This is a genomic window from Amycolatopsis sp. NPDC001319 (assembly GCF_042896185.1).
Lineage (GTDB): Bacteria > Actinomycetota > Actinomycetes > Mycobacteriales > Pseudonocardiaceae > Amycolatopsis.
In genome coordinates this window covers 55,847-110,817 of the sequence record NZ_JBIAWY010000010.1, presented here as the reverse complement: position 1 = coordinate 110,817, position 54,971 = coordinate 55,847, and the positions used below count along the sequence as shown (strand labels likewise).

General features: G+C 71.7%; 56 protein-coding genes and 1 tRNA gene (2 of these 57 running past the window's edge). 30 read left to right on the top strand and 27 right to left on the bottom strand.

Going from position 1 to position 54,971, the window contains the following annotated elements; genetic code table 11:
• From ACFY1H_RS33835 to ACFY1H_RS33810, 6 genes are all read left to right on the top strand, one after another.
• Window positions 1-1,555: the 3' end of an ABC transporter ATP-binding protein gene (locus ACFY1H_RS33835; RefSeq protein WP_386953238.1), read on the top strand. The gene continues 2,285 nt to the left of window position 1, outside the view; only the last 1,555 of its 3,840 coding nucleotides appear in the window; the start codon falls outside the window, past its left edge; the stop codon is at window positions 1,553-1,555.
• Between the two features lie 185 nt (window positions 1,556-1,740).
• Window positions 1,741-2,259 (top strand): lytic polysaccharide monooxygenase auxiliary activity family 9 protein, encoded by a 519-nt coding sequence (locus ACFY1H_RS33830; RefSeq protein WP_386953235.1) that lies wholly within the window; start codon window positions 1,741-1,743, stop codon window positions 2,257-2,259.
• Window positions 2,260-2,404: 145 nt separating this feature from the next.
• Window positions 2,405-3,577, top strand: coding sequence for a glycoside hydrolase family 64 protein (locus tag ACFY1H_RS33825; protein ID WP_366586768.1), 1,173 nt, complete (start codon window positions 2,405-2,407; stop codon window positions 3,575-3,577).
• A 74-nt stretch (window positions 3,578-3,651) separates the two neighbouring features.
• Window positions 3,652-4,542 carry a sulfurtransferase gene (locus tag ACFY1H_RS33820; RefSeq protein WP_386953232.1) on the top strand — a complete coding sequence of 297 codons (891 nt, stop codon included), beginning with the start codon at window positions 3,652-3,654 and terminating at the stop codon, window positions 4,540-4,542.
• Window positions 4,543-4,553: 11 nt separating this feature from the next.
• Window positions 4,554-4,850 carry a putative quinol monooxygenase gene (locus ACFY1H_RS33815; protein ID WP_386953229.1) on the top strand — a complete coding sequence of 99 codons (297 nt, stop codon included), beginning with the start codon at window positions 4,554-4,556 and terminating at the stop codon, window positions 4,848-4,850.
• Window positions 4,851-5,435 carry a TetR/AcrR family transcriptional regulator gene (locus ACFY1H_RS33810; RefSeq protein WP_386953226.1) on the top strand — a complete coding sequence of 195 codons (585 nt, stop codon included), beginning with the start codon at window positions 4,851-4,853 and terminating at the stop codon, window positions 5,433-5,435.
• On the opposite strand, the gene ACFY1H_RS33805 is transcribed toward ACFY1H_RS33810, so the two are convergent.
• Together ACFY1H_RS33805 and ACFY1H_RS33800 are read right to left on the bottom strand one after the other, a co-directional pair.
• Window positions 5,425-6,552, bottom strand: a complete 1,128-nt coding sequence (locus tag ACFY1H_RS33805; RefSeq protein ID WP_386953223.1) for a mandelate racemase/muconate lactonizing enzyme family protein — start codon at window positions 6,550-6,552, stop codon at window positions 5,425-5,427. The genes ACFY1H_RS33810 and ACFY1H_RS33805 overlap by 11 nt on opposite strands.
• Window positions 6,549-7,298: a creatininase family protein gene (locus ACFY1H_RS33800; RefSeq protein WP_366586778.1), complete on the bottom strand. Its 750-nt coding sequence runs from the start codon at window positions 7,296-7,298 to the stop codon at window positions 6,549-6,551. The genes ACFY1H_RS33805 and ACFY1H_RS33800 overlap by 4 nt, the downstream gene beginning before the upstream one ends.
• 41 nt (window positions 7,299-7,339) lie before the next feature.
• Between ACFY1H_RS33800 and ACFY1H_RS33795 the strand changes: the two genes are divergently transcribed.
• Window positions 7,340-8,278 carry an ROK family protein gene (locus tag ACFY1H_RS33795; protein WP_366586780.1) on the top strand — a complete coding sequence of 313 codons (939 nt, stop codon included), beginning with the start codon at window positions 7,340-7,342 and terminating at the stop codon, window positions 8,276-8,278.
• Window positions 8,279-8,294: 16 nt separating this feature from the next.
• Here the strand turns inward: ACFY1H_RS33795 and ACFY1H_RS33790 are convergent, their stop codons facing one another.
• The 5 genes from ACFY1H_RS33790 to ACFY1H_RS33770 are packed head-to-tail and all read right to left on the bottom strand — an operon-like array spanning window position 8,295 to window position 13,285.
• Window positions 8,295-9,095 (bottom strand): ATP-binding cassette domain-containing protein, encoded by an 801-nt coding sequence (locus tag ACFY1H_RS33790; RefSeq protein ID WP_366586782.1) that lies wholly within the window; start codon window positions 9,093-9,095, stop codon window positions 8,295-8,297.
• Window positions 9,092-9,883, bottom strand: coding sequence for an ATP-binding cassette domain-containing protein (locus ACFY1H_RS33785; protein WP_386953218.1), 792 nt, complete (start codon window positions 9,881-9,883; stop codon window positions 9,092-9,094). Before ACFY1H_RS33785 ends, ACFY1H_RS33790 begins: the two co-directional genes overlap by 4 nt.
• Window positions 9,880-10,770, bottom strand: a complete 891-nt coding sequence (locus ACFY1H_RS33780; RefSeq protein ID WP_386953215.1) for an ABC transporter permease — start codon at window positions 10,768-10,770, stop codon at window positions 9,880-9,882. The genes ACFY1H_RS33785 and ACFY1H_RS33780 overlap by 4 nt, the downstream gene beginning before the upstream one ends.
• The gene (locus ACFY1H_RS33775) at window positions 10,767-11,741 is read right to left on the bottom strand and encodes an ABC transporter permease (RefSeq protein WP_386953213.1); all 975 of its coding nucleotides are present in this window, start codon (window positions 11,739-11,741) and stop codon (window positions 10,767-10,769) included. Before ACFY1H_RS33775 ends, ACFY1H_RS33780 begins: the two co-directional genes overlap by 4 nt.
• On the bottom strand, window positions 11,738-13,285 hold the full coding sequence (locus ACFY1H_RS33770; protein ID WP_386953210.1) for an ABC transporter substrate-binding protein: 1,548 nt from the start codon (window positions 13,283-13,285) through the stop codon (window positions 11,738-11,740). The genes ACFY1H_RS33775 and ACFY1H_RS33770 overlap by 4 nt, the downstream gene beginning before the upstream one ends.
• 82 nt (window positions 13,286-13,367) lie before the next feature.
• Here ACFY1H_RS33770 and ACFY1H_RS33765 point away from each other — a divergent pair, with 82 nt between their 5' ends.
• From ACFY1H_RS33765 to ACFY1H_RS33755, 3 genes are all read left to right on the top strand, one after another.
• Window positions 13,368-14,171, top strand: coding sequence for an IclR family transcriptional regulator (locus tag ACFY1H_RS33765; protein ID WP_366586795.1), 804 nt, complete (start codon window positions 13,368-13,370; stop codon window positions 14,169-14,171).
• Complete coding sequence (locus ACFY1H_RS33760; RefSeq protein ID WP_366586798.1) at window positions 14,161-15,177, top strand: serine hydrolase domain-containing protein; 1,017 nt, start codon at window positions 14,161-14,163, stop codon at window positions 15,175-15,177. Before ACFY1H_RS33765 ends, ACFY1H_RS33760 begins: the two co-directional genes overlap by 11 nt.
• A gap of 214 nt (window positions 15,178-15,391) precedes the next feature.
• Window positions 15,392-17,011, top strand: coding sequence for a M4 family metallopeptidase (locus ACFY1H_RS33755; protein WP_386953206.1), 1,620 nt, complete (start codon window positions 15,392-15,394; stop codon window positions 17,009-17,011).
• 791 nt (window positions 17,012-17,802) lie between these two features.
• Here ACFY1H_RS33755 and ACFY1H_RS33750 read toward each other — a convergent pair.
• Window positions 17,803-18,156, bottom strand: coding sequence for a DUF488 domain-containing protein (locus ACFY1H_RS33750; protein ID WP_386953204.1), 354 nt, complete (start codon window positions 18,154-18,156; stop codon window positions 17,803-17,805).
• Between the two features lie 376 nt (window positions 18,157-18,532).
• Here ACFY1H_RS33750 and ACFY1H_RS33745 point away from each other — a divergent pair, with 376 nt between their 5' ends.
• Window positions 18,533-19,153: a hypothetical protein gene (locus ACFY1H_RS33745; RefSeq protein ID WP_386953201.1), complete on the top strand. Its 621-nt coding sequence runs from the start codon at window positions 18,533-18,535 to the stop codon at window positions 19,151-19,153.
• 9 nt (window positions 19,154-19,162) lie between these two features.
• Here the strand turns inward: ACFY1H_RS33745 and ACFY1H_RS33740 are convergent, their stop codons facing one another.
• Window positions 19,163-19,885, bottom strand: a complete 723-nt coding sequence (locus ACFY1H_RS33740; protein ID WP_366586809.1) for a TetR family transcriptional regulator — start codon at window positions 19,883-19,885, stop codon at window positions 19,163-19,165.
• A 108-nt stretch (window positions 19,886-19,993) separates the two neighbouring features.
• On the opposite strand from ACFY1H_RS33740, the gene ACFY1H_RS33735 reads away from it, so the two are divergent.
• The gene (locus ACFY1H_RS33735) at window positions 19,994-20,461 is read left to right on the top strand and encodes a hypothetical protein (protein ID WP_366586811.1); all 468 of its coding nucleotides are present in this window, start codon (window positions 19,994-19,996) and stop codon (window positions 20,459-20,461) included.
• A 91-nt stretch (window positions 20,462-20,552) separates the two neighbouring features.
• Here the strand turns inward: ACFY1H_RS33735 and ACFY1H_RS33730 are convergent, their stop codons facing one another.
• On the bottom strand, window positions 20,553-20,927 hold the full coding sequence (locus tag ACFY1H_RS33730; protein ID WP_366586813.1) for a hypothetical protein: 375 nt from the start codon (window positions 20,925-20,927) through the stop codon (window positions 20,553-20,555).
• Between the two features lie 178 nt (window positions 20,928-21,105).
• Complete coding sequence (locus ACFY1H_RS33725; RefSeq protein WP_386953197.1) at window positions 21,106-21,471, bottom strand: hypothetical protein; 366 nt, start codon at window positions 21,469-21,471, stop codon at window positions 21,106-21,108.
• Here ACFY1H_RS33725 and ACFY1H_RS33720 point away from each other — a divergent pair.
• Both ACFY1H_RS33720 and ACFY1H_RS33715 read left to right on the top strand, forming a co-directional pair.
• Entirely contained in the window at window positions 21,464-21,736 is a 273-nt protein-coding gene (locus ACFY1H_RS33720) for a hypothetical protein (RefSeq protein ID WP_366586819.1), read from the top strand. The two genes, ACFY1H_RS33725 and ACFY1H_RS33720, sit on opposite strands and share 8 nt — an antisense overlap.
• 76 nt (window positions 21,737-21,812) lie before the next feature.
• Complete coding sequence (locus ACFY1H_RS33715) at window positions 21,813-22,229, top strand: Fur family transcriptional regulator (RefSeq protein WP_386953194.1); 417 nt, start codon at window positions 21,813-21,815, stop codon at window positions 22,227-22,229.
• A gap of 12 nt (window positions 22,230-22,241) precedes the next feature.
• Here ACFY1H_RS33715 and ACFY1H_RS33710 read toward each other — a convergent pair whose 3' ends face one another.
• Window positions 22,242-23,144 (bottom strand): hypothetical protein, encoded by a 903-nt coding sequence (locus ACFY1H_RS33710; RefSeq protein WP_386953191.1) that lies wholly within the window; start codon window positions 23,142-23,144, stop codon window positions 22,242-22,244.
• A complete protein-coding gene (locus ACFY1H_RS33705; RefSeq protein ID WP_386953188.1) occupies window positions 23,113-24,111 on the bottom strand; it encodes a DMT family transporter in 999 nt (332 codons plus the stop codon). The genes ACFY1H_RS33710 and ACFY1H_RS33705 overlap by 32 nt, the downstream gene beginning before the upstream one ends.
• 69 nt (window positions 24,112-24,180) lie before the next feature.
• Here ACFY1H_RS33705 and ACFY1H_RS33700 point away from each other — a divergent pair, with 69 nt between their 5' ends.
• The 5 genes from ACFY1H_RS33700 (at window position 24,181) to ACFY1H_RS33680 (ending at window position 28,315) form a co-directional block, all read left to right on the top strand.
• Window positions 24,181-25,035, top strand: coding sequence for a LysR family transcriptional regulator (locus ACFY1H_RS33700; protein ID WP_366586829.1), 855 nt, complete (start codon window positions 24,181-24,183; stop codon window positions 25,033-25,035).
• 114 nt (window positions 25,036-25,149) lie between these two features.
• Complete coding sequence (locus ACFY1H_RS33695) at window positions 25,150-25,521, top strand: hypothetical protein (RefSeq protein WP_366586832.1); 372 nt, start codon at window positions 25,150-25,152, stop codon at window positions 25,519-25,521.
• Between the two features lie 427 nt (window positions 25,522-25,948).
• Window positions 25,949-26,022, top strand: a tRNA-Cys gene (locus ACFY1H_RS33690).
• Between the two features lie 35 nt (window positions 26,023-26,057).
• Window positions 26,058-26,513 (top strand): HNH endonuclease, encoded by a 456-nt coding sequence (locus tag ACFY1H_RS33685; protein WP_386953185.1) that lies wholly within the window; start codon window positions 26,058-26,060, stop codon window positions 26,511-26,513.
• A 53-nt stretch (window positions 26,514-26,566) separates the two neighbouring features.
• Window positions 26,567-28,315 (top strand): PucR family transcriptional regulator, encoded by a 1,749-nt coding sequence (locus ACFY1H_RS33680; RefSeq protein WP_386953183.1) that lies wholly within the window; start codon window positions 26,567-26,569, stop codon window positions 28,313-28,315.
• Between the two features lie 594 nt (window positions 28,316-28,909).
• On the opposite strand, the gene ACFY1H_RS33675 is transcribed toward ACFY1H_RS33680, so the two are convergent.
• From ACFY1H_RS33675 to ACFY1H_RS33660, 4 genes are all read right to left on the bottom strand, one after another.
• On the bottom strand, window positions 28,910-29,863 hold the full coding sequence (locus tag ACFY1H_RS33675; protein ID WP_366586839.1) for an alpha/beta hydrolase: 954 nt from the start codon (window positions 29,861-29,863) through the stop codon (window positions 28,910-28,912).
• Window positions 29,864-30,343: 480 nt separating this feature from the next.
• Complete coding sequence (locus tag ACFY1H_RS33670; protein ID WP_386953179.1) at window positions 30,344-31,276, bottom strand: ornithine cyclodeaminase family protein; 933 nt, start codon at window positions 31,274-31,276, stop codon at window positions 30,344-30,346.
• Window positions 31,273-32,406 carry an aminotransferase class I/II-fold pyridoxal phosphate-dependent enzyme gene (locus ACFY1H_RS33665; RefSeq protein WP_386953177.1) on the bottom strand — a complete coding sequence of 378 codons (1,134 nt, stop codon included), beginning with the start codon at window positions 32,404-32,406 and terminating at the stop codon, window positions 31,273-31,275. Before ACFY1H_RS33665 ends, ACFY1H_RS33670 begins: the two co-directional genes overlap by 4 nt.
• On the bottom strand, window positions 32,390-33,019 hold the full coding sequence (locus ACFY1H_RS33660) for a PAS domain-containing protein (protein ID WP_366586846.1): 630 nt from the start codon (window positions 33,017-33,019) through the stop codon (window positions 32,390-32,392). The genes ACFY1H_RS33665 and ACFY1H_RS33660 overlap by 17 nt, the downstream gene beginning before the upstream one ends.
• Window positions 33,020-33,137: 118 nt before the next feature.
• On the opposite strand from ACFY1H_RS33660, the gene ACFY1H_RS33655 reads away from it, so the two are divergent.
• Window positions 33,138-34,193, top strand: coding sequence for an alkene reductase (locus ACFY1H_RS33655; RefSeq protein WP_366586848.1), 1,056 nt, complete (start codon window positions 33,138-33,140; stop codon window positions 34,191-34,193).
• Here the strand turns inward: ACFY1H_RS33655 and ACFY1H_RS33650 are convergent.
• Together ACFY1H_RS33650 and ACFY1H_RS33645 are read right to left on the bottom strand one after the other, a co-directional pair.
• A complete protein-coding gene (locus tag ACFY1H_RS33650) occupies window positions 34,178-35,047 on the bottom strand; it encodes a TIGR03620 family F420-dependent LLM class oxidoreductase (protein ID WP_366586851.1) in 870 nt (289 codons plus the stop codon). The two genes, ACFY1H_RS33655 and ACFY1H_RS33650, sit on opposite strands and share 16 nt — an antisense overlap.
• Window positions 35,044-35,784, bottom strand: a complete 741-nt coding sequence (locus tag ACFY1H_RS33645; protein WP_386953173.1) for an SDR family NAD(P)-dependent oxidoreductase — start codon at window positions 35,782-35,784, stop codon at window positions 35,044-35,046. The genes ACFY1H_RS33650 and ACFY1H_RS33645 overlap by 4 nt, the downstream gene beginning before the upstream one ends.
• Before the next feature lie 120 nt (window positions 35,785-35,904).
• On the opposite strand from ACFY1H_RS33645, the gene ACFY1H_RS33640 reads away from it, so the two are divergent.
• The 4 genes from ACFY1H_RS33640 (at window position 35,905) to ACFY1H_RS33625 (ending at window position 39,278) form a co-directional block, all read left to right on the top strand.
• Complete coding sequence (locus ACFY1H_RS33640) at window positions 35,905-36,393, top strand: MarR family winged helix-turn-helix transcriptional regulator (protein ID WP_366586856.1); 489 nt, start codon at window positions 35,905-35,907, stop codon at window positions 36,391-36,393.
• Between the two features lie 137 nt (window positions 36,394-36,530).
• Complete coding sequence (locus ACFY1H_RS33635; RefSeq protein ID WP_366586858.1) at window positions 36,531-37,745, top strand: alginate lyase family protein; 1,215 nt, start codon at window positions 36,531-36,533, stop codon at window positions 37,743-37,745.
• 95 nt (window positions 37,746-37,840) lie between these two features.
• Window positions 37,841-38,326, top strand: coding sequence for a hypothetical protein (locus ACFY1H_RS33630; RefSeq protein ID WP_366586861.1), 486 nt, complete (start codon window positions 37,841-37,843; stop codon window positions 38,324-38,326).
• A 73-nt stretch (window positions 38,327-38,399) separates the two neighbouring features.
• Window positions 38,400-39,278 carry an SDR family oxidoreductase gene (locus ACFY1H_RS33625; RefSeq protein ID WP_366586864.1) on the top strand — a complete coding sequence of 293 codons (879 nt, stop codon included), beginning with the start codon at window positions 38,400-38,402 and terminating at the stop codon, window positions 39,276-39,278.
• A gap of 4 nt (window positions 39,279-39,282) precedes the next feature.
• Here ACFY1H_RS33625 and ACFY1H_RS33620 read toward each other — a convergent pair whose 3' ends face one another.
• Window positions 39,283-39,744: a helix-turn-helix domain-containing protein gene (locus tag ACFY1H_RS33620; protein WP_366586867.1), complete on the bottom strand. Its 462-nt coding sequence runs from the start codon at window positions 39,742-39,744 to the stop codon at window positions 39,283-39,285.
• Window positions 39,745-39,825: 81 nt separating this feature from the next.
• On the opposite strand from ACFY1H_RS33620, the gene ACFY1H_RS33615 reads away from it, so the two are divergent.
• Together ACFY1H_RS33615 and ACFY1H_RS33610 are read left to right on the top strand one after the other, a co-directional pair.
• Entirely contained in the window at window positions 39,826-40,533 is a 708-nt protein-coding gene (locus ACFY1H_RS33615; protein WP_366586871.1) for an SDR family oxidoreductase, read from the top strand.
• Window positions 40,534-40,800: 267 nt separating this feature from the next.
• On the top strand, window positions 40,801-41,838 hold the full coding sequence (locus ACFY1H_RS33610; protein ID WP_386953167.1) for a phenylacetaldoxime dehydratase family protein: 1,038 nt from the start codon (window positions 40,801-40,803) through the stop codon (window positions 41,836-41,838).
• A gap of 48 nt (window positions 41,839-41,886) precedes the next feature.
• Here ACFY1H_RS33610 and ACFY1H_RS33605 read toward each other — a convergent pair whose 3' ends face one another.
• Genes ACFY1H_RS33605 through ACFY1H_RS33595 form a run of 3 tightly spaced genes read right to left on the bottom strand, consistent with a single transcriptional unit; the run spans window position 41,887 to window position 44,846 of the window.
• Window positions 41,887-43,116: an amidohydrolase family protein gene (locus ACFY1H_RS33605; protein WP_386953164.1), complete on the bottom strand. Its 1,230-nt coding sequence runs from the start codon at window positions 43,114-43,116 to the stop codon at window positions 41,887-41,889.
• A gap of 39 nt (window positions 43,117-43,155) precedes the next feature.
• Window positions 43,156-43,917, bottom strand: coding sequence for an alpha/beta fold hydrolase (locus ACFY1H_RS33600; protein ID WP_386953161.1), 762 nt, complete (start codon window positions 43,915-43,917; stop codon window positions 43,156-43,158).
• A 23-nt stretch (window positions 43,918-43,940) separates the two neighbouring features.
• The gene (locus ACFY1H_RS33595) at window positions 43,941-44,846 is read right to left on the bottom strand and encodes a fumarylacetoacetate hydrolase family protein (protein WP_366586881.1); all 906 of its coding nucleotides are present in this window, start codon (window positions 44,844-44,846) and stop codon (window positions 43,941-43,943) included.
• 148 nt (window positions 44,847-44,994) lie between these two features.
• Here ACFY1H_RS33595 and ACFY1H_RS33590 point away from each other — a divergent pair, with 148 nt between their 5' ends.
• From ACFY1H_RS33590 to ACFY1H_RS33580, 3 genes are all read left to right on the top strand, one after another.
• The gene (locus ACFY1H_RS33590; RefSeq protein WP_366586883.1) at window positions 44,995-45,657 is read left to right on the top strand and encodes an FCD domain-containing protein; all 663 of its coding nucleotides are present in this window, start codon (window positions 44,995-44,997) and stop codon (window positions 45,655-45,657) included.
• Window positions 45,658-45,744: 87 nt separating this feature from the next.
• On the top strand, window positions 45,745-47,262 hold the full coding sequence (locus ACFY1H_RS33585) for a catalase (protein WP_366586885.1): 1,518 nt from the start codon (window positions 45,745-45,747) through the stop codon (window positions 47,260-47,262).
• Window positions 47,263-47,349: 87 nt separating this feature from the next.
• Entirely contained in the window at window positions 47,350-48,969 is a 1,620-nt protein-coding gene (locus ACFY1H_RS33580; protein WP_386953156.1) for an ABC-F family ATP-binding cassette domain-containing protein, read from the top strand.
• Between the two features lie 355 nt (window positions 48,970-49,324).
• Here ACFY1H_RS33580 and ACFY1H_RS33575 read toward each other — a convergent pair whose 3' ends face one another.
• On the bottom strand, window positions 49,325-49,720 hold the full coding sequence (locus tag ACFY1H_RS33575; RefSeq protein ID WP_366586891.1) for a hypothetical protein: 396 nt from the start codon (window positions 49,718-49,720) through the stop codon (window positions 49,325-49,327).
• A gap of 122 nt (window positions 49,721-49,842) precedes the next feature.
• Between ACFY1H_RS33575 and ACFY1H_RS33570 the strand changes: the two genes are divergently transcribed.
• The gene (locus ACFY1H_RS33570; protein ID WP_386953153.1) at window positions 49,843-50,112 is read left to right on the top strand and encodes a hypothetical protein; all 270 of its coding nucleotides are present in this window, start codon (window positions 49,843-49,845) and stop codon (window positions 50,110-50,112) included.
• A gap of 172 nt (window positions 50,113-50,284) precedes the next feature.
• Here the strand turns inward: ACFY1H_RS33570 and ACFY1H_RS33565 are convergent, their stop codons facing one another.
• The 3 genes in view from ACFY1H_RS33565 to ACFY1H_RS33555 are tightly spaced (at most 2 nt apart) and all read right to left on the bottom strand, a layout consistent with a single transcriptional unit that may run on beyond the window.
• Window positions 50,285-51,457 carry an amidase gene (locus ACFY1H_RS33565; RefSeq protein WP_386953151.1) on the bottom strand — a complete coding sequence of 391 codons (1,173 nt, stop codon included), beginning with the start codon at window positions 51,455-51,457 and terminating at the stop codon, window positions 50,285-50,287.
• A gap of 2 nt (window positions 51,458-51,459) precedes the next feature.
• A complete protein-coding gene (locus ACFY1H_RS33560) occupies window positions 51,460-53,274 on the bottom strand; it encodes a hydantoinase B/oxoprolinase family protein (protein ID WP_366586899.1) in 1,815 nt (604 codons plus the stop codon).
• Window positions 53,271-54,971, bottom strand: the 3' portion of a protein-coding gene (locus ACFY1H_RS33555) for a hydantoinase/oxoprolinase family protein (protein ID WP_366586902.1). The gene runs 411 nt beyond the window's last position; only the last 1,701 of its 2,112 coding nucleotides appear in the window; its start codon lies beyond the right edge, outside the window; the stop codon is at window positions 53,271-53,273. Before ACFY1H_RS33555 ends, ACFY1H_RS33560 begins: the two co-directional genes overlap by 4 nt.

The window sequence follows — 54,971 nt, the reverse complement described above, 5'->3', positions numbered from 1 at the left end:
GATGCTGTCGCTGCGGATCCGCATCTGGGCCCAGCTGCAACGCCTTTCGCTCGACTACTACGAGCGCGAGATGGCCGGCCGGATCATGACCCGGATGACCACCGACGTCGACCAGTTCGAGTCGCTGATCCAGAACGGGCTGCTCTCGGCGCTGGTCGCGTTCGTGACCTTCGCCGGGGTCGGCGTAACGCTGGTCGTGGTCAACCCGCTGCTGGGCCTGTGCACGCTGTCGGTGGTGGTGCCGCTGGCCATCGGGACGGTGATCTTCCGCCGGCGCGCCGCGAAGCTGTACGACGTAGCGCGCGACCGCGTCGCGATCGTGAACGCCGACTTCCAGGAGAGCCTTTCGGGCGTGCGCGAGTCGCAGGCGTTCGCCCACGAGGACGAGACGATCCGCCGGTTCCGCCGGCTCGGGCGCGACTACCTCGACTCCCGTTACTCCGCGCAGCGGCTGGCCGCCACGTACTTCCCGTTCGTGCAGTTCCTCTCGGCGGGCGCCGACGCGATCGTGCTCGGGGTCGGCGCCGGGATGATCTACTCGGGCCGGCTCACGCCGGGTGCGCTGATCGCGTTCATCCTCTACATCGACCTGTTCTTCTCCCCCATCCAGCAGCTGTCGCAGGTGTTCGACTCGTGGCTGCAGACGCGCGTGTCGGTGAGCCGGATCTCCGACCTGATGCGGCTGGAGACGCTCACCCCGCCCGCCGTGCAGGCGATCGACCCCGGCCGGCTGCGCGGCGAGATCACCTTCGACGGCGTGCGCTTCGCGTACCCGTCGGCGCCGGCACTGGGCGCGGGCGAACGTCGCGGCCCGGCCGACCCGCGGCTGGTCGCGGGCTCGCAGGCCGTCATGAAGCCGCCGGAGGCGCTGCGCGAGGTCGACCTGACGATCGCGGCCGGCGAGACCGTGGCGCTGGTCGGCGAGACGGGCGCGGGCAAGTCGACGCTGGTCAAGCTGCTCGCCCGCTTCTACGACCCCGACACGGGCAGCGTCCGCGTCGACGGCCACGACCTGCGCTCGCTCGACCTCGCCGCCTACCGCCGCGCGCTCGGCTACGTGCCGCAAGAGGCGTTCCTGTTCACCGGCACCGTGCGCGACAACATCGCCTACGGCCGGGCCGACGCCACCGACGCCGAGGTGGAGGCGGCCGCACGGGCCGTCGGGGCGCACGAGTTCGTGGCCACGCTGCCCGGCGGCTACCTGCACGAGATCGCCGAACGCGGCCGGTCGCTCTCGGCCGGGCAGCGCCAGCTCCTCGCGCTTGCCCGCGCGCAGCTCGTGGACCCGGTGATCCTGCTGCTCGACGAGGCGACGTCGAACCTCGACCTCGCGGCCGAAGCCCACGTCGCCGAAGCCATGCGGACGCTGGCGGCCGGGCGCACGACCATCGTGATCGCCCACCGGCTGCAGACCGCGCAGTCGGCCGACCGCATCGTGGTGCTCGACCGCGGCCGCATCGCCGAGGCCGGCAGCCACGACGAGCTCCTCGCGCGCGGCGGCCGCTACGCCGGGATGTGGGAGGCGTTCGAGCTCCTGTCGGGACAGCGTTCGTAGCGAACCCCGGTTGGCCACTTACCAACTTGACGCTTCTCTTTGCCAGTTGTTGACCAAGGACGTTCTTCGGGTTATGGTCTAGACCACAACGTCACCCTTCGCTCGCGCACCTCCCCGGCGGCCCGCCAGTGCGCTGTTTCGCCGTACCCGCGGCCGGGAAGCGAGCATTCCCCGAAGGAGCTGGTATGAAAGCGAACCGGAAAATCCTCGCCGGACTCGCGGGCGCCGTGCTCGCGCCGGTGCTCGTCCTGGTCAGCCCCGCCGGCATCGCGAGCGCCCACGGGTACGTGAACTCCCCCGCGAGCCGCCAGGCGCAGTGCGCGCAGGGCGTGGTCGACTGCGGTGAGATCAAGTACGAACCGCAGAGCGTGGAAGGGCCGAAGGGCCTGCACAGCTGCAACGGCGGGCTCGCGCAGTTCGCCGAGCTCAACGACGATTCCAAGCCGTGGCAGGCCGCTTCGGTCGGGAAGACGGTCACGTTCACGTGGACCTTCACCGCGCGCCACAGCACCTCCAGCTACGAGTACTTCATCGGCGACGAGAAGGTCGCGAGCTTCGACGGCCACAACCAGCAGCCGCCGGAAACCGTGACGCACCAGGTGGATCTGAGCGGCCACACCGGCCGCCAGACCGTGCTCGCCGTGTGGAACATCGCGGACACGGCCAACGCGTTCTACTCCTGCATCGACCTCCAGGTCGGCTGAGCTGGATCGCCTGCGCCCGACGAGAAGGCCGGCGCAGGCGATCCGTACCACCCGCGCCCGGGATTTCCCCGGCGTGTCCCCGTTTTCGCCGGCCCGCGGTCCGGAACGTGGTCGGCGTTCCCGTGAACCCCAGGAGGCGGTTTCCTTGATTTCCCGGCGAGCTTTCCTCGGCGCTTCCGCTGCGGCAGCCACCTTTCCCTTGTGGCGCATGGGACGCGCCTCCGCCGCGACGCCCGACACGGTGCAGGTCGCGTTCGACGACCGCTCCGGCGCCGGCGCAACCTACGCCTACATCACGGGAATCGCGCCGGACAACCGGCCCGTGATCCTCAAGGCCGACGGCACGCCGTACTACCCGCCCTCACCTTCGGCGGACCAGACGCCACTCGCCGAGGACTGCGCCATCCCGGTGAAGTCACTGTCGCAGGTGAGCGTGCCGAAGATGGCGGGCGCGCGGATCTACGTGGTGACCGACGCGAAGCTCGACTTCTTCGTCAACCCCGGCCCCGCACTGGTGCACCCGAGCTTCGTGAACACCGCCGACCCGAACCACGGCCGGAACTGGTCGTTCTGCGAGTTCACCTTCAACGACGCCGTGCTGTTCGCCAACATCAGCTACGTCGACTTCGTCGCGATCCCGATGGGCCTGCACCTGAAGACGACGGGTTCGGGCGACCAGACCGTGCCCGGGCTGCCGGCGGGCTCGCTCGACCCGATCTGCGCCGCGCTCAAGGCCCAGGGCGGGGCTTGGGCCGAGCTCGTGGACGCCGGGGCCGACGGCCGCCCGCTGCGCGCGTTGTCCGCGCAGCACCGCGCCGACCGCTTCACGGGGTACCTCGACGGCTACCTCGACTCCGTCTGGCAGAAGTACGCGGGCACCGACCTCACCGTCGACTCGCAGATCCCGGGCCTGGGCAAGTTCACCGGCCGCGTCGGCGGCGACGGCGTGCTCGCCTTCGCCAACGGCGAGCGCTTCACCAAACCGGTCACCGCCGACGTGTGGAGCTGCAACAGCGGCCCGTTCGCCTTGAAGGACGGCGACAGCGACGCCCGCAAGGCCATCGTCCCCCGGCTGGCGGCCGCGCTGAACCGCACGACGCTGCTCGACAACCCGAATCAGCCCGACGGCGAGGACCCCGCGAAGTTCTACACCGCCGCCGAGACGAACCACTACGCCCGCATCGTCCACAGCCGCCTGCCGGACAACCGCGGCTACGCCTTCCCCTACGACGACGTCTCCCCCGGCCCGGACTTCAGCGGCGCCGTGCAAGCGGGTGACCCGGAGACGCTCACCATCACGATCAACGCGCTGCGCTGACGTCCCCGGAACTGTACTGTATGGTACAGACTGAAGGCGGGCACCGGACCCGCCGGAGGGACGGGCCCGAGCCGATGTCACGCACCGATTTCCTGGTCACCACCGAGTGGCTGGCCGCGCACCTGCACGATCCGGACGTCCGGATCGTCGACATCCGCGGCTCCGTGCCGCCGTTGCCCGGCGCGGGGACCCCGGCACCGCAGCCGGCCGGACTCGGTTACGAGAGCTCGGCCGACGAGTACGCGGCCGGTCACGTGCCCGGCGCGGTGTTCCTCGACTGGACCCGCGACATCGTCGACCCGGACGACGCCGTGCCCGTGCAGGTGGCCACCGAGCGGCAGTTCGCCGACGCGATGGCGCGAGCCGGGATCGGCGACGAGCACCTCGTGGTCGCCTACGACACGCACCCGGCATCGACGTTCGCCACGCGCCTGTGGTGGGCGCTGCGCTACTACGGCCACCAGCGCGTGGTCGTGCTCGACGGCGGTTTCACGAAGTGGCAGCAGGAGAACCGGGCCGTCGACACCGCCGTACCGGAGCACCCGCGCGCGGTGTTCACCCCGCGTACCCGCCCCGAACTGCGGGCCACCGCCGAGGACGTGCTGGCCGCGCTGGACAAACCGGAGATCCAGCTCGTCGACGCCTGCGACCCCGGCCAGTACACCGGCGAGATCGCCCGCCCCGGCAACCGGCGCGGGCACATCCCCGGCGCCGTGAACGTGCCGCGCGAGGACCTCGTGGACCTCACCACCGGCACCTGGCGCTCCGCGGCCGAGCTGAAGGACCTCTTCACCGCGGCCGAACTCGACCCCGGCCGGCCGGTCGTGGCCTACTGCAACGGAGGTGTCGCGGCCTCGACCGTCCTCTTCGGACTCGCGGTCGCCGGTTACCCTCTCGGGACCAACTACGACGGCTCCTGGAACGAGTGGAGTGCCCGAGCCGATCTGCCCGTCGAAACCGCCTGAGGGAGGCAACCGTGGTCACCGAAGTCGCCACCCTCACCGCGTTGCCCGGCGGTGAGGACGAGCTGGGCCGGGCCATCGCAGCGGGCGTGCCCTACCTGCGGGCGCACCCGGACTGCCTGTCTGCGACCGTCAGCCGATGCGTGGAGGAACCCGGCCGCTTCACCGTGGCGGTGGACTGGACGTCGGTCGAGGCGCACGAGCGGGGGTTCCGCGCCGGCCCGCTGTTCAAGCAGTGGATCGGCTCGATCGCGGGCAAGTTCGACCCCGCGACGCTCGACACCCGTCACTACGAGACCTACCCCGCGTAGATGCGCCCCGAACCCACCACGAGCCGCGGCCGCCGCACGCGCGAGAAGATCGTGACCTCGGCCGCGCGGCTGATGCACGAGCGCGGCATCGGCGGCACGCCGCTGGAGGACGTGCTCGCCGAGAGCGGCACCGGCAAGTCCCAGCTGTACCACTACTTCGGCGGCAAGCAGGACCTCGCCGTCGCCGTGCTGGAGCACCAGCTGGAACGGGTGCTGGCCGCGCAGCCGTCGCTGCACGACGAGGAGTGCACCGACCTGCGCCGCTGGCGTGACGAAGTGCTCGCCGCGGCCGGCGAGAGCGGCTACGGCAACTGCCCGCTCGGCGCCTTCGTCGGCCAGGTCGACGACGACGCCGAGCTGCGCACCACCCTCGCGCGGCTGTTCGACCGCTGGCAGGACGCCATCACCACACTCGTCCGCCGCGCCCAGGCGGCGGGCGAGATCCCCGCGGACGTCTCCGCGGAGCATCTCGCCCTGACGCTGCTCACCGCCCAGCAGGGCGGCACGGCGCTGTCCCACCTGCACGGCTCACCCGAAGCCCTGGCGCGCTCCCTCGACGACGTGCTCGCCCGCGTCAGCCGGTGAGGTCGCCTTCGGCGGCGTTCTTCGCCGCGTAGAAGGCGAGCTTGTCCTCGTCGACCTCCACGCCGAGTCCCGGGCCGGTCGGCACGCGCAGGCGGCCGGCTTCCAGGTGCAGCGGCTGCACGATGTCGTCGACGTGCAGGTAGTACATGCTGTCGATCGCGCGCGAGAGCACCGGCGTGCTGGCGACCACGGCGAGGTGCGCGGCCGTCGCGATGCCGAGCTCGCCGCCGCTGTGCAGGTTCATGCCGAGGCCGAACGTCTCGCAGTGCGCGGCGAGCGCCTTCGTCGCCGCGATGCCGCCCCACTTGTAGACGTCGCCGTGGATCACGTCCACCGCGCCGAGGCGCACCGCCGGGGCGAACTCCTCGAAGCGCACCACGCACATGTTGGTGCACAACGGGATCCGCACCTTCGCGCGGACCTGGCTCATGCCTTCGATGCCCACACACGGGTCTTCGAGGTACTCCAGGTCGAGCTCCTCGAGCGCCAGCCCCGCGCGGATCGAGTCGGGCACGGACCACGCGGCGTTCGGGTCCACGCGCAGCTGGACGTCCGGCAGCGCGCGGCGCAGCTCCCGCATGATCTCGACGTCGCCGAAGACGTCGGTGGTGCCCTTGAGCTTCACGGCCGTGAAGCCGCCCTCGGCCACCACCTTCGCCGCGTGCTCGGCGATCCCCTGCGCCAGCTCACGGCCCTGCGCGCCGGGCGCGTCGGCGCGGGTCACCAGCGCGGTGATCGGCACCTCCTCGCGCACCGGGCCGCCGAGCAGGTCGGTCACGCGCTGCCCGGTGGCCTTGCCCATCACGTCCCAGCACGCGACGTCCAGCGCCGCCAGCGCCGCGTAGCCGAGGTAGCCGTGGAAGAACGGCACCATGTGGTGACGCCGGTGGAACGCCTCCAGCGCGAACGGGCTCTGCCCCACCAGCTCCTTGCCGAGCTGGCGCGTGAGCTCGGCGACCGGCCGGCCCCACATCGTCTCGCCCCAGCCCTCCACGCCGGTGTCGGTGCGCAGGCGCACGACCGTGCGCGTCTCGCCCGTCTTGGTCTCGAACGAGCTGGTGAACGGGTTGGTCAACGGCAGGTTCACGACCTGCACGTCGACGTCGGTGATCTTCATGCCTCCCCTTCGGTGTGGGCGTGTTCGCGGGTCGCTCCCGCGAAGGCGCGGATCGCGGCGGCCAGCGCCGCCACCCGCCGGTCGAGCAGGTCGGTGCCGCGGTCGACGGTGGCCGCCGTGGCGTCGTCGGTGGAGCCGCCGACGCGGGCCCACTCGCCGTGGCGCTCGACCGTCAGCCCCGGGTAGGGCGGCCGGTCGAACAGCGGCGGCGGGGTCACGTCCGGCCTCGGTGCGGGTTCACGCACCAGGTCGGGTTTCGCGGCGAGCATCAGCGACGTCTCGAACAGCCCGGCGTGGCCGGGCGAAGCGGCTTCGCCGAGCGACCAGTACGAGCACGCGGCGAGCGCGACGTCGGCCTTCAGCGCGTACTGCTTCACGGCCAGGCGCATGATCTCGTCGTTGCCGCCGTGGCCGTTGACCACGAACACGCGCCGGAACCCGCTGCGCACGAGCGAGTCGAGCACATCGGCGAGCACGGCCTGCAGCGTGGCGGCCGAGAGCGACACGGCCGCGGCGAACAGGTGGTGCGGGCTGTGGCCGAACGGCAGCGCGGGCAGCCGCACGACCTCCGGGTCGCCGCCGAGGCGGGCGAGCGCGCCGTCGACCACGGCTTCGGCGAGCATCGTGTCGGTGCCCATCGGCAGGTGGCCCGCGTGCTGCTCCTGCGAGCCGATCGGCACCAGCGCGATGGCCGACGGCGCGGCCGCGCGCACCTCCCGCCAGGTCATCCGCGTCAGTTCGGGCATGTGGGCTCCCCTCGTCGGGCCGGGCGTGGCATCGTGACCGCATGAATTCCGGCGAACGGCCCGCGCTGCGGCTGGTCCCGGCCCCGGCCGCGGCTCCGGCGGCCGAAGCCGCGGCACCTCTGCTGGGTGCCGTCGAGCTTGTGCCCGGACGCGTGCGCGCCGCCTTGCTCGACCTGTCGGGCGCGGTGCTCTGGCAGGCCGAGGCCACCTACCCGCACGGCACGGCCGACCCCGGAGAGATCGACGCCGCGCTCGCCTCGGCGGTGCGGTTCCCCAGCCCGCCGGCCGGGGTCGGGATCGCCGCCGCGGGCCTGGTCGACGCGCCGGCGGGCGTGATCATCGAGGTCAACGAGGTGCCAGCCCTGCACGGCTACCCCGTCGCCGACGTCGTGACGCGGCTCGTGGGGGTCCCCGTGCACGTGGAGCACCGCGCCCGTGTGGAGGTGCTCGGCGACCGCTGGTTCGGCCCGGGCCGCGGCCGCACGACGTTCGCGTCCGTGTCGACCGGCGAGGTCCTCGGCGTCGGCATGCTCTACGACGGTGAGGTGCTCGCCCCGCCGGGCGGCCGCAGCGGCGCGCACATGACGGTGGCCGCCAGCGGCCTGCCCTGCACCTGCGGCGCGCGCGGCTGCTGGAAAACCGTCGCGACCACGTCGTGGCTGCGTGCCGAGGCCGAACGGCGGGGCCTGGCCGGGCGCAGCGTCCGCGAGCTGGCCGGCGACCCGTTGCTCGACGAGTACGCGGGCAACATCGCCCTCGGCCTGGTCAACATCCAGCAACTGTTCGCCCCTGGCCTGTTCATCCTGCACGGCGAAGCGTCCGAAGGCGGCGAAGCGTTCCGCGCCCGCATCGAGCACCGGCTGCGAGAGGACTCGTCGTGGGCCACCGGCGCGGAACCGCCGCAGGTGCTGGTCAACACCGGCCCGGCCGACGACATCGTGCTGCTCGGCGGCGCGGGCCTGGTGCTCTCGCGGCACTGAGCTCACGTCAGCCGCCTCACGACGTCGCCCATCGCCGGGCCCGCCGCGGGTCCGGGTCCGGCACCGCGTCGAGCAACGTCCGCGTGTAGTCGTGCTCCGGCGCGGAGAACAGCTGCTGTTTCGCCGCGAGCTCCACGATCTTCCCCGCGCGCATCACCGCCACCCGGTCGGCGATCTGCTGCACCACGGCAAGGTTGTGCGACACGAACACGTACGTCAGCTGCAGCCGCGACTGCAGCTCGGCGAGCAGGTCGAGGACCTGCGCCTGCACCGACACATCGAGGGCGCTCGTCGGCTCGTCCAGCACGACCAGCCGCGGTTCCAGCGCCAGCGCGCGGGCGATGGAGATGCGCTGCCGTTGCCCGCCGGAGAACTCGTGCGGGTAGCGGTCCTGCACCTCCGGCGCGAGGCCGACGGCGTCGAGCAGCTCCCCGACCCGCGCGCGCAACCGCGTGCGTCCCCGGCGACCGCGCAGGCCGCGCTCGTGCGTGACCAGCGGTTCGCCGACGATCTCGGTGACGCGCAGGCGCGGGTTCATGCTGGAGTACGGATCCTGCAGCACCACCTGCATCTCGCGGCGCACCTTGCGCAGCCGGGCCGCCGGCAGCGTCGCCAGGTCGGCGCCGTCGAAGCGGACGCTGCCGGCCGTCGGTTCGGCCAGGCGCAGCAACAGCCGCGTCAGTGTCGTCTTGCCGGAGCCCGATTCGCCGACCACGGCGAGCGTCTCGCCGGAGACCACGTCGAGGTCGACGTCGTCGACGGCGGCCACCGCGCCGTAGTCCTTGCGCAGGCCCCGGATCTCGACCAGGTTCGTCATACCCGCTCCAGCTTCGGTGTGGCGCGCAGCAGCTCGCGCGTGTACTCCTCTTGCGGTGTCTCGAAGACCGGCAGCACGGCGCCGGTCTCCACGACGCGGCCCGAGCGCATCACCACGACCCGGTCGGCGACCTCGGCCACCACGCCCAGGTCGTGGGTGATGAGCACGATCGCCATGCCGTGGCGGCGCTGCAGCTCCACCAGCAGCTCGAGGATCTGCGCCTGCACGGTCACGTCGAGCGCGGTCGTCGGCTCGTCGGCCACGAGCACCCGCGGCCGGCCGACCAGCGCCATGGCGATCATCACGCGCTGGCGCAGCCCACCGGAAAGCTGGTGCGGGTACTGGGCCGCCCGCCGTTCCGGGTCGGGAATCCCGGCTTCCCGCAACGCTTCGACCGCGGCCGCCGTGGCCTGCGCGCGGGAGGCACCCGAGTGGCGCCGCACGACTTCCGCGACCTGCGCCCCCACGCGTTTCACCGGGTTGAGGCTCGTCATCGGGTCCTGGAAAACCATGGCGACGTCGTTGCCCCGGATGCGCCGGAGGTCCTTTTCGGACAGTCGCAGCACATCGCGCCCGTCGAGCAGCACCTCGCCCTGGTAGACGCAGGGCGGTTCGGGGTTGAGCCGCAGCAGCGACAGCGCCGTGGCCGTCTTGCCGCTGCCCGATTCCCCCACCACCGCCAGCGTCTCGCCCTCGTCCACGGCGAAGCTCACGCCGTCGACGGCCGTCACCGTGCCGGTGTCGAGCCGGAACTCGACCCGCAGGTCCTTGATCTCCACCAGGCTCATGAGCGGTACGCCTTCGGGTCCGCGACGTCGCGCAGGACGTCGCCGGTGATGTTGACGGCCAGCGCGGTGATCATCAGCGCGATGCCGGGGAACACGGCCACCCACCACGACGTGCCCAGGTACAGCTGGCCGTCGCTGAGCATGCCGCCCCACGTGACGGTCTGCTTCGGCACGCCGAGGCCGAGGTAGCTCAGCGACGCCTCGGCCACGATCGCCGCCGCCACGTGCAGCGTGCCGATGGTGGCGAGCGGCGCCATCACGTTGGGCAGCAGGTGCCGGCGCATGATCGCGAGGTCCGTGACGCCGATCGCCCGTGCCTCCGTGACGAACTCCCTGGTGCGCAGGGAAAGCACCTCGGAGCGGATCACGCGAGCGTAGGAGACCCAGCCCGTGAAGCCGAGCACCAGCACGACGTACCACAGACCGGAGCCGAGGAACCCGACGATGGCGAGCGCGAGCAGGATCGGCGGGAACGCGAGCTGGATGTCGGCCAGGCGCATGAGGATCCGGTCGAACCAGCCGCCGAGGAACCCGGCCACCAGCCCGATGACCGCGCCGACGATCCCGGCGAGCAGCGCCGCGCACGCGCCCACCAGCAGCGAGATCCGCGCGCCGTAACAAAGGCGTGAGAGGATGTCGCGCCCGAGCTGGTCGGTGCCGAGCAGGTGGCTCGCGTCGCCACCGGCCTGCCACGCGGGCGGGTGCAGGCGTACCAGCAGGTCCTGCGTGCCCGGGTCGTACGGCGCGATCAGCGGTGCGAACACCGCGACCAGCACCATCAGCACGAGCACGGTCACGGCGACGGAGCCCAGCCGGTTGCGCAGCATCGCCCGCACGGCGCTCGGCCGGGCGGATCGAGCGGTGGCGACAGCGGTGATGGCGGTCATGAGGTCACCCGCACCCTCGGGTCGAGAATCGTGTAGGACAGGTCCACCAGCAGGTTCACGATCACGAACGTGGCGGCGAAGAACAGCACCGCGGCCTGCACGAGCGGGAAGTCGCGGTTCTGGATCGCCTCGACCGTGAGCCGGCCGAGGCCGGGCCACGAGAACACCTGCTCGGTGAGGATCGCGCCGCCCAGCAGGGAGCCGACCTCGAGGCCGATGACCGTGACCACGGGCAGCGCCGCGTTGCGCATACCGTGGCCGAGCACGATCCCGCCGGCGCCGAGGCCCTTGGCTTTCGCGGTGCGGATGAAGTCCGAGCCCAGCACGTCGATCAACGACGAGCGCAGCAGCCGCGCGATCACCGCCACCGAGTACACGGCGAGCGTGACGGCGGGCAGGATCAGGTGCTCGATGCCGCCGTAGCCGGACGCGGGCAGGATCTTCAGCTGCACGGCGAAGATCAGGATGAGCAGGATCCCGACCCAGAAGGCCGGAGTGGACTGTCCGACCAGGACACCGGCCATCACGCCGGAGTCGCCGGCGCGGCCGCGGCGCATCGCGGCGAACGTGCCCGCGGGCACCGCGAGCGCCAGCGCCACGAGGAGCGCGGACCCGGCCAGCTCCAGCGTCGCCGGGACGCGGGAGAACAGGACGTCGGTCACCGGCTGGTCGTAGACGAGCGAGTTCCCGAGCTGGAGCCGCGGCAGACCGGCGAGGTAGTCGAGGTACTGCGTGATGAGCGGCCGGTCGAGCCCGAGGCTCGCCCGCAGCGTCGCCTCCTGCGCCGCGGTGGCGTCGGGTGGCAGGATCAGCTTCACGGGGTCGCCCGAGAGCCGCACGAGCAGGAACGCCGCCGTGGCCACGAAGAACAGCACCACGATCGCCGTGAGCACCTTCGTCACGACCACGCGCAGCACGCCGGCGCCGGCGCGCGCGGGCGGGCGGGTCGCGGTGGTGACCGGCGCCGTCACGGGGTCACCGTCGCCGAGGCCATGGCGAGCACGCCGACGACACCGGGGTGCCAGCTGGGGCGCGTGTTGACCGCGTAGATGTTGTCGATCTGGTAGAGGAACACGAACGGCGCCTCCTGCTTGAGAAGTTGCTGCAACGACGTGAAGGCTTTCTGCCGGTCTGCGGGGGCGGGCGACAGCTCCTCGGCGTCGATGAGCCGGTCGGCCTGCGGGTTGTGCCACCGGCTCTGGCGCCGGTCGTGGCGGACGTTGGACTGCACGAGGCTCTCGGCGTCGAGCGTCCAGCCGGTGCTCGCGGCGAGGTAGATCGGGCCGAGGGCACCGCGGTTGTTCGAGGTCAGGCGGCTCGAGTAGGTGCCGGCGTCGACGAGGTCGACCCGCGCCCGCACCCCGACCTTCGCCAGGAGACCGGAGATCGCCTCGGCGATGTTGGAGTCGGCCGTCTGCGCGGTGAGGGAGGTGTCGAAGCCGTCCGGGAACCCGGCCTCCGCGAGCAGCCGCTTGGCTTCGCCCTGGTCACGCGTGTAGGGCGTGATCGACGGGTCGAAGCCGAACGACTCGCGCGGGAACATCGTCGGCACCTCGCGCGCCTTGCCGTCGAGCACCGCCTTGATCAGCAGCGGCACGTCGACGGCGTGGTTGAGCGCCTGGCGTACCCGCACGTCGCGCAGCGGGCCCTGGGTCGTGTCGAGCGAGAGGTACGACGTGCGGATGCCCGGGTAGTTGCGGATCGCCACGCCGGGATACCCCTGGATCTGCAGCGCGGCGTCGGGCGTCAGGTTCGCGACGATGTCGACCTCGTCGCTCTGCAGCGAGGCCAGCGCCGACGACGCGTCGGGCATCGGCAGGAACACCAGCTCGTAGTAGGCGGGTTTGCCGCCCCAGTAGGCGGGGTTCGCGCGCATCCGCAGCTGGTGGTCGCGCTGGAACTCCTCGAAGGTGAACGGCCCGGTGCCCACGGGGTGCTTCGCGAAGCCCGCGGAGCCCACCTGCTTGAGGTACCCCGGCGGCACGGCGACTCCGCCGAACAACGACACCTTCGCGGGGATGATCGGGTCGGCCTGGCTGCAGTGCAGGTCCACCGTCAGCGGGTCGACGACCTTGGCCTGCTTCACATAGCGCAGCTCGACGATCGGCGACTTCGTGGCGGGGTCGAGCAGCCGGTTGATGCTGAAGGCCACGGCGTTGGCGTCACACGGCTCGCCGTTGTGGAACTTCACGCCGGGCCGGAGCTTGAAGCGCCAGGTCAGCGGGTCGGGCGAGGACCACGACAGGGCCAGCCCGGGTTTCAGCTGGTTGTCCGGACCTCGTGTGGTGAGTGTGTCGAACATGTTGATCAGCACGTTCATGGAGGTCAGGTCGCCCTGTTTCTGGGGATCCAGGGTTTTCGGGTCCGAGGTCTGGGCCACGCGCAGCACGGTGCCGGGAGTGCCGGCCGCGCTGCCGCACGCGGTGAGCAGGCCCGGCAGGGCGAGTGCGGGCAGCGCCAGGCCGCCGAGCCGGAGGGCGTCGCGGCGGGACAGGCGGGGACGCGGAGAGGCCACGGGGTGCCGGCTCCTTTCGATCGTTTCGTGAAGTGAAAGACCGTTCCGTCAGATGGAATGCGATTGCGCTAAGGTAGGCGCCGTGACCAAGGCTGTCAACGACTCGGCGAACAGTCCCCGCGGCGCGGTGGACAAGGCGCTGGAAGTGCTGGCGACACTCGCGCGCCCCGGTGGGCCGCACCGGCTCGCCGACCTCGCGAAGGCCTGTGACCTGCCGAAACCCACCGCGCACCGGATGCTGCAGACGTTCGCGGACGCCGGCTTCGCGGCCGCGGCGGGCGGCGGCCAGTACGACGTCGGGCCGCGACTGCTCGGGCTTTCGGCCGCCGTGCTCGCCGGCAGCCGAGCCACCCGGGCGACCCGGCCCGTGCTCGCGGACCTGCGACGGCGGACCGGGCACACGGTGCACTACGCGGTGCGCCACGCCGACCGGGCGGTGTACGTGGAGAAGCTCGAGCCGGAGCAGGCATACCGGCTGAACACCCGGCCGGGCGGCGAGGTGCCGCTGTACTGCACCGGCGTCGGGCGGGCGATCCTGTCACGGCTGCCGGAGGCCGAAGTCACCGCGATGCTCGCCGGGCCGTTGAAGGCGTGGACGGCGAAAACGCTGACCGATCCGGCGGAGATCCGGGCGTCGCTGACCACTGTGGACAGTCTCGGGTACGTGGTGGACGACGAGCAGTACGAAGCGCACGTGCGCTGCGTGGCGGCGCCCGTGGTGGATGCCGACGGGGTGGTCGCCGGAGCGGTCAGCGTGTCGGGGCTGACGTTCACGCTGCAGCCGGAGGCCTTCGCGGCGCTCGGCCCCCTGGTGGCCGAGGCGGCGAACCGGATCTCGGCGAAGCTGGGGCCGGTGGGTCTGCAGGCGGTGTCCGATGAGGATTGAGCACCTTCTGGCTTCCGAGAAGGGGTTGTACTCGGCCGCGGCGTGGTCGGTCGGCACCGCTGACGGCGTGCTCGACCGCGGGGTGCTCGGAACGCGTTGGCACGGCGGTCCGGCGGCGACCGAGGAGAGCCGGTGGGATCTGGCTTCGGTGACGAAGCCGGTCGTCGGGATCGTGGTCGTGGCGCTGGCCGAGCGGGGCCTGATCGATCTCGACGATCCGCTCCCCCGGCACCTGCCGGCGTATGCGGGCGGAGACAAGGCCGCGATCACCGTGCGGCAGCTGCTCACGCACACGTCCGGGCTGCCGGGCGGGACTCCGCTCTACCGCGAGCATCCGACGTGTGAAGCGCTGCTGGAGGCGATCCGGACCGCGCCGTTGCGTGTCGCACCCGGCACGCGGGTCGAGTACTCGTCGCAGGGCTTCATCCTGCTCGGGCTGATCGCCGAGGCCGCGGGCGGCGCGCCGCTCGACCAGCTCGTGGCGGAGCTCGTGACGCGGCCGTTGGGGCTTACGGCCACCGGATTCGGCCCCGCTGAGGGGTTTCTGGCCGACGCGGTGGCCACTGAGGACTGTCCGTGGCGGGGCCGGGTCGTGTGTGGACAGGTGCACGACGAGAACGCCGTGGTACTGGGCGGGGTCTGCGGGCACGCCGGGCTGTTCGCCACCCTCGGTGATGTCGAACGTCTCGGCCGGGCACTGGCGGGCGGGGCGCAGGCGTTGCTCAAGCCCGCGTCGCACGCGGAGATGATCGCCTGTCACACCGAGGGTCTCGCGTTGCGCCGCGGGCTCGCGTGGCAGGGTCTCGACGTGCCGGGCTCCCCCGTCGGCACCGACCTGGAACCCGGCGCATACGGCCACACCGGCTTCACCGGAACCAGCCTGTGGGTCGAGCCGGAACGCGGCCGCTACTACGTGCTGCTGACCAACCGGGTGCACCCTTCGCGGTCGACGCCGGGGATCGAAAAGGTGCGGCGCGAATTCCACGCGCTGGCCGCGATTCTGTAATCCCACATCCTGGACCCCGGTTGTTTTCGTCGCCGGGCCGGAAGTCGTTGGCGGAGAACGACATCCGCTTCACCGTGTCCGTTTTGGGGTTTTTCCATCCAATGGCTGGACCACGATCCACTCCCTACTTTCGGCGCTTCTGAGTTTCGGACCGGAATCCGAAACTTCTCGCACGGGTCACTCGGGTTGGCCCTCTGTGCGGAAGGTAGACCGTATGTCTTCGAAACGGCTGGCCGTGCTGGCTACAGCAGTCACGGCTTCGTCGATCCTCGTGGCCGCCGGCGGCGCCGCGAGCGCGTCGCCCCAGACCCAGGTGAGCACCGACTCCCTCGGCCGCGTCATCGCCGTCCAGCCCGCGACCCCGGTCGCCGCCCGCGGCCTCGCCGGGAACGCCGCCGCGGCCGCGCAGTCGCACACCGCGGACCTGGCCCGGCAGTTCGGTCTCGCCGTCGGCGACCTCACCTTGACGAGCGTGCAGTCCCTTCCGGGCGGCAGCGTCGCGCGGCTGCAGCAGAACGTCGGCGGGGTGCCGGTGTACGGCGCGCAGATCGTGCAGGACCTCGACGGCAGCGGCGCGCTCATGGCCGCGCTCGGCAAGACCACGCAGCGCACGCAGGGCTCGTTCCCGGCCGACGCGAAGGGCGCCCAGGACCGGGCGGCGAAGGCCGCCCACGCCGCCGTGGCACAGAAGGACGCCGGCGTGCTGAAGACCGGCGCGGAAACCGCGTACTGGTACGACGCGAGCCTGGGCGGCGACGGCGCGAGCGCCACCGCCGTGCCGACCTACTTCGTGCCCGTCAACGGCGCGGACCCCGAGGACAAGTGGACGGTCGTCGTCGGCGCCGACACCGGCAAGGTCCTGCAGGTGTGGGGCGAGTCGGAGGCCGCCACCAACCGCGTGGTCTGCGATGCGAAGCGCAAGGTCGTGGACCTCGACATCGCCACGCTGGCCGACCTGCGCTGCGGCGTCGGCACCTCGTTCGGCGTGACCCGCGGCGAGGGCCAGGCCGCGGTCGCGACGGCGGACGTCAACAGCGTCTACGACTTCTTCGGCGACGCACAGAACTTCTACTCCCAGTTCGCCTCGTACGACCTCACCGCCAACATCGGCGCCGACTACCACGACGGCAAGGGCAAGGCCCTGCGCGGCACCGTGCGCATGTGCGAGGTCGAGACCGAATCGGACGGTCGCCGCCACACGCAGTGCCCGTGGGCCAACGCGTTCTGGGAGGGCGAGCAGATGGCCTTCGGCGAGGGCGTGACCACAATGGACATCACCGGCCACGAGCTCACCCACGGCGTCACCCAGCACACCTCGCAGCTCGGCAACGGCTACGCGGGCGCGCTCAACGAGGGCATGTCCGACGTGATGGGCCAGTTCATCGCCATCAAGTCCGGCGACGCCAACGTGCAGGGCGCCAACCGCTGGCTGATGGGCGCGGGCTCGTCCATCGGGCAGGTGCGCGACATGAAGAACCCGCCCAACTCGGGCGAGGGCCCCAGCCCCGACCGCGTCAACGGCCAGTTCTGGGTCGGCGCCAACGGCGACCCCCACATCGACGCCGGCGTCGTCGACAAGACCGACTACCTCATCACCGACGGCGACACCTTCAACGGCCAAACCGTCCACGGCATCGGCGAGGACAAGGCCATCGCGCTCTGGTGGAAGGTCGAGAACCTGCTGCGCCCCACGTCCACCTTCAAGGACCTCGGCACGGCCCTCAACTCCGCCTGCACCACCAACGCCCGCACCGGCGTCGCCGGCACCACCACGGCCGACTGCACCCAGGTCGCCAACGCGGTGAAGGCCACGCAGCTCAACCTGGCTCCGTAAGGGGTTTGCTTCCCGGCCGCTGCCGGTGCTCGCTTGCGCGGGCGCCGGCAGCGGTTTTTTCGTGCGTGGCGCGAATCCGCGGGCTTTCGAGATGCGCGCGCGAGAGACACGGGGCGTGTGGGCGACTCTCGGCGGCAGCCGCGCAATCCGACTCGCTCTGTGGGGCCCTCCCGGGCCGCGAACAGCGTTCAGCGCGCATGCCGCAAACCTGCCGACCATCGCGACACGAACGCGAGACACATCGGACCTACAAGCGACTCGCGACAGCAGCCGCGCAATCCGACTCGCTCCCCGAGGTCGCCTGCTCCCGGGCTGCGGTTTTCGGCGTACGTGCCGCGAACCTGCCGACTTTCACGACACGAGAGCGAGACACACCAGGCCACACAAGCCACTGCGGCGGCAGCCGCGCAATCCGGCTCGCAGGCCACCCGCTGCCGGCCTGCGAGCCGCGGTTTTCGGCGTGTGTGCAGCGAGCCCGCCGCCGATCGCAACACCAGAGCGAGACACCGAGCGCACAGGCCACTCGCCGCACCAGCCGCGCCAACCTGCTCGATCCGGTGACGCCTGCACCCGGCCTGCGAACAGCGGTCGGCGTGCGTGCCGCCAACCTGCCGACCGTCACGACAAGAGAGCGACACACATCCGAGTACACAGAGCACCTCGCGACGACAGCCGCGCGATCCGGCTCGCTCTCGGGGTCGCTCGCGCTCGGGCTGCGAGCGGCGGTTTTCGGCGTGCGTGTCGCGAACCTGCCAGCGTTCGGCGCTGCGGGCGGGGACGATGGGCTCGTGTCAGTCTTCCGAAAGCAGTTGCGCCAGGACGGCGGCCTGGCTGATGTCCAGGGCGCGGCTCGCGGTGAGCAGCGTGAGCGGGCCTTGCGCGGCGCGGGCGCGCAGGTCGGCGAGGGCGTCGGCGGCCGGGCCGGGGGCGGTGAGCTCAGCGCGGTAGCGGCGGGTGAACTCGGCGAACCGGGCGGGGTCGTGGGCGTACCACTTGCGCAGCTCGGTGGTCGGGGCGACGGCCTTGCACCAGTCGTCCAGCGCGGCCTTCGCCTTGGCCAAGCCGCGCGGCCACACGCGGTCGACGAGGACGCGGGCGCCATCGTCGGGGCCGGCCGGGTCGTAGACACGTGCGATGCGGACCATCGGGGCATTGTCGCTCATCGGCTCGCGCCGCACAGCGTTGTCCGGCCCAGCACTGTCCGACCCGGCACTGTCCGGCCCGGTGTTGCCCGGCCCCGCCTTACCGGGCGCACCGTTGTCCGGAACAGCTCTATCGGGCACGGCGTTGGCCAGCCCAGCCGTACCGGGTGCGGCGTTGTCGGGCCCAGCACTACCGTGCACAGCGTTGCCCGGCCCAGCCTCATCGGGCGCCGCGTTGTCCGGCAGAGCGTTGTCCGGCCCAGCCGTACCGTGCGCAGCGTTGTCGGGCCGAGCCGTACCGGGTGCGGCGTTGCCCGGCCCAGCACCGTCGGGTGCGGCCAAGTCGGGCGCAGCGCTGTCCGGCGCAGCGGAGCCGGCCGTGGCTAGCGGGCCCGAGCGCAACCGGGTGACGCCGCTGGGCGAGATCGTCGCGATTCCGCTGCGCGGCGCGTGGACGGGTAACCGCGGGATCCTCCACTCCGGACACCAGATCGTGCGCACCCACGCGAGCAACCTGTGGATCACCTGCCGGCTCGAGTTCCGCGGCCGGTGGCGCGAGCAGTGGCTACCGCGCCGCTACACGCACCTGTACTTCCACGACGAGGCCGTGTCGTTCGCCGCCGGCCACCGGCCGTGCGGGGAGTGCCGGCGCGCGGACTACCTGCGGTACCGCGACGGCTGGGCCGAGGCGCTGAACGTCGCGCCGCCGTCCGCGCGGGCCATGAACGGCCGGCTGCACACCGAACGCCTCGACGGCCGCCGGCGCCGGCTCCACGAGCTGCCGTGGACCGAACTGCCCGACGGAGTGTTCGTCCTGCGCGACGACGGGCCCGCCCTGGTCGTGGACGGCGGCCTGACCTCCTGGACGACCTCCGGCTACGGCCCCCGCCACCCCCTGCCCCGCCGCGGAACGGCGCAGGTCATCACGCCGCCCGCGACCGTCGCCGTCCTCCGCACCGGCTATCCGGTCGAGATCTCCGCCACCGCGCAATGGCACTGAGTGCACTTATCAGTCCGACTCCGGGAACGCCGCACCGAGCCGGGCCATGACCTCCGGCAACGGCGTCGCCGTACTCAGCACCGCGACCACCGTCGTCTCGGCGTTCACCGGCCGGAAAGCCTCCCCCACCAGGGCGAACGCCCGCGCCGCGCTCGCCGCGATGTCGTCCTTGCCGCCGCTGCGCAGCCACCGCCGCAGCACGTGGTTGTTGGCCGCCGCGATCGCCGCCGCCGCGACGGCCGCCCGCAGGCTCGCCGTGGCGTCACCCTGCTCGGCGAACCGCGTCTGCAGGTACCGCGCGAGCACGCGCTGATACCGGTCGACGGTCGCGACTTCCTTGTCCCGCAACGAAGCCACCGTCCGCGTGAGCGTGAACCGCTTCAGCGACACGTCGAGATCCGCGGCGTAGTAGTCGAGCACCAGGCTCACCGTCGAACACGCCACCTCGACCGGGTCGCGTGCCGGATCGGCGCGTTCGAACGCCTGCTCCATCTCCGTGACGATCTCGTCGTGGTTGGCGAACAGCACGTCGTCCTTGGTGTCGAAATACCGGAAGAACGTGCGTCGCCCGACCCCCGCCGCGGCGGCGATCTCGTCGACGGTCGTCGCCTCGTACCCGTTGGCCACGAACAGGTCCACGGCCGCCGACGACAGCGCCCGGCGCAGCTGCCGTCGGCCGGCGGGCGTCGCCCCGACCCGGGTGGCCGGCGCGCGGCGCTGCGATTCCGTCATGCCCGAAGACGGTAGCAGGCCGTCTTGCTAGTGGCACTGAGTGCCGTTAGACTCATGGTCGGACCTCGGACCCCTGTGACCACTCCCCACGACCGGAAGGCGTCGACGATGACCCTCGACCAGCAGCTCCAGCCGACCGAGCTCGTGCCGGCCGAGCACGCCCACGAGCGGTTCGACGCCTACTACGGCCGCCTCTTCGGCTGGTCGGTGCGCTGGCAGGGCAGCCGGCTGTTCCTCGCGCTCGAGAACGGCCTGTGCGCCGTGACCCTGCCGAAGCTCGCCGCCGGCCCGGTGCTGCGCCACCTCGCCGACACCGGTTGCCGGGGCCCCGTCCTCGTCCTGCCGACGCAGCACGGCCCGCGCGTCGCCATCCTCGCGGAGACCGACGGCCTGGTCCCGCCCCGCACCACCCTGCCCGCCGACGTCGACCTCCTCGACTGCGGCGCCCTCGTCCCCCTGCCGATCGGCCCGCAGGTCCCGGGCGTCTCGACGGAGTGGCTCGCCGCCCCCGACCCGCGGCAGCGCTGGCTGCCGAGCCTCAGCGCGGTGCTGGCCGGAGTCCGCGTCCGGCACTGATCGCGTCCGGGTAGCTGTTCGCGCCCGGTCAAAGAGTGACAGGTAACGCACAAGTCCTGTGCGGATGCGAACACCTCGTGCGGGGAAAACGTCAGCGGCTGACCGCGAGCTGTCCGCCGAGGATCGCCGCGGCCTGGTCCACGAGGTCGTCCACGCCGGCGACGAGCGTCTCTATCTCGGCCCACCGGCGGCGGTCGCGGTCGGCGTCGGGCGCCAGCGCCGTGTCGACGAGCAGCAGAAGCGTGTCGATCTCGTAGGCGAGGTCGGCGAGCTTCAGGAACGGCACGTGGTCCGGCGGCGACCCGGCCGCCGCGCGGGCGCACGCGGCGTGCCCCATCGAACGGCAGACGGCCTGCAGCCTGGCCCGGATCTCCTCCTTGCGAGCCCCCGCCCGCGGGACGCCGGTGCGGATGTTCCAGGCCACCGAAAGAAGGCAGCGGCCGGCGTCGTCGAGGGAGGTGTTCATCACCGGGCGAGTCTGGTCCAGACGCGGGGGTGGCGCGCCCGCTCAGCCGTTCGACACGCGAAGGCCACCGGATCGGGTGAACAGCCTCGTGGTTTCACCGGTTTCTCCGCGTTCGACACCACGTCCTGCCCGAGTTCGCCGCATGGCTCGCCCGCGATTCTGACGTCCTTTGTGGACGCTACCGGCCGGCGGCCACCGGGCCGCGATTCGCCGCGGCCGCCAGGCTCGTGAGCATCATGTGCACCCACAACGTGTGCTCGGCCGTCTTCTCGATCGCGTGGCTGTCGTTCGGCTCGGCGACGAGGAAACCGCTCGGCACCCAGCTGCCGTCGGCGCGCTGGGAGTCGAGGTACCAGCGGGCCATGCGCAGCACGTGCTTGAGGTGCTCGCCGGCCGGGTCGATCTCGGCGGCCATCGCGGAGCCCCAGCCGAACTTGCAGATCTGCATCGACTCCCAGTGGTTGTACTGCGCCTCGGTGCCGGATGCGGACAGCCGCAGCATGCCGGTGGCGATCTCGCGCGCCCGCTCGTCGCGCGTGACCACCAGCCGCGTCGACTTCCGCCAGTCGCGCCAGGCGTTCTACAACCCCGGCATCAGCGCCGCGTCCTCATCCGCTACTACACACGAGGACGGGCAGGTGTACGCGTCGCTGAACGTCTCGATGCACTCCACCCGGCGGTCGAAGGAAGAGATGCGCGCGCAGTTGCTCGAACCGCTGCGCCGCACCGCCGGCGAGATCGAGGCGGACCTGCGGGCCATCGCGCGGCGGCGCCAGTCGTTCGGCGTCGGGGACGAGGACGGGGCCTGACCTGGCCGTCCTCGGCCGGATGTGACCCGGGTCCCTCGATCGGTGTCACCGAGTGGTGCGAAGTTACCATCGGGTCATGGATGACTTCGCGGTCCAGCTGAAGCGGAGGGGACTGCGGAACACAGCCCAGCGCCGGGCGGTGCTCGGTGCCGTTCGCGACCACCCGCACACCACGGCGGCCGAGATCGCGGCGGCCGTCGAGGCCGGTACGGGCGGGCTGTCGCGGCAAGGGCTCTACAACGTGCTGGACGACCTGGTCGGCGTCGGCCTGCTGCGCACGCTCGAACCGGCCGGCTCGCCCGCGCGCTTCGAGCTCGACCGGCACGACAACCACCACCACCTGGTGTGCCGCGCGTGTGGCCGGATCGAGGACGTGCCGTGGGCCGTCGGCTCGGCGCCGTGCCTGCACCCGTCGTCGGCGCCGGGGTTCACGATCGACGAGGCCGAGGTCACGTGGTGGGGCCTGTGCGCCGAGTGTGCGGCGAAGGCTTAGCGCTCCTCGGCGTCAGTCCTGTTCGGGGTGCGGCTCGGGAGTCGCGGTCGCCGTCTCGCGAATTGTGGTGTCGGGAGTCGCCGTCTCGTCCACGGTCAGGGTAAGCAGGCGGATCATCGCCTCCACCGGCAGCTTGCTCTCGTCGGCGTGATCGAGAAACGACAACACGCGCAACCCCTCCGGAGTGAGCGCCGAGGTGTCGTCGCCGATCTGCGCGCTCGCCGCTTCCAGGGTGCCGAGGCCGGCGTTGTGGTGGGCGTCGCGGACGGCGTTGCGCAGCACGGCGAGTTCGGCCGGGGACGGCCCGCGTTTCTCTTCGCGCAGCCGTTGGACGATTCGCACCACCTGAGGTGACCTCGCCGCCACGGACTGGCGAGCCGCGAACGACGCCACCATCCGCGGGGTGGAGCGCGTTTCCTGCGGGGAAGCCGGGATCACGGGTGCGGCGGCGCCTTCCACTCGCAGGCTGTCGAGCGCCGCGGCCCGGCGTTGTTCGCTTTCGCGCAGGCGCGCGAGCGGATCTTTACGCCGGGACGCCGCGAATGTTCGAGCTTCATCACGCGCGCGCTGCCCGGCCTCGGTGACGCGCGGGCGTCGCCGGCCCGTGCCCTCGGCCGCGGCCTGGCGGCGGTTGTTCTCGAACCACGCCTCGAACGACTGCCCGCGCCGCGGCGGCTCGTGGACCTCGGTCATCGCGGCCTGCGCCGCGTCGTTGAACCAGCCCTCCAGCCGCGAGCGCAGGAAGCCACCGGGACGTTCGCCGGACTGGCGAGGGCGCTGGCGGGTGCCGTCGGGCAGGGTGCTGAGCGCGATCAGCAGCGCGTCGGGGCAGTAGCCGCTGCTGTACCAGAACTCGAGCTGGCGCTCGACGTCCTCGCGCTCCTCACGCGTCAGCGTCTCCGTGACCCAGCCCATGCGCCGGAACAGGACCCCGGTCGCCTGCGCACGTTCGTGCTCGTCGCTCGGGATCACCGTCGACGGCCAAGCGCGGTCCGACATCCGCACCATCCGACACCTCCTGCCCCGACGGTACGGCGCCCGCGTTCGCGCCCGTCACCCGACACGCCGCCACCGTGTTGGCCGCCACGATCACCGCGATCGCGGTGCAGGCGAGGGTGTCGAGCCGCTGGTGGAGCACCACTTCGCCGACCAGCGCGGCCAGCACCGGGTTCACGCTCATGAAGACCCCGAAGAACCGCGTCGGGACCCGGCGCAGCGCGAGCAGGTCGGCGAGGAACGGCAGCGCGGAAGACAGCACCCCCGCGGCGAGCGCGGCGCCGAGTGCGGCCGGTGTGGGGCGGTGGTGGAAAAACACCACGATTCCCACGGGCAGGTACAGCAGCCCGGAGACGCCCGCCGCCGCGGCTGAGCCCTGCACGCCCGGCAGACGGCGGCCGACGGTGCGGTTGAGCAGGATGTAGCAGGCCCAGCAGGCAGCGGCGGCCAGCGCGAGCGCGACGCCGAGGTAGTCGGTGCTGGGGCGCGGCCGCGTGAGGATTCCGACAGCCGCGGCGGCCGCGAACGCACAGATCAGGTCCGTCCGGCGACGCGAACCGGCCAGCGCGACGGTGAGCGGGCCGAGGAACTCCAGCGTCACGGCCAGTCCGAGCCCGATCCGGTCGACGGCGGAGTAGAGCGACAGGTTCATCGTCGCGAACACCGCCGCGAGCCCGAGGACCGGGCGCCACTGGCGGGCGGTGAACGACCGTAGCCGCGGCCGTCCCACGGCGAGCAGCACCACGGCGGCCACCCACTGGCGCACGGCCACCACGCCGGCGGGCCCGAGCACGGGAAACGCCAGCGCCGCGGTGGCCGCGCCGAGCTGGTTCGCGGTCGCGCCGCCGACCATCAACGCCACGCCGGCGCGCTTGTCCTGGGTCATGGCGCCGAGCCTGCGACACGGCCGTGCATGCGCAAAATGCATTCATCGCGCCACGCATACGCTGGAGTCATGGATCTGGAGCTGCGGCACCTGCGGTGCCTGGTGGCGATCGTGGACACGGGAACGTTCACGGACGCGGCGATCGAGCTCGGAGTTTCCCAAGCCGCCGTGTCGCGCACCCTCATTTCGTTGGAATCCGCACTCGGCGTGCGACTTCTCCACCGCACGAGCCGCAGCGTCACCCCGACGACGGCCGGCGTGCAGGTGCTCGCCCGCGCCCGCCACCTGCTGGCCGAGGCCGAAGACCTCGTGCGCGAGGCCACGACGGGACACACCCGGCTGCGCCTCGGCCACGCCTGGTCCGCGATGGGCCGGCACACGGCCGAGTTCCAGCGCCGCTGGGCGGATCGGCACCCCGACGTCGAGCTCCTGCTGGTCCGCACCAACACCGCGACCGGCGGGCTGGCCGAGGGACTGTGCGACCTCGCCGTGGTGCGCACCGCAGTGGACACCCGCAAGTACGCGCACGCGACCGTCGGCCACGAGGCGCGCTACTGCGCCATGGCCGCCGACGACCCGCTGGCGCGCCGCCGCACCGTCACGCTCGCCGATCTCAGCCGGCGCGTCCTGGTGATCGACCGCCGCACCGGCACCACGACCACCGACCTGTGGCCGGAAGCCGAGCGCCCGCGCGTGGAGCCCACCCACGAGATCGACGACTGGCTGGCCGCCATCGCCACCGGCCGCTGCGTCGGCGTCACGCCGCACTCCACCGTGACCCAGTACCGCCGCGACGGCATCGCTTATCGCCGCGTGCGCGACGCGGACCCCGTTCCGGTGCGGCTGATCTGGCACGGCCGAGACCCGCATCCGGCCACACACGCCGCGGTGGCGCTGCTGAGCGAGCTCTACCGGGCCCGTTGAAACCACCACAGTGGACGGTCACCCCTTCGGGCGTAAGGACCGCACAGGGGCAGACATCCCCGGCTGCACGGGGGATGCTCCATTTCGGACAATCGCGAACAGGAGGGGCGTTTCATGAGAAATCTCCGCTTCCGGGCCGCCCTGCTGGCGGCGCCGCTGGTGGCCGCGAGCCTGTTCGCCGCACCGGCCCCGGCGTCCGCGGCGCCCGCCGTCACCGATCTCGACTGCGGGTTCTTCGCGTGCAGCTGGGTGTTCAGCAAGAGCGCCACGAAACTGATCTCCGAGGGCGCGCCCGCGATCCGCGTCTGCAAGAACATCCCGACGCCGGGCAACCTCGCGTGCGGCGTCGCGATCGCGGCGCTGGTCGTGACCGCGAAGAAGGCCCGCAGCGAGGGCAAGTGCGCGAAGATCACCTGGACCAAGACGCCGGCGCCGCCCCTGGGCACGTGGTGGCCGTCGGTCGAGGGTGGCAAGCGCTGCAAGTAGGTTCCCTCCGGCCGTCGGGGTGTCGAGCACCCGCCGGCCGGGGAGGTGCGGGGCCGTCCCGTCCACTGTGGACGCGTGGGCGGCCCCGCGAAACATTTCCGGGGGCCGGCGAGGTCGTTCGCCGGGCGAATTATCACCGTTGACGCCGTCGCGCGAAGTCGGTCATGATGTGGTGGTACACCACCCAACCGAGGAGTGACGAGAATGTTCGGCGGCGAAGAGCGCATGGCCTGTCCGGGGTGCTTCGGCATCGCGGGCGATGCCCGGCGCCTGCCTTACGCTGCCGAGACACCAGGCTCCACGCCGTGACGCACCCAGATGTGCGTCGCAGCAGGGAGCCGCCCGTCGGGAGACCGATCAGGGCGGCTTTTTCGTTCTCCGTGACTATTTCGTGACATTTCCGGCCTCGATTTCCGATCCCCTTTCCGACCACGTGCCCGAACGGCCAGGGAACCGCCTGCAAAGCGGGTCAAACCGGTTCGACTCCGGTCGCGGTCTCCACCCGAGCGAAATCCGAAAAGGAGGTGCCCGTCGCCATGGGTGTCCTGGTCCTCAACGCCGGCTACGAGCCCCTGCACACCGTCTCCGTCCCCCACGCGATCCGCATGCTCGTGCGCCACGTCGCGGTCGTCCACGAGAGCGACGGCGCCGACCTGGGCATCTTCCCGCGCCCGAAGGTCGTGCGGCTGCTGCGCTACGTGGTGATGAAGTGGCGATATTCCGGCCCGCCCCGGTGGTCGCGCCGCGGCGTGCTCCAGCGCGACGGCTACACGTGCGCGTACTGCGGCCGCCACGCCACCACGGTCGACCACATCGTCCCGACGTCACGCGGCGGTGAGCGCACCAGCTGGCTCAACACCGTCGCCGCGTGCGGCGGCACCGCGCGCAGCTGCAACGCCCGCAAGGCCGACCGCACCCTCGCCGAGACCGGCCTGACGCTGCGGATCACCCCGCACGTGCCCACGTGGGACCAGCTGCACCTGCTGCGCTGACCGTCCACATGCGACACCTGTGCGCGACGCCCGGGCGGCGCTAGGCTGGCTCCATGAAGGGGCTGCTCCTGCGCCTCTCGGCCGTCGACTCCGACGCCGAGGCCGCGGTACGGGTGATCGCGTACTTCGACGAGCTCGTCACCCACCGCGCCACAACCGCCGACCTGGTCCGCGCCACGGCCGCCCTGGCCGAATGCGTCGCCGGCCTCCAACGCGGCGGCGAACCGGCGCTGCGCTTCCGTCCCGACGGAAGCCGTGCGGCTGGTGCGGGGCCGGGTGGGGTCGCGACTCTGTCTGGCAGGCTTGCGCGCGAGGGCGGGCCGCCGGCCGAACCGCTGGGCGGGGAACCTGGCCTCGGCGACGCGCGTGATGGCACCCGCGCGACCGGCACAGCGCCTCGTGCAACGGCCGGCCCCGGTGAAGTCACGTCCGACGGCGCGGTCCTGGCAGATCCACCTCCGGTGACGACCGGCTTCGGGTCCGGCAACGACACCCCCACCCCGGCGAGAAGCCTCGGCGGGGTGGGAGCCTCCCACGCCGAGGCAACCAACCACGGGGATGCGCACGACGACAACACCCGCACCGAAACACGCACCCCGGCGAACGGCCCGCGCGGCCTGGACCCGGCAGCACCCCGCGTCGTGCTGACTGATCTTGGGGATGCGCGCGACGACAACGCCCCGGCAGAAACACGTACCTCGGCGAGCGGCCTGCGCGGCGAGGCCCTGGCAGCGCAGGCCGCCGAGGCAACCAACCTCGCGGATGCGCACGAAGGCAACACCCGCGCCGAAGCACGCACCTCGGCGAGGGGCTCGCGCGACGAGGCCCGGGCAGCGTCACACGGCGAGGCAACCAACCACGGGGATGCGCGCGACGATAACACCCGCACCTCGGCGAGTGGCCTGGTCCCGGCAGCACCCCGCGTCGTGGCGACTGATCTTGGCGGTGAGGGCGCGGGCCGGGTGTGGCTCGAGCGGGACGGGGAGCCGGGGCCGCTCGACGATCTTGTGCTGGAGCGGTTCGCCATCGCCGCGCGGGTGCTGGGACCTGCGCCGCAGGGTGCGCCGCCGCATCTGGCGGATCCGGCGTTGGTGGAGCTGGTGCTGGGCGAGCGGGCGGCGGAGGAGGACCGGGTGCGGGCGCTTGTGCTGCTGGGGCTGGACGTCGGGCGGCCGTTGCGAGTGGTCGCCGTCGGGACGGAGGACGGGCGTGACCCGGGCGCGGCGGCGGTCGCGCTGGTTGCCCGTGGAGGCACGGCGCTGGGGGCGCGCGTCGCGGTGGTCGGGGAGGTCGCGGCGGTGTTGGTGCAGCCGCGGGAGGGGCCGGGCACGGTGGTGAGGTTGTTGGAAAACGCACTTTCTCTGCGCGCTCGCGAACGTGGGTCGTCCGGAAATGTGCGGGTGGGCGTGGGCGACGCCGCCTCCGGGCTCGACGCGCGGCGGTCCTGGCTGCAGGCGCGGCTGGCCGAGCGTTTCGCCGTGCCCGCGACGGAGCCGCTCGTGGTCCACGAGAACCTCGGGTCGCTCACCCTGCTGGCCGAGATCCCCGCCGACCACCTGCGCGCCCAGCCCGACGTCCGCGCCCTCGACGCCCTCGCGCCCCCGGACCTCGAGGCGCTCGAAGCCTTCTGCCGCACCGGTTCCCTGCGCCAGGCGGCCGTCGCGCTGCACCGCCACCACAGCTCGGTCGCCACCCGCCTCGCCCACGTGGAGGACGCCCTCGGCTGGCCACTGGACGACCCCGCGAGCCGCTTCCGCACCCGCCTCGCCCTGCTGGCCCGCCGACTGGCCCACCGCACCTGACCGGCCACGCTGGCTCACCCGCTTGCGCAGCGATTGGCCCACCGCACCTGACCCGGCCCGCCGTCCCGCCCTTTCGGCACCCCGCAGCCGACCACCTTGCACTGCCGGCAAGCCGCCTCGCGCACCGCACCAGACCCGCCACGTCGGCCGCCCTTCTGGCACACCACAACCGACTGGCTGCGGCCAACTCGCCCTGCGGGCACGCCGTCTCACGCACCACACCTGACCCGCAGTGACCGCTGGGCCCACTGGCACGGCGATTGGCACACCACACCTGAACCTCCGCGGCCGATCGGCGTCCCGGCACACCGCCTCGCCCACTGCACCAGACCCGCCGCAGGCACCTCGCCTCGCCGGCACACGGCGCCTGGTCCGCCGCAGCTGGCTCGCCGTGCTGGCACGGCGCCGCATCCGCCGCAGCCGATCGGCCGCGGGCTCACTCCTCTTCCGCGGCGATTGGCCCACCGCACTTGACCCCGGCCCCGTGCTGGCCCACCGCACCTGACCGGCCGAGACCGGCGCCCGAAACCAAGCCGTGCAACGAAAACGCGGCGCCCAGGTCATCACCCGGGCGCCGCGTCATCGGTACAGTCGTCAGGTCAGTTCCACGCCCAGCGCCCGCGCCAGGACGGCGCGGGATTCGGCGGCCTCGCGGCGGGTGATGGTCGCGTGGCGGACCAGGGCGGAGCCGTGGAAGGTGCCGGGGAACAGGTGCAGTTCGGTGGTCACGCCGGCGGCCAGCAGGGCTTGCGCGTAGGCGATGCCCTCGTCGCGCAGGGGGTCGAACTCCATGACGGAGATGTACGCCGGCGGCAGGCCCGCCAGGTCGGTCGCGCGGGAGGGGGCGGCGTAGACGGGCACGCCGTCGGTGCCGCGGACGCCCGGGCCGAGGTAGCAGTCCCAGCTGAGTTCGGCGTTGGGGAGGTTCCACAGTGGAGTGTCGTCGAAGCGGCGCATGCTGGGCGTCTGCAGGCGGTCGTCGACCTCCGGGACGCCGAGGAACTGGAACGCGATGGCCGGCCCGCCGCGGTCGCGCGCCAGCAGGGCGAGCGCGGCGCACAGGCCGCCGCCCGCGCTGACGCCGTGGATGACCACGCGCTCGGGGTCGATGCCGAGCTCGTCCGCGTGCTTGACCGACCACACGAGTGCTGCGTAGCAGTCCTCGAGGCCCGCCGGGTACGGCGCCTCGGGCGCGAGCCGGTAGTCCACCGAGACCACGACCACCCCGAGGTCCCGCGCGAGCTCGACCACGCCCGCGTGATCGGTGTCGACGTCGCCGACGATGAAGCCGCCGCCGTGGACGTTGAACAACAGCGCGGGCGAAGCGATGTTGTCCGGTGTGTAAATCCGAACAGCCACATCAGGCGCACCCTCGGGGCCGGGCACGGTGGTGTCGCGCACGGTCACGCCGGTCTCGTCGACGTCGCCGACCAGCTCGGCCGTCATCTCCTTCATCTTTTCCCGCGCCGACACCAGGTCCCGCAGATCGCCGGTGTCGGGGATCATCGGGAGAGCGGCGGCGATCTCGGGATCGAACGCGTAGTCCATACGGGCCTCCAGGAGTGCGGGTGCCGTCCATCCTCCCGGTTCTCACCCGCCTCCTTCATCCGCCAACCGTCGCCGACCCACAGCGCCGAGCCCGCCACACGGCGGAGGGCAGCCGAGGCGCCGGGAAACGGCCGCGCCCACGCCTGTGAAATCGGCGATCTCCAGCCCGAGCGAACCGCGCCCCGTCGCGCAAGACCGGCCCAACCGGGCGTCCGCGTAGCTGCCCGGCGGCGCCGGAACGCTGCTGCGACCACGCCCGTGAGGTCGGCGATCTCCAGCCCGAGCAAACCCGCACCCCCGCGCAAGACCAGCCCGACCGCAACATCCGCGCCGCCGACCAGCGGGGCCGGGCCCGCCACGCGGCGGAGGTCAGCCCACGTGACGGAACACCGCTGCGCCCGCACCCCGTCGCGCAAGACCAGCCCGACCAGAACGTCCACGCCGCCGACCAGCGGGGCCGGGCCCGCCACGCGGCGGAGGTCAGCCCAGGTGCCGGAACACCGCCGTCGCCACTGCGGCGTCCGCCGCGCCGACGCCGGTGAGGTCGGCGATGGTCAGGCCGGTGCGGTCTGGCACCCCGTCGCGCAGGATGAGGCCGGCGGGGACGTCCGCGTCGGTGGCGGCGGTGCCGGCGCGGACGGCGGTGCCGAAGTCGCCGTGGGCGAGGCATTGTGCGTGGTCGTCGGTCGCGATGGTGGTGGCGTGCGTGAACAGGCCGGGCGGGAGTTCGGCTTTGCCGGGCAGGTCGGTGCCGATGCCGGTCACGTGGGCGGCGGTGAAGGCCTCCGCCGGAGCCACCGGGGTGGTCGACGCCGTCGCGGTGATCACGCACGGTGTGGCCGCGGCTTCCTCCGCCGTCGCGGGCACGGCGGTCAGGCCGGCTTCGCCCAGCTCGGCGCACAGCTTGCGGACGGCCTCGGGGCGCCGGCCACACACCCGCACGCGGGTCAGCGGCCGCAGGTCCGCGAGCCACTCGACCTGCAGCCGCGCCTGCAGGCCCGTGCCGAAGACGGCCACCTCGTCGACGTCCGGCGGGGTCAGCGCGTGGGTGATCAGGGCGCCGGCGGCGGCCGTGCGCCACGCTGTGAGCCAGCCCTCGTCCGCGAGGATCGCGGCGGGCACGCCGGTCAAGGCGTCGAACACGAGCATCAGGCCGCTGTTGGTCGGCAGGCCGCGCTCGGCGTTGCGGTAGAAGCCCGACGCCACCTTCACCCCGAAGTGCGACGCGCCGTCGAGATAACCGGCCTTCACGTGGCAGTCACCCTCGGCCTCGGGGAACCACATCGCGATCGGGGCGGGCATCTGCGCGCGGCCCTCGGCGTGCGCGATCAACGCGCCGCGCACGGCGTCGAACACCAGCCCCCGCGTCGCCACGGCCTCGATCTCGGGCAGCCCCACCACGTCCGGCGTCATCGTCGCTCCTCCAGGAACTCCGCCCACGCGGCCAGCCCTTCGTCCGGACCACGACGGCCCACGCCGACGCGGAACCGGTCGTCCGGCGTCGCCGTGAGGTCGGATCGGTAGATGCTCGCCGGGAGCAGCAGCACGCCGCGCTGCTCGACGAGCTCGGTGCACATCGCCTCGACACCGTCGGCGCCGAGGTACCGCGGAAAGCACACGCAGCCACCCTGCGGAGGTGCCCAATCGAACAGATCTTGGTAATTCTCGAAAAACGCTTCGAACTTCGGCACGTTCTCCGCGATCACCGCTCGGTTGCGCGCCAGGATCGCGTCCCGCGCGCGCAGCCCGATCAACGCGAGCACCTCGCTCGGCGCGGAGTTGCAGATCGACGTGTAGTGCTTGGCCCGTTCGAGCCGATGCAGGATTTCCGGGTCGCGGCAGGCGATCCAGCCCACGCGCAGGCCCGGCAGCCCGTAGGCCTTGGACATCACGTTGAGCGAAAGCGCCGACGCGGACAGGTCGGCGGCCTGCGGCAGCGTCGCCGCCGGGTCGGACTCCAGCCCGCGGTAGACCTCGTCGCTGAACAGCAGCACGCCGCGTTCCTCGCACAGCCGCACGAGCCGCGTCCAGGTCGCAAGGTCCGGCACGGCGCCGGTCGGGTTGTTCGGGAAGTTCACCGACACCAGGCGCGTGGTGGGCCGCAGCTGCCGCTCGATCTCGTCGACGTCGAGCGCCCAGCCGTCCTCGGGCCGCAGCGCGACGCCGGACACCTCGCCGATCGAGAGCGGGATCGTCTCGGCCGCCTGGTAGTTCGGCGTGATCACCACGCTGTGGTCGCCCGGTTCGAGCAACGTCCGCATGGCCAGGTAGAGGCCTTCTTCGGCGCCGGCGAAGCACAGCACGTGCTCGGGTCCGACGCCCGTGTAGGTCGCGGCGATCTCCTCGCGCAGCGCGGGCAGGCCGTAGGTCTCGGTGTAGCCCAGCGCGAGAGTCTCCCAGCGCTCGCGGCCGTCGTCGTCGGCCAGCGCCAGCAGTTCCGCGACGGTCATCGTCTGCACGTCGGACGCCGTGAGGTGGTGGCGGGCGGTGAACTCCCAGCGGGAGAAGTACGCCTCCAGGCGGAAGTCAGGAAGCGTCGGCATCGGGCTCCTTGCGCATCTCGGCGAGCAGTTGGTAGGTGGCTGAACGGGAGATGCGCAACGCGCGGGCGACCACGGGCACGGATCGGCGTTGCGCGAACACGCCGGCGCCGTCCAGACGTGCGAGAAGCACCAAACGCTGTTCGCGAGTCAACATCTCGGCCGGGGTCGCGTGATCGCGAACGAACTCGCCCACCACGTCGTTGAGCGTCTCGGTCCAGTCGCGCTCGAACAACGCCTGGGGCTGACCGGTCACCGGAGCCGCGAACCCGGACAACAGCTGCGCGGCCTGGTCGAACGCGGTGCGGTCGACGTTCACGCACAACACCACCTCGGCGTTGCCGTGTTCGTCTCTCACCACGGCGCTCACACTCGACAGCCGCCGCCCGTCGGGCAGCGACTTCGGGTACGGGCCGTAGACGTCCTTCCCGGCCGGGCGCAGGCCGTCGAGCTCGCCCAGCAACGACGGATCCCCGGGTTCCCGACCCGAGAACGCGTTCCAGATGCCGAGCACACAGTCCGTGCGCGGGTCGTGCAGCACCACCTCCGCGTGCGGCGAAAGCAGGCGCACGATCGCCTCGCACACCGGCGCCCAGCGCGCCGTCCTCCCATCCATGGCTCTGGACACTACATCCAGCGTGGACGAAGAGTCCAGCCGCCCACTGTACCGAACCGTACACTTCGTTCTGTACGATCCAGTACAGACAGTCAGGCAGCCGAAGGAAGGAACACGCGTGCCCGGTCTCTGGAGTCCCGTCGACGTCGGCCGCATGCGTTTGCACCACCGGCTGGCACTGTCGCCGATGATGCGCAACCGCGCCCTGCCCGACGGATCGCCCACCCCGCTCGACGCCGAGTACTTCGCGCAACGAGCGTCACTCGGCCTGCTGATCACCGGCGGCACACAGCCCTCGGCCGACGGCCAGGGGTTCCTGCTCAGCCACGGCTGCCACACCGACGCGCACATCGCCGGCTGGCAGCTGGTCACCAAGGCGGTGCACGACGCGGGCGGGCACCTGTTCGTCCAGCTCATGCACGCCGGCCGCGTCGCACACCCCGACAACACGCCGCACGGCGGGACTCCGGTCGCACCCTCGGCCATCGCCGCGGGCGTCGGCATCCACACCCCCAGCGGCAACCAGCAGGTCCCGCCACCGCGCGAGCTGTCCACGGACGAGGTCCGCGCGACCGTCGACGACTTCCGCCGCGCGGCCGTCGCCGCGATCGAGGCCGGCGCCGACGGCGTGGAAGTCCACGGCGCCAACGGTTTCCTCGTGCACCAGTTCCTCTCCGCCAACGCCAACCACCGCGCCGACGCCTACGGTGGATCCATCGCCGGCCGCACGAGGTTCGCCCTGGAGGTGACCGAGGCCGTCGCCGCGGAGATCGGCGCCGACCGCACGGCCGTCCGCCTCTCCCCCGGCCTGGGCGGCTTCGGCATCGACGAGGGCGAGACCGGGCCGGCGACCTACACCCACCTGGTCCGCGCCCTCGCCCGCCTCGACCTCGCCTTCCTCCACGTCACGCACCACGGCGACGACGCGCTCCTGGCCGAACTGCGCACCGCGTTCCCCGGCCCGCTGCTGCTGACCCGCCCGGGCGCCACCGTCGAAGAACGCGCGGCCGACGTCGAAAGCGGCCTCGCCGACCTCGTCACCCTCGGCCGCCTGGCGCTGGCCAACCCCGACGTCGTCACGCGCCTGCGGACCGGCGCCGCCCTCACCGCCCCCGACCCCGCCACCTTCTACGGCGGCGGCGCCGAGGGCTACACGGACTACCCGACGCTCTGAACCAGCCCGGCGAGCTCCCGCCACTGCGGCAACGCCAACCCGTCGACGCCCACCACGTGCAGGGCCACGTGGTCCGCGCCCGCCTGGAGGTGTTCCGCCACACGCTTTCCGATCGCGTCGACCTCGCCCCACGCCAGGACGCTGTCCACGAGCCGGTCGCTGCCGCCGTCGGCGAGGTCGGCCTCGGTGAACCCCTGCGCCAGCAGGCTCTTGCGGTAGGCCGGCGCGCCGAAGAACCCGGCGAGGAATCCCCGCCCGGCCGCCCGGGCCTTCGCCGGGTCCCGCTCCAGCGCCACGGCCTGGTACGGCGCGAGCAGCGGCCCGGTACCCAGCAGTTCGCGTGCCGTCGCCGAGTAGTCCGGGGTGACGAGGAACGGATGCGTCCCGCCGGCCCGACGCCGCGCCAGGCCGATCATCTTCGGCCCCATCGCCGCGAGGATCAGCCGGCTCGCCGCGACCGGCTCCGGCTCGGCGTCGAGCTCGTCGAGGTAGGCGGCCATGTCGTGCAGCGGGCGGTAGTCGTGGCCGTGCTCGGCGGCGGTGCCCGGATCGCTCACGCCGAGACCGAGCAGCACCCGGTCGCCGTACGCGCCGCTGAGCCGCGCGTGGCCCGCGGCCAGCTCCTTCGCCGGGTGGCGCCAGATGCTCGACACCGCCGGCGAGACCGTGAGCCCACGGGTGGCTTCGAGCAGCCGCTCGAGGTCTCCCACCATGTCGCCGCCGCCCAAGCCGGGGATCCAGAGCGCGCCGAAGCCCAGCTCGTCGAGCTCGGCCGCGGCGTCGGCGATCTCGCCCGGCGCGGCCGTGCGCAGCTCGACGCTCCAGACGCCGACCCTGCCGATGTCGAGGGTCATACCTGGTTCGCCCCGCCGTCGGCGAAGAGCTCGGTACCGGTGACGAAGCTGCTTCCGTCGGTCGCCAGGAACAGCGCCACCGAAGCGATCTCCTCCGGCCGGCCCATCCGTCCCAAAGGGACGGTCGATGCCAGCGCGGACCCGAGCTGCACGGCCGCTTCACCACCGCCCACGAGCCCCGAGATCCCCGGCGTGTCGACCGGGCCCGGGCTGATCGAGTTGACGCGGATGCCGCGCCCGCTCAGCTCCTGCGCCCACGTGCGCGCGAACGAGCGCACGGCCGCCTTCGACGCGCCGTACACACCGAAAGCCTCGTTGCCCTTGGTGCCCGCGGTGGAAGCGGTCAGGATCACCGAAGCGCCGTCCACCAACAGAGGAAGCGCTTTCTGGACTGTGAACAGCGTGCCCTTCACGTTGGTGCCGAAGATGTCGTCGAAGTGCTTCTCGGTGACCTGCTCCAGCGTGGCGAACTCGCCGCCGCCCGCGTTGGCGAACAGCACGTCGATCGGCCCGCCGACGGTTTCGTACAGCCGGTCGAGGTCGGCCAGGTCGGAGCTGTCCACCTGGATCCCGGTCACGTCGCCGCCGATCTCGGCAACGGCGGCGTCGAGCACGTCCTTGCGCCGCCCGGTCACGAAGACGCGCGCGCCCTCGGCGGCGAACAGCCGGGCCGTCGCCAGCCCGATCCCGCTCGTGCCACCCGTGACGACGGCGGTCTTCCCCTGTAGTGCGTTCATCGCTGTGTTTCCCGTCCGTGTACTCACCCGGCCCAGGCGTGGTCGTTCCGCTCGGCCGGTCTCCGCGGGACAATGGGGCCCCTTCGCTCCACCGCCGACCACTACGACAGATTACGGGACATGTCACCTAAAAGCAAAGACAGCCCCTGGCTCGACGCACGGCAGCAGCGCGCCTGGCTCGCCTACATCCGCGTCCAGCTGCGGCTGAGCTACGAGATCAACCGGCAGCTGCAGACCGACAGCGAGCTGTCCATGCCGGACTACGACGTGCTCACCGCGCTCGCGAACGCCCCCGGCGAGCGGATGCAGATGACCGCGCTGGCCAACCAGATCGGCTGGGAACGCAGCCGCACCGGCCACCACGTGCGCCGCATGGCGACGCGGGGACTCGTCGACGCGCGCACGTCGAGCACCGACCGGCGCGCGACCGAGGTCACCTTGACCGCACAGGGCCGGGAGCTCGTGGAGAAGGCGGCGCCGGGCCACGTCGAGCTGGTGCGCAACCTCTTCTTCGACGGCCTCCCCGCCGAGCTGCTCACCCCGCTGACCGAGGCGATGGAGAACATCTACGCCAACATCCTGGAGCGCGGCACGCTGCCCCCACCGTGAGACTGCCGCTGCCGCAAGGAAAAGCCGTCCCTGCCAGTGGCACACGGGTTTTCCCGTCCGGTGGACCAGACCAACCGGCGTGAAGTAAATTCGGTTTTCACGCACGGTCCGCCAGCCTGCGCCCTGTTCTCAAAGTCGTGGACGAAGGGCAGCTCATGCACCGGAAGTTCGTTCGTTGCCTGGCGGCCGCGGCCGCCACCGCCGTGGTGATCGCCACCGGCCCGGCCGCCTCCGCCCAGCCGGCCACACCCGCGGCCCCGACCGCGCCGGCCACCTTCACACACCCCGGCGTGCTGGTGAGCCGGGCCCAGCTGGACACCATGCGCCAGCGCGTGCAGGCCGGCACGCAACCGCAGAAACAAGCATATGACTCGATGATGGGCTCGAAGTACGCGTCGCTGTCCTACACGCCGCACCCGCGGGCCGTGGTCGACTGCGGGCCCAGCTCGATGCCCAACAACGGCTGCACCGACGAGCGGGAAGACGCGATCGCGGCGTACACGCAGTCCCTGGCCTGGTACGTGACCCGCGACGTGCGGTACGCCGACAAGGCCATCCAGATCATGGACGCGTGGTCGGCGACCATCAAGGACCACACCAGCGACAACGCGCACCTGCAGACCGCGTGGTCGGCCTCGACGTGGCCGCGCGCGGCGGAGATCATCAAGTACGCCTACGGGACCTGGCCGAACTCCGGGCGATTCGCCACGATGCTGCGCAACGTGTACTACAACGAGATCCAGGGCAGCGACGGGCGCACCGGCAACTGGGAGCTCAGCATCGCCGAGGCGATCGTCGGCATCGGCGTGTTCCTCGAGGACAAGACGATCTACGACCGCGGCATGTCGATTTACCGCAACCGCGTGCCGGCGTTCATCTACCTCAGCTCCGACGGCGCCCTGCCCAAGACCGTGCCCGGCAGCGGCCTGAACACCCGTGACCAGATCGTCGGCTACTGGCAGGGCCAGTCCACCTTCGTCGACGGCCTCACCCAGGAAACCTGCCGCGACTTCGTCCACACCGGCTACGGCATCGCCGCGATCGCCGAGGTGGCCGAGACGTCCCGCATCCAGGGCCAGGATCTCTACGGCACCGACATCGGCGAGCGGCTGCGCCAGGCGCTGGGCTTCCAGACCAAGTACGAGCTCACCGCTCCCCCGTCGTGGCTGTGCGGCGGCACCGTCAAGCGCGGTCTCGGCCCCGTGACCGAGGTCGGGTACAACGCGCTGCACAACCGCCTCGGCATCGCCATGACCAACACCCAGGCCTACACGACGAGCCACCGCCCCCAGGGCAGCAACAACCTGTTCGTCTCGTGGGAGACCCTGACCCACGGCGACAACCCCGCCTGACCGGGCCCGGTTCCGGGGCCGCCTCGCCGGGCGCGGCGGCCCCGGAATCCGCGAAACTTCCGGCCGCCGGCCCGGCGAGGTGCTACCAAGAGCGCATGAGAAAAGCGCTCGCCTGCACGTTCTTGCTGCTCGCGGCGGGCTGCTCGATGCCGCCGCAACCACCTCCGCCGCCGCCCGAGCCGATCGTCACGCCGCCTTCCGTCTCGACGGTCCCGGCGGAGCCCACCACGACGACGTCGGCTGCACTGGCCGCGAAAGACGGGTCCGACCTCGCCGCGTGCCGCGACGGCTCGTGTGACGTCCTCATCCACGGTTCGGTGACCGTGCCGCTGGACGCGCGGTTCGGCACGCGCCGGCTGACCCTCACGTTGTCGCCGCCGGACCGGCTGGACTTCGCCGTCGACCGCACCGAGCTGCCCGACATCAAGGGCCACTTCCGCGGCGAGGGGTACGTGAGCCTGGCCAACCGGATCACCGTCACCGCGCTGGACGTCGACCCCACCGGGGCCGTGATCCGCGTGTCGCCGTCGAGTGAATCGTCGCAGGACAAGGTCTGGGGAGACGACTCGAGCTTCGACTGAGCGGCATATGTAGTCGTTGACTAGATTGTTGTCGGTGACTACATTGGCGGACGTCTACCGAAAGGACTCCGTCGTGCCTGCTCCCACCCAGACCTGGTTCGTCACCGGCGCCGGCTCCGGCTTCGGGCTCGAGGTCACCGCCCAGCTGCTGGCCGGCGGCCACCGCGTCGCCGGCACGAGCCGCGAACTGAGCCCGGCCTTGAAAGAGCTCGCCGGGCAGCACGGCGATCGGCTGTGGACCGCGGAGCTCGACGTCACCGACTCTCGGGTCGTCCACGCGGTCGTCGAGCAGGCCTTCACCGAGCTCGGCCGCATCGACGTCGTGTTCTCCAGCGCGGGCTTCGGTGCGCTCGGCGCCGCCGAGGAGCTGTCGGACGAGCTGCTGAACCGGCAGCTCGCCGTGAACCTGCTCGGGCCCATCCACCTCACGCGCGCGGTCACGCCGCGGCTGCGCGCGCAGGGCGGCGGGCGGATCATTCAGATGTCCAGCTCCGGCGGTCACGTGCCCGACCCGGGCATGAGCGTGTACAACGCGTCGAAGTTCGGCATCGAGGGGTTCTTCGAGTCGGCGGCGGTGGAGCTGGCGGCGTTCGGGATCTCGGTGACGCTGATCGCCCCGGGCGGCACGCGCACGGCGTTCAACGCGAACATCGCGCAGGCCGAACCGCTGCCCGCCTACGCGGACGGCGCGCTCGGCCAGGTGCGCGGCGCGCTCGCGGGCGGGATGGACGAGACCACGCTGCGCCACGCCGTCGCGGGCGATCCGGCGAAGATCGCGCGCGCGATCATCACCTCCGCGAGCACCACACCCGCGCCCCGGCGGCTGGTCTTCGGCGCTGCGGCCTACGAGGCCATCACCACAGCGTGGCGGCAACGCCTCGAAACGCTCACCGCCCAGCGCGACCTGGCGCTGAGCACCGACGCCGACGACGTGCTCGCCGACCGCACCTGACGCGTCAGTCTTCGAGAGCCCCCGGTCCGTTGCGGTAGGCGACCTTCGCCGAGTTGACGACGTGGCCGTCTTCGTCGACGAAAGCCAGGTGCACAGGCCGGTCGTCGGTGGTGTCGACGTAGACCGTCGCCGGGCCGTGGCCGGTCGGGAGGTACTCGTCACCCCACTCCGACAGCGCGGCCAGCACCGGCAGCAGGTCCTCGCCGACGGTCGTGAGCACGTACTCGACGCGGGCCCGCTGCCCCGGCTCCTGATACGGCCGCCGGGCCAGGATTCCAGCCTCGACCAGGGATTCCAGCCGCGACGCGAGCAGATCCGTCGGCACGCCGATCTTCTGGAACTCGGCGAAGCGGGTCCGCCCGCGGAACGCCTCGCGGACGATCAGCAGGCTCCACTTCTGCCCGAGCACCTCCAGGCTGCGCGCGATCGAGCAGCGGCTGTTGGTCGGGATCGCCATGGCCTTCATGACCCCATCGTACGTCACACTTGGCATTTCGGAGTCAGCTTGCTAGCTTGGAATTACCAAGCAAGAGATCCGGAGGAAGTCATGACACGTCTGCAGGATGCGGTTGTCCTGGTCACCGGGGCCAACGGCGGGCTCGGCATCGAGTTCGTCAACCAGGCGCTGGAGCGCGGGGCCCGGCGCGTGTACGCCACCGCGCGCACCCCGCGCCAGTGGGACGACGAGCGAGTGGTGCCGCTCGCCCTCGACGTCACCGACGAGGCCTCGGTCGCCGCCACGGCCGCGGCCGCCTCGGACACCACGGTGGTGGTGAACAACGCGGGTGTCAGCGGGCGGCAGAGCCTGCTCACCGTGCCGCTGGCCGAGGTGCGCGCGGTGTACGAGACGAACGTCTTCGGTGCACTGGCCGTCGCGCAGGCGTTCGCGCCCGTGCTGGCGGCCAACGGCGGCGGCGCGCTGGTCGACATCCACTCGGCGCTGAGCTGGCTGGCCAAGCCGGGCGCGTACTCGTCGAGCAAGGCGGCGCTGTGGCAGATCACCAACTCGCTGCGGCTCGACCTCGCCGGCCAGAAGACCCACGTGCTCGGCGCGCACCTCGGCTACACCGACACGCCGATGACCAAGGCGCTGACGGTCGAGAAGGAAGACCCGCGCGACATCGTGGCGGCGATCTACGACGGCCTGGAAGCGGGCGCGCTCGAGGTGCTGGCGGACCAGACGTCGCGGGACATCAAGGAGAACCTGTCCGGTCCGGTGGAGGCGCTGTACCCGGAGCTGACCGCGACGGTGTGAGCCGGCGGGTGTGCGTCCTGTTCGAATCCGCACACTGGTTCCCACACCCAGGGCCACGCTCCGAGTCCACTGTGGAGCGGGTGATGTTCTAGATGTTCGAGGTGTTCGCAATCGGACGTTCGGAATCGCACGTGCGCTGTGCAACAACTCCCGGTGCGCTGTGAAGCAAGTCACAGGCGGCCTCCGTGCCTACGTTCGGTCGGCAACAACCGGCACCACGTTCTCCGGAGGCCACCATGACCCACCACGAAACGGCGGGGTGACGCCGTGGAATCCTCGATCGCCGAGCACTTGCGGGTCGACCGGGTCCACCCGCGCCGCAAGCCGGACAGCTTCCACCCGCCGTACCCGTCGTTCTCCGCGCGCTTCGACCCGGCCGTCGACCAGGTGGTGATGGCGTACCTCGGTGTGCAGTACCGAACACCGGAGCCACCGCCGGTGGTGGTCGCCGCACTCGCGGCGCTCGATTCCGCACATTCGGGCGAGCACGCGCCCGATCACCACGACCGGGCGCGATTCGTGGACGAGGCCGGCTACGCGACCGTGCTCACCACGTTCTACTGGACCGACCCCGCCGAGTACGACCGCTGGGCGAAGGCCCGCGAAGCGTGGACCGGCCCGCAACACCGGTCCCCCGACGCCGGGTTCTTCAGCGAGGTCGTGCGCCCCACCGTGCGGCGGTTCGAGACGTTGTTCTCCAGCGACCGCACCGAAGGCGTGTCCGTGGCCGCCGAGAAGCTCAGCGGCGAGATCCACGAACACGGCTACTGGGGCGGCGCCCGCGACCGGCTGCCGGTCGCCCAGACCGACCGGCTCGAACCCGGCGCCCGGCCGGCCGCGGCGACCGATCCGGAGACCGGCGTCGTCACCGTGCGGCCGCAGGGCAACCTGTGCCTCATCCGCTCCGGGCAGGAGTGGACCGAAACCGAGGGCGACGAACGCGGGATGTACCTCGGCGACGTGGAACCCGTGCTGCGCGCGGGGATGGAGTTCCTGCGCGATGACGGGCTCGGCATCGGCTGCTACGCCAACCGGTACGTGCGCGTCACCGACGAAACCGGTGCCGAAACGGACAAGAGTTACGGGATGAGCTGGTGGCACAGCCTCGCCGAGCTCGAGGCGTGGGCCGAATCGCACCCGACCCACGTCGCGATCTTCCGCGCCGCCATGAAGTACCTGTCCACGATGGGACCGGCGGCGCGGCTGCGGCTCTACCACGAGGTCACCGTGACCGACGCCGACGAGCAGGAGTTCCGCTACCTCGGCTGCCACGACCGCACCGGCTTGCTTCGCGCCCTCCGGTGAGCGCTTCCGGTGCGCCGCCCCCGGCCGGGCGGCGCACCGCGCAGGCCGTCAGGCCGGGTCTTTGTGGAACCGGCCGTCCTTCATGATGGCGTGGAGCTTTTCCTTGTCCTGCAACACGGTGATGTCGGCGAGCGGGTCGCCGTCCACGAGCAGCAGGTCGGCGAGGTAGCCGGGCTGGACCTTGCCGAGCTCGTCGCCGCGCAGCATGATCTCGCCGCCCTGCGCGGTGGCGGCGATGATGGTCTCCATGGGCGTGAACTCGAAGCGCTCGACGAAGTGCTGCAGGTCGCGCGCGTAGGTGCCGTGCGGCGTCCAGGCGAAGCCGTAGTCACCGCCGGGCAGCACGCGGATGCCGCGCCGGTGCATCTCGATCATCGCCGCCGTCGCCTTCTCCAGCTCGCGCTTGTAGCCGACGGCTTCGGCCGCCTCCTGCGGGAACCCGAAGTCGGCGGCTTCGTACAGCGTCGCGACGAGCCAGTTGACGCCCGGCGCCACGAACACCCAGTCCTTGGCCTGCTCCAGCAGATCCATGCCCTCCGGGTCGGTGAAGCTGGCGTGGTAGACGATGTCGACGCCGTGGCGCACGCACATCTTCACGCTCTCGGCGCTGCGCGCGTGGGCGCACACCCGCTTGCCCCGCCGGTGCGCTTCGGTGACGGCCATCGCCACCTCCTCGTCGGACATGTAGGTGTCCTCGGCGCGCTGCGTGCCGGTGATCTCCTCGCCGGTCATCGACAGCTTGATCTGGTCGACCCCGATCTCGATGAGGCGCCGCACGGCTTTGCGCATCTCGTCGGGCCCGTCGGCGAACCAGGTGATGCCCTTCACGAGCTCGCCGCCCGTCACGGCGATCTCGGGTCCGTTGGCGAGGTAGCGCGGGCCGGGGATCCGCCCGGCGTTGATCGCGTCGCGGCACACGACGTCGAGCCGGTCTTTCGCCGACGCGGCGCCCAGGCACATCGTGTAGCCGGAGTCCAGATAGGACTTGGCCGACTCCACGGCGAACAGCAGGTGCTCCTCCACCGGCAGGGCGGCCAGGCCGTCGAGGTCGGCGCTGTTGTTCCAGGTGAAGTGGGTGTGGGCGTCGCACAGCCCCGACATGAGCGTGCGGCCGCGGCCCTCGATCACCCGCGAGCCCTCGGCGGCGCCCGGTTCGACGGTGCCGACGGCGGTGATGCGGTCGTGGTCCACGAGCACGTCGCCCCGGTAGGGCTGCGCACCCGTGGAGTCCAGAATGGACACGTCGCGGAACAGGGTTTTGTCGGCGGTGAGCGGCACGGTGGTTCCTCCTCGTCGTTGAGGCGCGAAACGGTGTGGTTACAGGAACTTCAGCAGCATCGAGGTGACGTCGGTGGCGGCTTCCAGCGCGGTCCAGTGCCCGACGTCCGGCAGCACCTCCACGTTCGCACTGCCGTGGGCGGCGGCGAGCGCCTCGCTCACGGCGGGCGGGCCGACCTTGTCGTCGGCGCCGGTGATCAGCAGCAGCGGCAACGCGGGGTCGACGGGCCCGGGGTCGGTCGCGGCCGCGAGCGCTTCGCAGTTGCGGGCGTAGCCCTCGGCGTCCTGGCGCATCACGAGCTCCCGCACGAACGCCGCCACCTCGGGCTTGTCGCGACGGGTGGCTTCCGACAACGCGTTGGCGACGACGCCCGGGGCCACCGCTGCGGTGCCTTCCGCGCGCAGCAGGGCCGCGCGGTCGTGCTGGGCCTTGCGGCCGGCCTCGGGCGGCTCCGCGACGGCGCCGAGCAGCGCCAGCGCGGTCACCTTGTCCCGGTGACGGGCCGCGAAGCTGCGGGCGACGAGCGTGCCCATCGAGTGCCCGACCACGGCCGCGGACGCGACGCCGACCTGGTCGAGCACGGCGGCCAGGTCGTCGGCGTGCGACTCGATGCCGATGCCCTCGCGCAGGCCGGAGCGCCCGGCGCCCGCGGAGTCGACGCGGATCACCTGGTGGCTCGAGGCCAGCGCGCCGGCCTGGACCTGGTAGAAGTTGCCGGTGCCGCCGAGGCCGTGCACGAGCAGCACGGCGGGGCCGCTGCCCTCGACCTCGACCGCGAGGTCCGTTCCGTTGATCTTCATGCGGGCTCCTTTCGGTACGGGATTCAGGCGACAGGGTTGGGGGCGACCCGGTTGCGCAGCACGCCGAGACCGGTGATGGTCACCTCGACGACGTCGCCGCCGGCCAGGAACTTCGGCGGGTCGAAGCCGATGCCGACGCCGGCGGGCGTGCCGGTGGCGATGACGTCGCCGGGCAGCAGCGTGATGCCGGCCGAGAGGGTGGCGATCAGCTCGGGGATGTCGAAGATGAGGTCCTTGACCCGGGCGTGCTGGCGGCGTTCGCCGTTGACGGTGGTTTCGACCTCCAGCGCGGTCACGTCGGGGATCTCGTCGGCGGTCACCGCGTACGGGCCCATCGGGCAGTGCGTGTCGAGCGACTTGCCGAGCAGCCACTGGCGGTGGTCGCGCTGCAGGTCGCGGGCGGTGACGTCGTCGAGGATCGTGTAGCCCCAGACGTGCTCCGCCGCGGCCTCGCGGGTGATGCCGCGGCCGCCGCGGCCGATGATCACGGCGAGCTCGCCCTCGTAGTCGAGCTCGGAGGTGAGGCCGGTGTGCGGGTCGATGTCGTCGTCAGGGCCGATCACGGCCGTGGTGGCCTTGGAGAACAGGATCGGCCGCGTCGGCAGGTCCTCCGAGCGGTCCGGGCTGTCGTAGCCGCTGCGGCCGAACTCCGCGGCGTGCTCGCGGTAGTTCTTGCCGACGCAGAAGATGTTGCGCCGAGGCGTGGGGAACGGCGCGCGGAGCCGCACGTCGGCGAGGGGTACCGGCGTGCGGTCCGCGGCCTGGTCGGTGAGGATGGTCCCGACCTCGCCCCAGCGTTCGACGGCGCCGAGGAGCGTTCCGCCCGGCGCGAGATCGGTGACGTCCTGGACCTCGCCTTCGCCGGTCACGACCCCGACGCGGTCGGCGTCGCCGGTGGAGTTCCGGGCGGAGAAGGTCACCAGCTTCATGTGAGACCAATCTGAACCAATGTGAACCAATGTGGACGTGATCGACCGTACGCGGTTCGGTACCTGTTGTCGATATGCAGGACTTGTTCTGGTCCCGACTGGGTTTATTGGTCTCGATTGGTCGCAAGTCGTCCGGTAGAGTGCGCCCATGACCACGGTGGAACACGCCCTGCGCGCGCTGCTCGACGAAGGCGCGGCCGACGGCAGCCTCGGCCCGGGCGCCAAGCTGCCCACGGAGCGCGACCTCGTGCAGCGGCTTTCCGCGCCGCGCAGTGCCGTGCGGCGCGCACTCGACTCGCTGGAGCGCGACGGGCTGGTGATCCGGCACGTCGGGCGCGGCACGTTCCTCACCGACATCGCGGCGCAGCACGTCGAGCCCGCGCCCGCCGACACGAGCCCGGCCGAGATCATGCAGGTGCGCCAGCTACTGGAACCGCAGGTCGCGACGCTGGCCGCGCGGGTGGCCACGCAGGCGGACCTCGACCGGATCGGGACCGCGCTCGGCGCGGGTGCGGCGGCCGGGGACTTCGAGGGCTTCGAGCGCGCGGACGCCGGGCTGCACCGCGCGATCGCCGTCGCCGCCCACAACGGGTTGCTGATGAACATGTTCGACGTGATGAACACCGCGCGCTCACTGCCGGTGTGGGGCAGCCTCAAGCGGCGTACGTCCACACCGGAGCTGCGGTCGTGTTACCACGACGAACACACGTTGATCGTCGAAGCGCTGCGGGACCGGGATCCGGTGAGCGCCGGCGAACACATGCGGCGTCATCTCCAGCACGTGGCCGACACGCTGCTGGGGCGCGACTGAGTTTTACCGGACCGAATTCCCACGTGTGAGTCCGTGTTCGCCGGGTATCCGCCTCGTGTTCGAATCCCACCACGAGGAGATGGCGAAATGACGCAGACGGAACGGACAACCACCGACGCCGGTATCCCGGTGGAAAGCGACGAACATTCGCTCACCTTGGGTCCGGGCGGACCGATCCTGCTGCAGGACCACTATCTCATCGAGCAGATGGCGCAGTTCAACCGCGAACGCGTGCCCGAGCGCCAGCCGCACGCGAAGGGCAGCGGCGCGTTCGGCCGGTTCGAGGTGACGGCCGACGTCAGCGCGTACACGAAGGCCGCGGTGTTCCAGCCGGGCACGAAAACGGAGATGGTGGCGCGGTTCTCGACGGTCGCCGGCGAACGCGGCAGCCCCGACACGTGGCGCGATCCGCGCGGGTTCGCACTGAAGTTCTACACGAGCGAAGGCGTGTACGACATGGTCGGCAACAACACGCCGGTGTTCTTCGTGAAGGACCCGTTGAAATTCCAGCACTTCATCCGTTCGCAGAAACGCCGGGCGGACAACAACCTGCGCGACCACGACATGCAGTGGGACTTCTGGACGCTGTCCCCTGAGTCCGCGCACCAGGTCACTTGGCTGATGGGAGACCGTGGTGTTCCGCGAACATGGCGGCACATGAACGGTTACAGTTCGCACACCTATCTGTGGGTGAACGCACAAGGCGAACGGTTCTGGGTGAAGTACCACTTCAAAACCGATCAGGGCGTGGAGTTCTTCACGCAGGACGAGGCCGACCAGATGGCGTCGGCGGACACCGACTACCACACGCGTGACCTGTTCGAGGCCATCGCGCGCGGCGACCACCCGAGCTGGACGCTGTCCGTGCAGGTGATGCCGTTCGACGACGCCGCCGACTACCGGTTCAACCCGTTCGACCTCACCAAGGTGTGGCCGCACGGCGACTACCCGCTGATCGAGGTCGGCCGCATGACACTCGACCGCAACCCCACCGACCACCACGCCGAGATCGAACAGGCGGCGTTCGAGCCCAGCAACCTCGTGCCCGGCATCGGGCCGAGCCCGGACCGGATGCTGCTGGGCCGGCTGTTCGCCTACGCCGACGCGCACCGCTACCGCATCGGGCCGAACTACAAGCAGCTGCCGGTGAACGCGTCGACCTCGCCGGTGCACAGCTACAGCAAGGACGGCGCGATGCGCTACACCAAGGTGTCCGACCCGGTGTACGCGCCGAACTCGAAGGGCGGCCCGAGCGCCGACGTCGAGCGCTACGGCACCCCGGCCGGCTGGCACGCCGACGGCGAGATCACGCGCTCGGCCTACGTCGACCACTCCGAGGACGACGACTGGGGCCAGGCGGGCACGATGGTGCGCGAGGTCCTCGACGACGCGGCGCGGGAACGTTTGGTTTCCAACATCGTCGGTCACTTGCTGAACGGGGTGAGTGAGCCGGTGCTGCAGCGGGCGTTCGACTATTGGCACAACGTGGACAAGGACCTCGGCGACCGCATCGAGTCCGGCGTGCGCGCGAAGGCCGACGAGAAGGACCCGAAGGCGGCGGAGCAGGGCAACCCGGCGCGCCGGACCATGCAGCGGAAGGCGTGAGTCCGTCCACTTCGGACTCGTGAGGTTCACGGGGCCCGGCGGAAAATCGGACGGGGTCCGCCGGGCCCGCCGGTAGAGTGCGCGTCCATGGGTCACCTGGAGGTCGCGCACCTCGACTACTCGCTGCCCGACGGGCGGCCGCTGCTCGGTGATGTGTCGTTCCGGGTTGCCGACGGTGCCGTCGTTGCGCTGGTCGGCCCCAACGGCGCCGGGAAGACGACACTGCTGCGCCTGCTCTCCGGTGAGCTGAAGCCGCACGGCGGCACGGTGACGGTGTCCGGCGGGCTGGGTGTGATGGGTCAGTTCGTCGGCTCGGTCCGCGACGAGCGAACCGTGCGCGACCTGCTCGTGTCGATCTCGCCCGAGCGTATCCGCACCGCCGCGGCGGCCGTGGACGCGGCCGAGGAGCGGCTGCTGACCGTCGACGACGAGGCCGCGCAGATGAAGTACGCGCAGGCGCTGAGCGACTGGGCCGAGGTGCGCGGCTACGAGTCGGAGACGACCTGGGACGTGTGCACCACGGCCGCGCTCGGCGTGCCGTACGAGAAGGCGCAGTGGCGGCTCGTGCGCACGTTGAGCGGTGGCGAGCAGAAGCGGCTCGTGCTGGAGGCGCTGCTGCGCGGCCCGGACGAGGTGCTGCTGCTCGACGAGCCCGACAACTACCTCGACGTGCCCGGCAAGCGCTGGCTCGAGGCGCGCCTGGCGGAGACGCGCAAGACGGTGCTGTTCGTCTCGCACGACCGCGAGCTGCTCGCGCGGGCGGCGGAGAAGATCGTGAGCGTGGAACCCGGCCCGGCCGGCAGCGACGCGTGGGTGCACGGCGGCGGGTTCGCCACCTACCACGAGGCGCGCGACGATCGCTTCGCCCGCTACGAAGAGCTGAAGCGGCGCTGGGCCGAGAAGTACGCGCAGCTGAAGAAGCTCGTCCTCGACATGCAGCAGTACGCCGCCCGCAGCGACGAGATGGCGTCCCGCTACAAGGCCGCGAAGACGCGCCTGCGGAAGTTCGAGGAGGCCGGGCCGCCGCCGGAGCCGCCGCGCCGGCAGGACATCCGCATGCGGCTACGCGGCGGACGCACCGGCCTGCGCGCCGTGACGTGCGAAAACCTTGAGCTCACGGGCCTGATGAAGCCGTTCTCGCTGGAGATCTTCTTCGGCGAACGCGTGGCCGTGCTCGGCTCCAACGGCTCCGGCAAGTCGCACTTCCTGCGCCTGCTCGCGGGCGGCGACGTCGCGCACACGGGCCGGTGGAAGACCGGCGCCCGCGTGGTGCCGGGCCACTTCGCCCAGACGCACGCCCACCCGGAGCTCACCGGCCACACCCTCGTCGACATCCTCTGGACCACCCACGCCAAGGACCGCGGCGGCGCCATGGCCGTGCTGCGGCGCTACGAGCTCGAACGCCAGGGCGACCAGCCCTTCGACCGCCTGTCGGGCGGCCAGCAGGCCCGCTTCCAGATCCTCCTCCTTGAACTCGGCGGCGCCACCGCCCTCCTCCTGGACGAGCCGACGGACAACCTGGACCTCGAATCGGCCGAAGCCCTGCAGGCCGGCCTCGAAGCCTACGAAGGCACCGTCCTCGCGGTCACCCACGACCGCTGGTTCGCGCGCTCCTTCGACCGCTACCTGGTCTTCGGCTCCGACGGCGTGGTGCGCGAAACCCCGGAACCGGTGTGGGACGAACGGCGGGTGGACCGGGCCCGCTGATCAGCGCGGCAGCGGCGGCGCTGGGGCGGCGCCGAGGCCAAGCAGCCGACGTGGCAGCGACTTGCGGCCGGCAGTGCAGCCCGCCGACCTGAAGCGCAGAGGCGACCGGCGGGCGGAGGCAAAGCCGGCCGCGCAGACCACGAGACCGAGCCAGAGTCGTGGCTCGGCTGGCGGCGCGGCGGCCGAACGAACGGTGGGCGGAACCGGCCCGCTGGTCGGCGTGGCGAAGGCGACCGGTGGGCAGGCCAGACCGAGCCTCACAGGTCACGAGATCGAACCGAGGGTGCGGATCCGACGCCCAGACCCGCGGCGCTCGGCCATACCCGCGCTTCGGCGGGTGGACCGGGCCCGCTGATCAGCGCGGCAGTGGCAGAGCCAGCTCGGCGCGGGTCACCGAGATGGAGCCCAGCGTGTGGGACCACCAGGTCGACGCGAGTTCCTCCAGGAGGAAGCGGCCTTCGACGCGTTCCGGGGACATCCCCGTGGTGCTGGGCTCGTCGGGTTCGTCGCGTTCGACGTCGATGCGGAGGCGGGGCGGGTGGGCGGCCAGGCCGAGGCGCAGGGCGCGGAAGGAGGCGCCGTCGCGGGTGGCGTCGGTGACGAGTTCGTCCATGAGCTGCACGGCGTCGCCCACCACGGGAGCGGGTACGTGGGCCAGCATGGCCCTGAGCGTGACCCGGGCGGCCTCCGCGGTGTCCGGGCCGTTGAACACGGCCGTGGCGGCGCCGGGCGGCCGCGAGTCCTCCGTCATGGTGGTGCCCCTCCCCTGTCGGGCGATGATCGAGCGCAGTGCAGGTACCCAGAGCCTCCAGGGTTCAACCGTCCGAGTTCAGACGCGGCCATATGCTGGAACGGACGACCGGAGGTGAGCAGGTGCCAGACAGGCCACGAAGCACCTGGTCGGCCGCGGAAAAGGCCGCTTACCGGGAGTTCGTGCGCGCCCACCACCCCGACGCGGGCGGTGACGCGGAGGCGTTCCGGGAGGGGCTGGCCCGGTTCCACCAGGTGGACAGGCCCACCAGGCAGCCCGAGTCCCGGCCGGCCGAGTCCGTGAGTTTCGTCGTGCGCAGGCGCGGGCTGACGCGGGTGCTCGCCGCGCTCGCCGCCCGCCGCAGGCGCAAGCGGCGGACGCGCGTGCGCTGAAGCGGGACCGCACGGCGCGGTCCCGCCGGCTGTAATACTCAACCGGCGAGACCTGGGGCTCGACAGCCGGGCCCTGCCGCCGATGCCATGGGAACCGGATAGACCCCATTACCAGCCCGTAAACATCGGATCCGCGAAAAGTCCACCACCGGCCACAGTGGACCCCCGCGCGTCACCGCAGCGGGCCGCGCGCCCGTTCGAAGGCCTCGGCCGCTCCCAGCAGCACGTCTTCCCGCCACGGCGCGGCGCTGAGCTGCACGCCCACCGGCATCCCGGACGACGGGTGCACCCCGCCCGGCACGCTCAGCGACGGCCCGCCGTACGCCGACCACGCGTAGGTGAACCGGGCGATCTCCCGCGTCGACGCCGCGAGGTCCACCCCCTCGCGCAGTGGTACGTCCACCGGGATCGTCGGGGTCAGGACCACGTCGAACTCGGTGAACACCGCGTCCACGCGCGAGCGGAACCCGGTCAGCCACGCCCGCGCCGCCTCGGTCCGCGCCGGGGGCACCTCGAGCCCGAGCAGCAACCGCCGCCGGACGTCGGGGTCGATGCTCTCCGGCGCGTCGCGCAGCCGAGCCGCGTGCACGGCCGCCGCCTCCGGGTACATCACGTCGAGCATCCGCCCCTGCGCCTCCGCGGCCGACGGCACCTCGACCGGCACCACCTGCGCCCCGAGTCCGCGGAACACACCCACGGCCGCGAGCAGCACCGAAGCCACGCCGGGATCGACGTCCGCGGCGAAAAACCCGCCCGCCACGCCGATCCGCGGCAGGGCACCCGACCCGGGCAGCGGCTCCGCTCCGGTGAGCGCCGCCAGCACCGCCGCGGCCGTACGGACGTCGCGAGCCATCGGCGTCACCGTGTCGAACGACGGGCTCACCGGCAGCACGCCGCGGTTCGAGACCCGGCCGAGCGTCGGCCGCACGCCCACGATCCCGTTCACCGACGCGGGAATCCGGCCCGAACCGCCGGTGTCCGTGCCCAACGACACGTCCGACAGCCCCGCCGCGACGGCCACCGCCGAGCCGCTGCTGGAGCCGCCGGCGATGCGCGCCGGGTCCCACGCGTTGAGGCAGTCGCCGAACGCGGCGTTGCGGCCGGTCGCGCCCATCGCGAACTCCGCCAGGTTGGTCTTGCCCACCACCGCGTACCCGGCCTCGCGCAGCGACCGCACGACGTCGGCGTCGGCCTCGGCCGGACCCGTCGCGAAGGACGCGGAACCGGCCGTGGTCGCCACGCCCGCGACGTCGATGTTGTCCTTCACCGTCGCGGTCGGGCCGCCGGCCGGGCCCGGGAGCACGGTGATGAGGGCGCGCAGCCGCCGCGCGAGGTCGGTGTCCACCGTCAGCCTCCCGTCCGCGCCCCGCGCACGCGGGCCGTCGCCTCCTCGTCGAGCGCCAGTGTCCGCGCGTCGAGCACCACGCCGTAGTGCTCGCGGGCGTCGGCGGCCGAGAGGTAGTCGTCGAGCACGTCCTCGCGCACGTCGCGCGCGTCCCGCTCGAACGGGTCGCCGTAGCCGCCGCCGGAGGGCAGCTTGATCTCCAGCGTGTCGCCCGCGGCGCACTTCTCCTGGGTCACCTTCGAGTACAGCAGTTCCTCACGCTCGGTGCCCGCGTTGCGCACGAACGACCCCGCGACGCCGTCGTGCCCACCCGCGAGACCCCGCGGCGGGTCGGTGCGGTTGTCCGCCTCCGAGCCGATGAACGTGTCGGTGAGCATCTTCCACTTGCGGATGCTGCCGATGCCCCCGCGGTACCGGCCGGGTGCGGGCGGCTCGTCGCGCAGCTCGTAACGCTCCGCGATCATCGCGTGGTTGAGCTCGAGCTCTTCGATGGGGTTGTTGCGGGTGTTGGCCATCAGCGCGTCGACGCAGTCGAGGCCGTCCTTGCCGTTGCGCGCGCCGTAGGAGCCCTCGTTGATCTCGATGTAGACCCAGTACGACTGCCCGTCGGCGGCCAGGCCGGAGTACGCGATCGCGCACAGCGCCGCCGACGAGCCCGCGACGGCCCGGTCCGGCAGCACGTCGGCCAGCGCCAGGTTGATCGAGTCGAAGATCCGGTTGATCTGCGAGAACCGCGCGAAGCACGAAGCCGGGAAGTCCGGGTTGAACAGCGTGCCCTCCGGCGCGTACGCCTTGGCCGGGCGGAAACAGCCGTCGTTCTGCGGCACGAACTCCTCGGTCAGCGCCTCGTCGAGCAGCAGCGTGCGCACGGCGGACGCGACGGTCGGGAGCACCGAACCCTCGAACGGCACGTTGAACGCGGTCGGCACCTGCTCGTGGGAACCCGTGAGGTCGACGACGATGTCGCTGCCCTCGACCTTCACCGTCACCGCGACCTTGAGCGGGACGTCGCGGTTCTTGCCGTCGTCGTCCAAAAAGGACAACGGTGCTTCGTAGCTGCCGTCCGGGATCTCCTGGATGCGGCGGCGCAGCATGTCCTCGGAGTAGTCCATCCACTTGTCGGCCGCCGACATCACCACGTCGAGGCCGTAGCGCTCCAGCAGTTCGAGGAAGCGCCGCTCCCCCAGCCGAGCGCACGCGATGAGCGCTTCGAGGTCACCGGCGTTCTGTTCGGGGGTGCGCACGTTGTCGAGGATGTGCTGGATCAGGGCTTCGTTGCGCACGCCGCCGTCGTAGATCTTCACCGCGTCCATGAGCTTGCCCTCGGCCCAGACGTCGACCACGTCCATGCACAGGCCGGGGAAGTTGCCGCCGATGTCGGACACGTGCCCGGTGCAGCCCGCGAAGCCGATGTGCTTGCCGCCGAAGAAGATCGGGATCATGATCCCGTAGTCCGGCGAGTGCGCCGCGCCGTGGTACGGGTGGTTGTGCAGCACCACGTCACCGGGCCGGTAGGTGCCGGCCAGCTTGCGGTTGATGCCGCGGATGTAGGCCGGGATCGAGCCGCAGTGCATCGGCGTGGAGTCGGATTCGCACAGCTCGCGCCCGTTGGCGTCGAAGATGCCGGCGCCGAGGTCCTCCGATTCCCGGATGAGGCTGGAGTACGCCATCCGGTAGAGGATCTGGGCCATCTCCTTGGCGATGGAGTTGAGCGCGCCGCCGATCACGCGCAGGGTGATCGGGTCGACGTCGACGGTGGTGAAGTCGCCGGGGGCGACTCCGGCGAGCGAAACGCCGGCGGGGTCGAGAGCGGTCACCGCTGGCCTCCTTCGATGGCTCGGCCGGGCTGGGCCGCGGCGGTGTCGATGACGAGGTGGCCGACGCGGTCGACAGTGGCGCGCTGACCGGGGCCGATGATGGTCGTGGAGTCGAACTGCTCGACGATCGCGGGACCTTCGAGCACGTTGCCCGCCTTGAGCCGCGCACGGTCGTAGACCTTGGTGGGAAACGGCGTGGCTTCGCCGGCGCCGGACCAGAACACCGCGTCGGTGGTGGTCTTCACCGCGGCCGACGGGTCGGTGCCGCCCGCCTCGACGTCGGCCAGCGGCACGTGCCCGACCTTGCCCACGGCGGTCACGCGCACGTTCACCAGGTGAACCGGTTTGTCGTCGAACCGCTGCAGATACGTTCGTTCGTGAACATCGTGGAACGCCGCGGCCGCCCGGGCCACCCAGTCGGCGTCGATCTCCCCGGACGGGGCGGGCACGCGCAGCTCGTAACCCTGGCCGATGTAGCGGCAGTCGAGGCTGCGCTCGATCACGACGTCCTCGGGCGAGAGGCCGTCGGCGCCGAGCTGCTCCACGGCGTGCGCGGTGAGCCGGTCGAACTCCGCGGTGATGCGCGCCAGGTCGGGGTCGGCCGAGGAGGTCCACACCGTCGCCGGGGTCTCGCTGCGGATGTCGGTGGCCAGCAGGCCCATCGCCGACGCGATGCCCGGGTGGTGCGGCACGATCACGCGTGGGATGCCGAGCTGTTCGGCGATGTGCCACGCGTACAGCGGCCCCGCGCCACCCTCGGCGACGAGCGAGAAGTCGCGCGGGTCGTAGCCCTTGCGCACCGAGTGCAGGCTGATCGCCTCGGTCATCGCGTGGGCGGCGATCTGGAAGATGCCGATGGCGGCGTGGCTCACGGACGTGCCGAGCTTCTCGGCGATGTGCTCGTCGATCGCCTTCACCGCGAGCTGCGGTTCGACCTCCATGGTGCCGGACAGGAAGCTGTCGGCACGCAGCCAGCCGAGCGCGACCATGGCGTCGGTGCTCGTGGGCTCGGTGCCGCCGCGGCCGTAACACGCGGGGCCGGGCGTCGCGCCGGCGCTGCGCGGGCCGACGCGGAACATGCCGCCTTCGTCGATGAACGCGATCGAGCCGCCGCCGGCGCCGATGGTGTCGACCTCGGCCATCGGGACCATGGCGTGGTAGTCGCCGATCCGCGTGTCGAGCAGGTGTTTCATGCGCAGCTTGCCGTCGGGCGCCACGCCGATGTCGGCCGAGGTGCCGCCGACGTCGAGCGTGATCACGCTCGGGAAGCCCGACGCCTCACCGATCGCGCAGCCGCCGAGCAGCCCGGCGACGACGCCGCTGGTGAGCAGCAGCACCGGGTTGTCCACGGCGCCGCGCGCGGTGATCAGGCCGCCGGCCGACGTCATCAGGCCGACCTCGCCGCGCACGCCGGCCGCACGGGTCGTGTTCGCGAGGTTGTCGACATAGCGCGAAACCTTGGGGCCGACGAACGCGTTGAGCGCAGTGGTGGAGAAGCGCTCGTACTCGCGGTACTGCGGCGCGACCTCGCTCGAGAGCGAGATGAACACGTCGGGGTACTCCTGCTCGATGATCCGCTTCACCGCCTGCTCGTGGGCGGGGTTGCGGTAGGAGTGCAGGAAACAGACCGCGATGGCCTGCACGCCGTTGTCGCGCAGCACCCGGACCTGCTCGCGCACGGCGTCCTCGTCGAGCGG

Bases quoted from the DNA above. Each gene is read 5' to 3' on its own strand.
- ACFY1H_RS33675 (WP_366586839.1), bottom strand. From the start codon at position 29,863: ATGGACTACGCGTTCGATCCCGAGATCGCCGCCGCTCTCCCGATGATC.
- ACFY1H_RS33650 (WP_366586851.1), bottom strand. From the start codon at position 35,047: ATGACCCTCGACATCGGCAGGGTCGGCGTCTGGAGCGTCGAGCTGCGC.
- ACFY1H_RS33810 (WP_386953226.1), top strand. From the start codon at position 4,851: ATGCGCCCCGAACCCACCACGAGCCGCGGCCGCCGCACGCGCGAGAAG.
- ACFY1H_RS33785 (WP_386953218.1), bottom strand. From the start codon at position 9,883: ATGAGCCTGGTGGAGATCAAGGACCTGCGGGTCGAGTTCCGGCTCGAC.
- ACFY1H_RS33680 (WP_386953183.1), top strand. From the start codon at position 26,567: ATGAAGGGGCTGCTCCTGCGCCTCTCGGCCGTCGACTCCGACGCCGAG.
- ACFY1H_RS33780 (WP_386953215.1), bottom strand. From the start codon at position 10,770: ATGACCGCCATCACCGCTGTCGCCACCGCTCGATCCGCCCGGCCGAGC.
- ACFY1H_RS33755 (WP_386953206.1), top strand. From the start codon at position 15,392: ATGTCTTCGAAACGGCTGGCCGTGCTGGCTACAGCAGTCACGGCTTCG.
- ACFY1H_RS33705 (WP_386953188.1), bottom strand. From the start codon at position 24,111: ATGACCCAGGACAAGCGCGCCGGCGTGGCGTTGATGGTCGGCGGCGCG.
- ACFY1H_RS33595 (WP_366586881.1), bottom strand. From the start codon at position 44,846: ATGAAGCTGGTGACCTTCTCCGCCCGGAACTCCACCGGCGACGCCGAC.
- ACFY1H_RS33820 (WP_386953232.1), top strand. From the start codon at position 3,652: ATGTCACGCACCGATTTCCTGGTCACCACCGAGTGGCTGGCCGCGCAC.
- ACFY1H_RS33750 (WP_386953204.1), bottom strand. From the start codon at position 18,156: ATGGTCCGCATCGCACGTGTCTACGACCCGGCCGGCCCCGACGATGGC.
- ACFY1H_RS33800 (WP_366586778.1), bottom strand. From the start codon at position 7,298: ATGCCCGAACTGACGCGGATGACCTGGCGGGAGGTGCGCGCGGCCGCG.
- ACFY1H_RS33740 (WP_366586809.1), bottom strand. From the start codon at position 19,885: ATGACGGAATCGCAGCGCCGCGCGCCGGCCACCCGGGTCGGGGCGACG.
- ACFY1H_RS33830 (WP_386953235.1), top strand. From the start codon at position 1,741: ATGAAAGCGAACCGGAAAATCCTCGCCGGACTCGCGGGCGCCGTGCTC.
- ACFY1H_RS33585 (WP_366586885.1), top strand. From the start codon at position 45,745: ATGACGCAGACGGAACGGACAACCACCGACGCCGGTATCCCGGTGGAA.
- ACFY1H_RS33640 (WP_366586856.1), top strand. From the start codon at position 35,905: ATGTCACCTAAAAGCAAAGACAGCCCCTGGCTCGACGCACGGCAGCAG.
- ACFY1H_RS33615 (WP_366586871.1), top strand. From the start codon at position 39,826: ATGACACGTCTGCAGGATGCGGTTGTCCTGGTCACCGGGGCCAACGGC.
- ACFY1H_RS33670 (WP_386953179.1), bottom strand. From the start codon at position 31,276: ATGACGCCGGACGTGGTGGGGCTGCCCGAGATCGAGGCCGTGGCGACG.
- ACFY1H_RS33620 (WP_366586867.1), bottom strand. From the start codon at position 39,744: ATGAAGGCCATGGCGATCCCGACCAACAGCCGCTGCTCGATCGCGCGC.
- ACFY1H_RS33685 (WP_386953185.1), top strand. From the start codon at position 26,058: ATGGGTGTCCTGGTCCTCAACGCCGGCTACGAGCCCCTGCACACCGTC.
- ACFY1H_RS33630 (WP_366586861.1), top strand. From the start codon at position 37,841: ATGAGAAAAGCGCTCGCCTGCACGTTCTTGCTGCTCGCGGCGGGCTGC.
- ACFY1H_RS33575 (WP_366586891.1), bottom strand. From the start codon at position 49,720: ATGACGGAGGACTCGCGGCCGCCCGGCGCCGCCACGGCCGTGTTCAAC.
- ACFY1H_RS33805 (WP_386953223.1), bottom strand. From the start codon at position 6,552: ATGAAGATCACCGACGTCGACGTGCAGGTCGTGAACCTGCCGTTGACC.
- ACFY1H_RS33645 (WP_386953173.1), bottom strand. From the start codon at position 35,784: ATGAACGCACTACAGGGGAAGACCGCCGTCGTCACGGGTGGCACGAGC.
- ACFY1H_RS33600 (WP_386953161.1), bottom strand. From the start codon at position 43,917: ATGAAGATCAACGGAACGGACCTCGCGGTCGAGGTCGAGGGCAGCGGC.
- ACFY1H_RS33730 (WP_366586813.1), bottom strand. From the start codon at position 20,927: ATGAACACCTCCCTCGACGACGCCGGCCGCTGCCTTCTTTCGGTGGCC.
- ACFY1H_RS33665 (WP_386953177.1), bottom strand. From the start codon at position 32,406: ATGCCGACGCTTCCTGACTTCCGCCTGGAGGCGTACTTCTCCCGCTGG.
- ACFY1H_RS33590 (WP_366586883.1), top strand. From the start codon at position 44,995: ATGACCACGGTGGAACACGCCCTGCGCGCGCTGCTCGACGAAGGCGCG.
- ACFY1H_RS33710 (WP_386953191.1), bottom strand. From the start codon at position 23,144: ATGGGCTGGGTCACGGAGACGCTGACGCGTGAGGAGCGCGAGGACGTC.
- ACFY1H_RS33735 (WP_366586811.1), top strand. From the start codon at position 19,994: ATGACCCTCGACCAGCAGCTCCAGCCGACCGAGCTCGTGCCGGCCGAG.
- ACFY1H_RS33760 (WP_366586798.1), top strand. From the start codon at position 14,161: ATGAGGATTGAGCACCTTCTGGCTTCCGAGAAGGGGTTGTACTCGGCC.
- ACFY1H_RS33715 (WP_386953194.1), top strand. From the start codon at position 21,813: ATGGATGACTTCGCGGTCCAGCTGAAGCGGAGGGGACTGCGGAACACA.
- ACFY1H_RS33795 (WP_366586780.1), top strand. From the start codon at position 7,340: ATGAATTCCGGCGAACGGCCCGCGCTGCGGCTGGTCCCGGCCCCGGCC.
- ACFY1H_RS33695 (WP_366586832.1), top strand. From the start codon at position 25,150: ATGAGAAATCTCCGCTTCCGGGCCGCCCTGCTGGCGGCGCCGCTGGTG.
- ACFY1H_RS33790 (WP_366586782.1), bottom strand. From the start codon at position 9,095: ATGACGAACCTGGTCGAGATCCGGGGCCTGCGCAAGGACTACGGCGCG.
- ACFY1H_RS33660 (WP_366586846.1), bottom strand. From the start codon at position 33,019: ATGGATGGGAGGACGGCGCGCTGGGCGCCGGTGTGCGAGGCGATCGTG.
- ACFY1H_RS33700 (WP_366586829.1), top strand. From the start codon at position 24,181: ATGGATCTGGAGCTGCGGCACCTGCGGTGCCTGGTGGCGATCGTGGAC.
- ACFY1H_RS33580 (WP_386953156.1), top strand. From the start codon at position 47,350: ATGGGTCACCTGGAGGTCGCGCACCTCGACTACTCGCTGCCCGACGGG.